At 72.2% G+C, this 56,534-nt stretch carries 53 protein-coding genes, 1 tRNA gene and 2 pseudogenes (2 of these 56 only partly in view); 21 read left to right on the top strand and 35 right to left on the bottom strand.

What is annotated here, in order from left to right; translation table 11 throughout:
- The 3 genes and pseudogenes from ASG23_RS20840 to ASG23_RS20830 all read left to right on the top strand — a co-directional run.
- A pseudogene (locus ASG23_RS20840) lies at positions 1-215 on the top strand (hypothetical protein); its annotated part reaches 154 nt to the left of the window's first position; the annotation flags it as partial.
- Positions 131-952 carry an integrase core domain-containing protein gene (locus ASG23_RS20835; RefSeq protein WP_442856798.1) on the top strand — a complete coding sequence of 274 codons (822 nt, stop codon included), beginning with the start codon at positions 131-133 and terminating at the stop codon, positions 950-952. The pseudogene ASG23_RS20840 and the gene ASG23_RS20835, both read left to right, overlap by 85 nt.
- A 50-nt stretch (positions 953-1,002) precedes the next feature.
- A pseudogene (locus ASG23_RS20830) lies at positions 1,003-1,887 on the top strand (integrase core domain-containing protein).
- Positions 1,888-1,924: 37 nt separating this feature from the next.
- On the opposite strand, the gene ASG23_RS01355 reads toward ASG23_RS20830, so the two are convergent.
- Positions 1,925-2,016: transfer RNA gene (locus ASG23_RS01355), tRNA-Ser, on the bottom strand.
- 64 nt (positions 2,017-2,080) lie between these two features.
- On the opposite strand from ASG23_RS01355, the gene ASG23_RS01350 reads away from it, so the two are divergent.
- Entirely contained in the window at positions 2,081-2,506 is a 426-nt protein-coding gene (locus tag ASG23_RS01350) for a UTRA domain-containing protein (RefSeq protein WP_235520790.1), read from the top strand.
- Here ASG23_RS01350 and ASG23_RS01345 read toward each other — a convergent pair.
- Positions 2,503-2,775 carry a hypothetical protein gene (locus ASG23_RS01345; protein ID WP_157465464.1) on the bottom strand — a complete coding sequence of 91 codons (273 nt, stop codon included), beginning with the start codon at positions 2,773-2,775 and terminating at the stop codon, positions 2,503-2,505. The two genes, ASG23_RS01350 and ASG23_RS01345, sit on opposite strands and share 4 nt — an antisense overlap.
- A 57-nt stretch (positions 2,776-2,832) precedes the next feature.
- Between ASG23_RS01345 and ASG23_RS01340 the strand changes: the two genes are divergently transcribed.
- Positions 2,833-3,561, top strand: a complete 729-nt coding sequence (locus ASG23_RS01340; protein WP_056019004.1) for a copper homeostasis protein CutC — start codon at positions 2,833-2,835, stop codon at positions 3,559-3,561.
- A 30-nt stretch (positions 3,562-3,591) separates the two neighbouring features.
- On the opposite strand, the gene ASG23_RS01335 is transcribed toward ASG23_RS01340, so the two are convergent.
- The 6 genes from ASG23_RS01335 to ASG23_RS01310 form a co-directional block, all read right to left on the bottom strand.
- On the bottom strand, positions 3,592-5,085 hold the full coding sequence (locus tag ASG23_RS01335; RefSeq protein WP_235520788.1) for a DUF2252 domain-containing protein: 1,494 nt from the start codon (positions 5,083-5,085) through the stop codon (positions 3,592-3,594).
- Between the two features lie 51 nt (positions 5,086-5,136).
- Positions 5,137-5,775 carry a type II toxin-antitoxin system VapC family toxin gene (locus ASG23_RS01330; protein ID WP_235520786.1) on the bottom strand — a complete coding sequence of 213 codons (639 nt, stop codon included), beginning with the start codon at positions 5,773-5,775 and terminating at the stop codon, positions 5,137-5,139.
- Positions 5,776-5,859: 84 nt separating this feature from the next.
- A complete protein-coding gene (locus tag ASG23_RS01325; protein ID WP_056019000.1) occupies positions 5,860-6,471 on the bottom strand; it encodes a GTP-binding protein in 612 nt (203 codons plus the stop codon).
- Positions 6,452-6,829 (bottom strand): DUF742 domain-containing protein, encoded by a 378-nt coding sequence (locus ASG23_RS01320; protein ID WP_055916477.1) that lies wholly within the window; start codon positions 6,827-6,829, stop codon positions 6,452-6,454. The genes ASG23_RS01325 and ASG23_RS01320 overlap by 20 nt, the downstream gene beginning before the upstream one ends.
- 21 nt (positions 6,830-6,850) lie before the next feature.
- Positions 6,851-7,300 carry a roadblock/LC7 domain-containing protein gene (locus tag ASG23_RS01315; protein ID WP_056018997.1) on the bottom strand — a complete coding sequence of 150 codons (450 nt, stop codon included), beginning with the start codon at positions 7,298-7,300 and terminating at the stop codon, positions 6,851-6,853.
- Between the two features lie 85 nt (positions 7,301-7,385).
- Positions 7,386-12,050, bottom strand: coding sequence for an ATP-binding protein (locus ASG23_RS01310; protein ID WP_056018994.1), 4,665 nt, complete (start codon positions 12,048-12,050; stop codon positions 7,386-7,388).
- Positions 12,051-12,291: 241 nt separating this feature from the next.
- On the opposite strand from ASG23_RS01310, the gene ASG23_RS01305 reads away from it, so the two are divergent.
- Complete coding sequence (locus ASG23_RS01305) at positions 12,292-13,272, top strand: NAD(P)H-quinone oxidoreductase (protein WP_056018991.1); 981 nt, start codon at positions 12,292-12,294, stop codon at positions 13,270-13,272.
- Positions 13,273-13,408: 136 nt separating this feature from the next.
- Here the strand turns inward: ASG23_RS01305 and ASG23_RS01300 are convergent, their stop codons facing one another.
- Entirely contained in the window at positions 13,409-14,638 is a 1,230-nt protein-coding gene (locus ASG23_RS01300; RefSeq protein ID WP_056018988.1) for an AGE family epimerase/isomerase, read from the bottom strand.
- Between the two features lie 66 nt (positions 14,639-14,704).
- Here ASG23_RS01300 and ASG23_RS01295 point away from each other — a divergent pair, with 66 nt between their 5' ends.
- Positions 14,705-15,241, top strand: coding sequence for a bacterial proteasome activator family protein (locus tag ASG23_RS01295; RefSeq protein WP_056018985.1), 537 nt, complete (start codon positions 14,705-14,707; stop codon positions 15,239-15,241).
- A 22-nt stretch (positions 15,242-15,263) separates the two neighbouring features.
- Here ASG23_RS01295 and ASG23_RS01290 read toward each other — a convergent pair whose 3' ends face one another.
- The 6 genes from ASG23_RS01290 to serS all read right to left on the bottom strand — a co-directional run bounded on the left by ASG23_RS01290 (position 15,264) and on the right by serS (position 21,821).
- Positions 15,264-16,130, bottom strand: a complete 867-nt coding sequence (locus ASG23_RS01290) for an EamA family transporter (RefSeq protein ID WP_056018982.1) — start codon at positions 16,128-16,130, stop codon at positions 15,264-15,266.
- A 51-nt stretch (positions 16,131-16,181) separates the two neighbouring features.
- On the bottom strand, positions 16,182-17,135 hold the full coding sequence (locus ASG23_RS01285; RefSeq protein WP_056018979.1) for a carbohydrate ABC transporter permease: 954 nt from the start codon (positions 17,133-17,135) through the stop codon (positions 16,182-16,184).
- Complete coding sequence (locus tag ASG23_RS01280) at positions 17,132-18,121, bottom strand: carbohydrate ABC transporter permease (protein ID WP_056018976.1); 990 nt, start codon at positions 18,119-18,121, stop codon at positions 17,132-17,134. The genes ASG23_RS01285 and ASG23_RS01280 overlap by 4 nt, the downstream gene beginning before the upstream one ends.
- Before the next feature lie 106 nt (positions 18,122-18,227).
- Positions 18,228-19,607: an ABC transporter substrate-binding protein gene (locus ASG23_RS01275; protein WP_056018973.1), complete on the bottom strand. Its 1,380-nt coding sequence runs from the start codon at positions 19,605-19,607 to the stop codon at positions 18,228-18,230.
- 154 nt (positions 19,608-19,761) lie between these two features.
- Positions 19,762-20,559: an HAD family hydrolase gene (locus ASG23_RS01270; RefSeq protein WP_056018970.1), complete on the bottom strand. Its 798-nt coding sequence runs from the start codon at positions 20,557-20,559 to the stop codon at positions 19,762-19,764.
- Entirely contained in the window at positions 20,556-21,821 is a 1,266-nt protein-coding gene (gene serS / locus ASG23_RS01265; RefSeq protein ID WP_056018967.1) for a serine--tRNA ligase, read from the bottom strand. Before serS ends, ASG23_RS01270 begins: the two co-directional genes overlap by 4 nt.
- A 177-nt stretch (positions 21,822-21,998) precedes the next feature.
- Between serS and ASG23_RS01260 the strand changes: the two genes are divergently transcribed.
- Complete coding sequence (locus ASG23_RS01260) at positions 21,999-23,159, top strand: diacylglycerol/lipid kinase family protein (RefSeq protein WP_056018964.1); 1,161 nt, start codon at positions 21,999-22,001, stop codon at positions 23,157-23,159.
- Between the two features lie 113 nt (positions 23,160-23,272).
- Positions 23,273-25,114, top strand: a complete 1,842-nt coding sequence (locus ASG23_RS01255; RefSeq protein WP_056018961.1) for a M48 family metallopeptidase — start codon at positions 23,273-23,275, stop codon at positions 25,112-25,114.
- Between the two features lie 3 nt (positions 25,115-25,117).
- Here the strand turns inward: ASG23_RS01255 and pheA are convergent, their stop codons facing one another.
- A complete protein-coding gene (gene pheA / locus ASG23_RS01250) occupies positions 25,118-26,065 on the bottom strand; it encodes a prephenate dehydratase (RefSeq protein ID WP_056018958.1) in 948 nt (315 codons plus the stop codon).
- Positions 26,066-26,155: 90 nt separating this feature from the next.
- On the opposite strand from pheA, the gene ASG23_RS01245 reads away from it, so the two are divergent.
- Positions 26,156-28,459 carry a hypothetical protein gene (locus tag ASG23_RS01245; RefSeq protein ID WP_235520784.1) on the top strand — a complete coding sequence of 768 codons (2,304 nt, stop codon included), beginning with the start codon at positions 26,156-26,158 and terminating at the stop codon, positions 28,457-28,459.
- Here the strand turns inward: ASG23_RS01245 and ASG23_RS01240 are convergent.
- Both ASG23_RS01240 and ASG23_RS01235 read right to left on the bottom strand, forming a co-directional pair.
- Positions 28,422-29,327 (bottom strand): glycosyltransferase family 2 protein, encoded by a 906-nt coding sequence (locus tag ASG23_RS01240; protein WP_442856804.1) that lies wholly within the window; start codon positions 29,325-29,327, stop codon positions 28,422-28,424. The genes ASG23_RS01245 and ASG23_RS01240 overlap by 38 nt on opposite strands.
- A gap of 36 nt (positions 29,328-29,363) precedes the next feature.
- The gene (locus tag ASG23_RS01235) at positions 29,364-30,188 is read right to left on the bottom strand and encodes a DUF5926 family protein (protein ID WP_056018955.1); all 825 of its coding nucleotides are present in this window, start codon (positions 30,186-30,188) and stop codon (positions 29,364-29,366) included.
- A gap of 83 nt (positions 30,189-30,271) precedes the next feature.
- Here ASG23_RS01235 and pgm point away from each other — a divergent pair, with 83 nt between their 5' ends.
- The gene (gene pgm / locus ASG23_RS01230) at positions 30,272-31,945 is read left to right on the top strand and encodes a phosphoglucomutase (alpha-D-glucose-1,6-bisphosphate-dependent) (protein WP_056018953.1); all 1,674 of its coding nucleotides are present in this window, start codon (positions 30,272-30,274) and stop codon (positions 31,943-31,945) included.
- Between the two features lie 52 nt (positions 31,946-31,997).
- Here pgm and ASG23_RS01225 read toward each other — a convergent pair whose 3' ends face one another.
- Complete coding sequence (locus tag ASG23_RS01225; protein WP_056018950.1) at positions 31,998-32,294, bottom strand: GNAT family N-acetyltransferase; 297 nt, start codon at positions 32,292-32,294, stop codon at positions 31,998-32,000.
- Positions 32,295-32,351: 57 nt separating this feature from the next.
- Here ASG23_RS01225 and ASG23_RS01220 point away from each other — a divergent pair, with 57 nt between their 5' ends.
- On the top strand, positions 32,352-33,665 hold the full coding sequence (locus tag ASG23_RS01220) for an MFS transporter (RefSeq protein WP_056018947.1): 1,314 nt from the start codon (positions 32,352-32,354) through the stop codon (positions 33,663-33,665).
- Entirely contained in the window at positions 33,662-34,618 is a 957-nt protein-coding gene (locus ASG23_RS01215; protein ID WP_056018944.1) for a phosphotransferase family protein, read from the top strand. The genes ASG23_RS01220 and ASG23_RS01215 overlap by 4 nt, the downstream gene beginning before the upstream one ends.
- A 47-nt stretch (positions 34,619-34,665) precedes the next feature.
- Here the strand turns inward: ASG23_RS01215 and ASG23_RS01210 are convergent, their stop codons facing one another.
- Positions 34,666-35,043, bottom strand: coding sequence for a VOC family protein (locus ASG23_RS01210; RefSeq protein WP_056018941.1), 378 nt, complete (start codon positions 35,041-35,043; stop codon positions 34,666-34,668).
- A gap of 73 nt (positions 35,044-35,116) precedes the next feature.
- On the opposite strand from ASG23_RS01210, the gene ASG23_RS01205 reads away from it, so the two are divergent.
- The gene (locus tag ASG23_RS01205; RefSeq protein WP_056018938.1) at positions 35,117-35,692 is read left to right on the top strand and encodes a TetR/AcrR family transcriptional regulator; all 576 of its coding nucleotides are present in this window, start codon (positions 35,117-35,119) and stop codon (positions 35,690-35,692) included.
- Between the two features lie 35 nt (positions 35,693-35,727).
- Positions 35,728-37,485: a pyruvate dehydrogenase gene (locus ASG23_RS01200; protein ID WP_056018935.1), complete on the top strand. Its 1,758-nt coding sequence runs from the start codon at positions 35,728-35,730 to the stop codon at positions 37,483-37,485.
- 9 nt (positions 37,486-37,494) lie between these two features.
- Here the strand turns inward: ASG23_RS01200 and ASG23_RS01195 are convergent, their stop codons facing one another.
- On the bottom strand, positions 37,495-38,778 hold the full coding sequence (locus tag ASG23_RS01195; RefSeq protein WP_056018932.1) for an MFS transporter: 1,284 nt from the start codon (positions 38,776-38,778) through the stop codon (positions 37,495-37,497).
- 265 nt (positions 38,779-39,043) lie between these two features.
- On the opposite strand from ASG23_RS01195, the gene ASG23_RS01190 reads away from it, so the two are divergent.
- On the top strand, positions 39,044-39,535 hold the full coding sequence (locus ASG23_RS01190; protein ID WP_056018929.1) for a gluconokinase: 492 nt from the start codon (positions 39,044-39,046) through the stop codon (positions 39,533-39,535).
- Positions 39,536-39,660: 125 nt separating this feature from the next.
- Here ASG23_RS01190 and ASG23_RS01185 read toward each other — a convergent pair whose 3' ends face one another.
- From ASG23_RS01185 to ASG23_RS01175, 3 genes are read right to left on the bottom strand one after another with little or no spacing between them, the layout of a single operon-like run.
- Positions 39,661-40,488, bottom strand: coding sequence for an ArsR/SmtB family transcription factor (locus ASG23_RS01185; RefSeq protein WP_056018926.1), 828 nt, complete (start codon positions 40,486-40,488; stop codon positions 39,661-39,663).
- Positions 40,489-40,529: 41 nt separating this feature from the next.
- The gene (locus ASG23_RS01180) at positions 40,530-41,021 is read right to left on the bottom strand and encodes a DUF427 domain-containing protein (RefSeq protein ID WP_056018924.1); all 492 of its coding nucleotides are present in this window, start codon (positions 41,019-41,021) and stop codon (positions 40,530-40,532) included.
- Positions 41,018-41,365, bottom strand: a complete 348-nt coding sequence (locus tag ASG23_RS01175) for a hypothetical protein (RefSeq protein ID WP_056018921.1) — start codon at positions 41,363-41,365, stop codon at positions 41,018-41,020. The genes ASG23_RS01180 and ASG23_RS01175 overlap by 4 nt, the downstream gene beginning before the upstream one ends.
- Positions 41,366-41,531: 166 nt before the next feature.
- Here ASG23_RS01175 and ASG23_RS01170 point away from each other — a divergent pair, with 166 nt between their 5' ends.
- Together ASG23_RS01170 and ASG23_RS01165 are read left to right on the top strand one after the other, a co-directional pair.
- Positions 41,532-42,359: a class II aldolase/adducin family protein gene (locus ASG23_RS01170; RefSeq protein WP_056018918.1), complete on the top strand. Its 828-nt coding sequence runs from the start codon at positions 41,532-41,534 to the stop codon at positions 42,357-42,359.
- A 58-nt stretch (positions 42,360-42,417) separates the two neighbouring features.
- On the top strand, positions 42,418-43,476 hold the full coding sequence (locus ASG23_RS01165) for a DMT family transporter (RefSeq protein WP_056018915.1): 1,059 nt from the start codon (positions 42,418-42,420) through the stop codon (positions 43,474-43,476).
- Positions 43,477-43,480: 4 nt separating this feature from the next.
- Here the strand turns inward: ASG23_RS01165 and ASG23_RS01160 are convergent, their stop codons facing one another.
- From ASG23_RS01160 to ASG23_RS01135, 6 genes are all read right to left on the bottom strand, one after another.
- Positions 43,481-44,407: a pseudouridine synthase gene (locus ASG23_RS01160; protein ID WP_056018912.1), complete on the bottom strand. Its 927-nt coding sequence runs from the start codon at positions 44,405-44,407 to the stop codon at positions 43,481-43,483.
- A gap of 133 nt (positions 44,408-44,540) precedes the next feature.
- Complete coding sequence (locus ASG23_RS01155; RefSeq protein ID WP_056020568.1) at positions 44,541-45,443, bottom strand: siderophore-interacting protein; 903 nt, start codon at positions 45,441-45,443, stop codon at positions 44,541-44,543.
- Positions 45,444-45,529: 86 nt separating this feature from the next.
- Positions 45,530-47,641 (bottom strand): iron ABC transporter permease, encoded by a 2,112-nt coding sequence (locus ASG23_RS01150; protein WP_056018910.1) that lies wholly within the window; start codon positions 47,639-47,641, stop codon positions 45,530-45,532.
- A gap of 10 nt (positions 47,642-47,651) precedes the next feature.
- Positions 47,652-48,635: an ABC transporter substrate-binding protein gene (locus ASG23_RS01145; RefSeq protein WP_056020566.1), complete on the bottom strand. Its 984-nt coding sequence runs from the start codon at positions 48,633-48,635 to the stop codon at positions 47,652-47,654.
- Positions 48,636-48,678: 43 nt separating this feature from the next.
- The gene (locus ASG23_RS01140) at positions 48,679-49,506 is read right to left on the bottom strand and encodes an ABC transporter ATP-binding protein (RefSeq protein WP_056018908.1); all 828 of its coding nucleotides are present in this window, start codon (positions 49,504-49,506) and stop codon (positions 48,679-48,681) included.
- 58 nt (positions 49,507-49,564) lie between these two features.
- Positions 49,565-50,653, bottom strand: coding sequence for a VIT1/CCC1 transporter family protein (locus ASG23_RS01135; protein WP_056018905.1), 1,089 nt, complete (start codon positions 50,651-50,653; stop codon positions 49,565-49,567).
- 146 nt (positions 50,654-50,799) lie between these two features.
- Here ASG23_RS01135 and ASG23_RS01130 point away from each other — a divergent pair, with 146 nt between their 5' ends.
- Complete coding sequence (locus ASG23_RS01130; RefSeq protein WP_056018902.1) at positions 50,800-51,213, top strand: ATP-binding protein; 414 nt, start codon at positions 50,800-50,802, stop codon at positions 51,211-51,213.
- On the opposite strand, the gene ASG23_RS01125 is transcribed toward ASG23_RS01130, so the two are convergent.
- Positions 51,197-51,778, bottom strand: a complete 582-nt coding sequence (locus ASG23_RS01125) for a hypothetical protein (protein WP_056018899.1) — start codon at positions 51,776-51,778, stop codon at positions 51,197-51,199. The genes ASG23_RS01130 and ASG23_RS01125 overlap by 17 nt on opposite strands.
- Before the next feature lie 109 nt (positions 51,779-51,887).
- Between ASG23_RS01125 and ASG23_RS01120 the strand changes: the two genes are divergently transcribed.
- Together ASG23_RS01120 and ASG23_RS01115 are read left to right on the top strand one after the other, a co-directional pair.
- Positions 51,888-53,096, top strand: a complete 1,209-nt coding sequence (locus ASG23_RS01120; protein ID WP_056018895.1) for an ATP-binding protein — start codon at positions 51,888-51,890, stop codon at positions 53,094-53,096.
- A 59-nt stretch (positions 53,097-53,155) separates the two neighbouring features.
- Positions 53,156-53,746, top strand: coding sequence for a response regulator transcription factor (locus tag ASG23_RS01115; protein WP_235520847.1), 591 nt, complete (start codon positions 53,156-53,158; stop codon positions 53,744-53,746).
- Positions 53,747-53,831: 85 nt separating this feature from the next.
- On the opposite strand, the gene ASG23_RS01110 is transcribed toward ASG23_RS01115, so the two are convergent.
- From ASG23_RS01110 to ASG23_RS01095, 4 genes are all read right to left on the bottom strand, one after another.
- Positions 53,832-54,197: a hypothetical protein gene (locus ASG23_RS01110; RefSeq protein ID WP_056018889.1), complete on the bottom strand. Its 366-nt coding sequence runs from the start codon at positions 54,195-54,197 to the stop codon at positions 53,832-53,834.
- A 103-nt stretch (positions 54,198-54,300) separates the two neighbouring features.
- On the bottom strand, positions 54,301-55,287 hold the full coding sequence (locus ASG23_RS01105) for a TIGR03557 family F420-dependent LLM class oxidoreductase (RefSeq protein ID WP_056020564.1): 987 nt from the start codon (positions 55,285-55,287) through the stop codon (positions 54,301-54,303).
- A 38-nt stretch (positions 55,288-55,325) separates the two neighbouring features.
- Complete coding sequence (locus ASG23_RS01100) at positions 55,326-56,438, bottom strand: Gfo/Idh/MocA family protein (RefSeq protein WP_056018886.1); 1,113 nt, start codon at positions 56,436-56,438, stop codon at positions 55,326-55,328.
- Between the two features lie 78 nt (positions 56,439-56,516).
- On the bottom strand, positions 56,517-56,534 hold the 3' portion of the coding sequence (locus ASG23_RS01095; protein ID WP_056018883.1) for an ABC-F family ATP-binding cassette domain-containing protein. It continues 1,629 nt past the right edge of the window; only the last 18 of its 1,647 coding nucleotides appear in the window; the start codon falls outside the window, past its right edge; the stop codon is at positions 56,517-56,519.

Here is a 56,534-nt window from a genome sequence, read left to right as displayed (position 1 = left end):
CACCACGACCGCATCGTGTCGCCCGCCACGACCTGGCGGCACCTGCGAGCCGCCGGACTGCTCGACCCGACCCCGTCCAAACGTCCCCGCTCGTCCTACACCGCTTCGAGGCCCACCTGCCCAACCAGCCGTGGCAGACCGACTTCACCCACGTCCGGCTCACCGACGGCACCGACACCGACGTCCTGACCTTCATCGACGACCACTCCCGGTTCGTACTGGCCTGCACCGCCCACCACCGGTTCCGCGGGCACGACGTCGTGACCACGTTCCGGACCCGCGATCAGCGACAACGCGATCCCCGCCGCGGTGCTGTCCGACAACGGGACGGTCTTCGCCACCCGCCTGGCCGGTGGTCGCGGCGCCGCAACGCCTTCGAGTCCGAGCTGGCCCGCCTCGACATCGAGCAACGCAACTCCCGCCCGACCCCCCTGCGGGAAGGTCGAAACGCGTCCAGCAGACCCTCAAGAAGTGGCTCGCCGGACGCTCCACGGCGACCACTCTGGCCGAGCTGCAGTCCCTGCTCGACCAGCGGCCCGAGCGTTACAACACCGCCCGCCCGCACCGCTCCTTGGCCGGCCGAACTCCCGCCGGCGCCTCCGCCGCCCGCGCCAAGGCCCGACCCACCAGCCACGACAAACCCCACCAACGAGTCCGCTCAGACAGCATCGACGCACACGGCGTCGCCACCATCCGCCACGCCGGCAAGCTCCACCACATCGGAATCGGCCGAACCCACGCGCGAACCCACGTCATCCTGCTCATCCAGGACCTACAGATCCGCGTCATCGACACCACCACCGGGGAGATCATGCGCGAGCTGATCCTCGACCCGACCAGGGACTACCAACCCCAACAACCACGACAGCCCCGAACCTCGATGGGTCGGGCTGTCGCTGATGTCTTGCGACATCACAGAGCGGAGGGCGTGGTGTGTTCCGTCAGGACATAGGAAACGCATCTCTCACGACATAGGAGACACGGCACGACCAGAGTCGGGTCGTGTCGAAGCTCAGACTGGTCATCACCGCGGTCGTGCTCGAGGGACGCTCGCAGGCCGAGGTCGCCCGCGAGTACGGGATGTCCAAGGGCTGGGTCAGCAAGCTCGTGGCCCGCTACCGGGCCGAGGGTGAGTCGGCGTACGAGCCACGCTCACGACGACCTGGCTCGACGACTGCAACCGGTTCGCCCTGCACGTCTCAGCACACCGACGCGTCACCGCACCGATCGTGCTGAGCACGTTCCGCAAAGCCGCAGCCCAGCACGGCATCCCCGCCTCGACCCTGACCGACAACGGCATGGTCTTCACTACCCGCCTGGCCGGCGGACGCGGCGGACGCAACGCCCTCGAACACGAGCTCGCCCGCCTCGGCGTCGAGCAGAAGAACTCCCGCCCGAACCACCCCACGACCTGCGGAAAGGTCGAACGCTTCCAACAAACCATGAAGAACTGGCTCCGCGCCCGACCCGACCAACCCGCCACGATCGAAGCCATCCAGGACCACCTGAAGACCTTCGTCACGACCTACAACCACGACCGACCCCACCGGTCCCTGCCACACCGGGCCACCCCCCGCGACGCTCTACACCGGCCGACCCAAAGCCCTGCCCGCGACCACCCGTGACCCCGCGACCCACGAACGCGTCCGACACGACCGCATCGACGACACCGGCGTCGTGACCATCCGCCACGCCGGCCAACTGCACCACATCGGCATCGGCCGAACCCACGCCCGAACCCACGTCATCCTGCTCATCCAGGACCTGGACATCCGCATCATCAACGCCAGCACCGGAGAGCTCCTACGCGAGCTCACCCTCGACACCACGCGCGACTACCAACGCCAACCACCACGCCCCGGAACGACGAAACGGGCCGAACCATAGGTTCGACCCGTTTCCGATCTCCTGAGAGATCACAGAGCGGAGGGCGTGGGATTCGAACCCACGAGAACGGGGTTGTCCCGCTCCAACGGTTTTCAAGACCGTCTCTTTCGGCCGCTCAGACAGCCCTCCCGCGCGGGACGAGCCCGCAGCGGCACGAGTCTCCCACAAGCCCTCGCACGACTATGGTCAGGAGATGCGCCGACGCGGCATGGGACCCGCGACGACCGTGCTGACCGCCCAAGTCGTCGCGGCGACCCCCGAAGTCGCCAACGCGCTCGAGTTCGAGCCGCACCAGAAGGTGCTCTTCCTCTACCGGGTACGCAGCGCCGACGGCACCCCCATCTGCATCGAGCAGGCGTGGGTGCTCGTCGCCCTGGTGCCCACGCTCTTCGACGACGGCCCTCCGGCGAGCAGCTACGAGGCGCTGCGCGAGCGCGGGCTCGCCGCGAGTGGGGCGAGGACACGCTGTCCCCCGACGAAGCCACCGACACCGAGGCGTCCCTCCTCGAGCTCGGCGACGCCCGCGGCGATGTTCTCCCGCGCCTGCTCCCGCGCCGACCGCTGCAGCGTGTGGGTCCGCGTGCGCGCACCACGGCCCGCGCTGGTCCCAGGACGCTAGGCCGCGACTTCGAGCCCGCAAGACACCGACCGCAGGAGGACGACCATGAGGCCGCAGAGCAGAGACCAGGCGGCAGCGATGCTGGCGACCCTCGGAGGCGGCGAGAACATCGCGCCCGCGTCGAGGGCCACCACGGGGCAGACCGGGGAGCGCCCGCCCAGAGCGGACGCGTCCCAGCTGACGACGACCTGGCCGGCGGTGACGACCGGGCCCTCGGCGGCGTGCAGGGTGAACCCGGCTCCGCCGAGCTCGACGGAGAACACCCTCACGCGCCTCACGCGGCCCGGCGACACCGTCACCGCCGGCGAACCGTTGTTGTCCTGGGCATGACCGTTCTCGAGATCGCCGTCCAGGATGTCTCCGGCGCGGTCGCGTCCGCGTCGCTCGGAGCCGACCGTCTCGAGCAGTGCGCCGCGCTGGCCGCGACCGGCGGGATCACGCCGTCGGTCGGGCTGATCGACGCCGTGCTGGCTGCGGTTCCCGGCACCGTCGGCGTGCACGTCCTCGTCCGCCCGCGCGCGGGCTCCTTCGTCTACTCCGCCGACGAGCTCGACGTTCAGGTCAGGGACGTGCGCGCCGCCGTGCGCGCCGGTGCGGCCGGTGTGGTGATCGGGGCGCTCTCTGCGACAGGTGCCGTGGACCGTTCCGCCGTCGCTCGCCTGGTCGACGCCGCCGACGGTCGGGAGGTCACGTTCCACCGGGCGCTCGACACCGTCCCGTACCTAGAACCCGCCCTCGACGACCTCATCGCGCTCGGCATCGCGCGCGTCCTCACCTCCGGCGGTGCCGCCCGCAGCATCGACGGCCTCGACCGGCTCSCCGCCGCCGTCGCACACTCCGCCGGACGGCTGCAGGTCATGGCCGGTGGCGGGGTGCGGCCCGCTGACATCCCTGCGCTCGTCGCCGTCGGCGTCGACGCGGTGCACCTGTCCGCGAGCCGGCACGTCGACGAGTCCGGCGGACCTGGTGGCGGGTCGGACGGGTACACGACGACGGATCCCGCGCTGGTCACGGCCGCGGTCGCGGCACTCGGCCGTGGAGCGGCCGCGCAGTAGATCTCATGTACCCGACGTGACGGCGAGACCTCAGATGCCGTGGACGGCCTCCAGTCGCCCGGTGCTGATCGCCGCCAGGAGCGAGGCATAGTCCCGCTCCGTGCGGTCGGCGTACTCGACCGCGAAGGTGGCGAAGGCCTCGTCCGCCGCCTTCGAACCGCCGAGGTACGACGCGATCGCGACCCGGTCTCCGGAGCGCGCGTGCGCACGGGCGAGAGTCCAGGCGCAGAGCCCGCCGTACTGGCGAAAGCCGTCGGGCGTCATCTCCTCGACCACCGCCGAGCCCTTCCAGTCCCGCAGCTGGCGGATGTAGAAGTCACGCTCGATCCCGTCGATCCCCGTGTTGCGCTGCCAGCCGAGCATCGTGTCGCTCGCCGCCTGCATCAGTCGCTGCCCCTCCACGACCCGCTGCCCCGACTGGGTGTACTCGCTGGCACCGAGGAACTGCTCGAGCACAGACACCTGCGCTTCCTTGGCCTGCAGGACCAGGAAGTCGCTGTCGTCGACGCCCTGGAGCAGCACGATCCAGGCGCGGGTTCCGACGCTTCCCACGCCGACGACCTTGCGCGCCATGTCGACGACGCGGTACTGGTTCAGCAGGTGCTGACGGTCCGGCTGCAGCGACGACCGGTAGGCGCTGATCAGCTTGCCCATCGCCTCCGTGAACTCGTGCGCGGCGGTCTCCCCCAGGAGCTCGACCAGGGTCGTCACCAACGGCGGGTCGGACAGGAACCGGCGCGAGCCACCGACCACTTCCGTCAGCTTCTCGACCGCCTTCAGGTGGTCGCGCGACCTAGCCTTGCGCACGGTGGACTGGGTCTTCTTCTGCTGCGCCTTCCCGAGCGTCGAGCTGAACTCGCGCAGGTGGTCGTCGACGTCGAGCCGGGCGTACCAGACGTCGAGGTTCGGCTGCCTGGCGAACGTCCGCATCGCCGTGCGGTATGCCTTGGCGATCTCCAGCAGGATGGACCGCCGCTCCTTCGTGTCGATGTCGAGGCCCCGGGCGGCGATCTCGGCGCTCGCGACGAGTCGCTTCACGTCCCACTCGAACGGTCCGGGCAAGGTCTCGTCGAAGTCGTTCAGGTCGAACAGGAGCCTGCGCTCCGGAGTGCCGTAGAGGCCGAAGTTCGAGATGTGGGCGTCTCCGCAGAGCTGCACGTCGAGGCCGGAGTCGGGGGTGGCGGCCAGGTCGGACGCCATGATCAGCGCGGCCCCGCGGTAGAACGCGAACGCGGACGTCGCCATGCGGCCGTACCGGAGCGGGACCAGCTCAGGGACCCGCGTCGTCCCCTGCGAGACGAGGAGGTCGATCGGGTCCGGGCGGGTGTCCAGGGCACCCAGGGCGGCAAGACCGCTGCGCGGGAGGAGCACCCTGGCTGCGTCTCCCCGGGACTCGCGCTGCGCACGGGTCAGGTGAGCGACCGGGTCGGCTGCCCGGCGGCGGTCGGGAGTGAGGGAGGGAACTGGGTGGATGGCGCCGATGTCGGGGACGGCGTCGGGTCGCGTGCTCTCGGTCTGCGTCACCTGCTGAAACTAGGCCGGAGAGCAGCCGTGCGAAAGAGGCGCGCGGCAGGTTCAACCGGCCCGCTCCCACCAGAGCGCCGGCCACCCGGGCGAGACGACGGTGAGCCCGTGCAGGGCCGATGCCTGGGCGAGCTGAACGTCGTACGTCGCGACGCCCCCGACACCGGGGTGGGCGAGTGCGACCCCGAGGTGGAGCGCGATGAATGCCGGCAGCACGCCGGACACCTTGGTCGCGGCCCGCAGCGTCTGGTCGGAGAACCGGACGACCTCCACCCGGTCCTCGACGTCGTGGGCGACACCGTTCGCCTCCACGCCGCGCGGCCGGGCGATCCGACGCAGCTCGGTCAGGCCGAGGGGGGTCGTGATCAGCTCGTCCTCGTGCTGCGCGGCCCAGGCCAACCACTGCGCGCGACAGGGGGCACCGTCGAGGTACCGGGACAGCGCGGACCCGTCGGCGTAGACGCGCGGGGTGCTGACCGTCGGACGGGCGCCGGGGCGACCGACGGGCGACGCGGAAGACACGGGAACCGAGACGTCCGGGGGCGGAGCGGAGTCGGGACGTCGTAGGTCGAGGTGCGCGCTGAGCTCCGCCGCGGACGCGTCGTCCGGTGCCCGGCGGGGCTGCGGCAGCACAGGACCACCGTCGTCGTCGCGCGCAGGCGGCGGCGGGACGGAGGACGAGTCGGGCACCTCACCATGATGGCTCACGGCGTCAGGCGACGACGGCGGCCGGCCCCTGCAGGGGCCGGCCGCCGTCGGGTGAGACCTGTCGGGTCACCGGCTGCGCAGACGCTCCATCGCGAGCTGCACGAGGGAGATCAGGGCCTGCTTGGTGGCCGCACGGGAACGCGCGTCCGTGTAGAGCACCGGAACGTGCGCCGGGATCGCAAGCGCCTCACGGACGTCGTCCAGCTGGTGCTTGGCGATGCCGTCGAAGCAGTTGACCCCCACGACGAACGGGATGCCACGGCTCTCGAAGTAGTCCACGGCCGGGAAGCACTGGTCGAGCCGGTCGGTGTCGACCAGCACGACGGCGCCGATCGCACCACGGACCAGGTCGTCCCACATGAACAGGAACCGGTCCTGGCCAGGGGTACCGAACAGGTAGAGCCAGAGCGACCCCGGCAGTGCGATGCGCCCGAAGTCCATCGCCACCGTCGTGGTGGTCTTGCGGTCGGACACACCGCCGGCGTCGTCGACGCCGAGCGAGTGCTCGGTCATCGCGGCCTCGGTGTTGAGGGGCTCGATGTCCGAGATGGAGCCGATGAAGGTCGTCTTGCCGACGGCGAACCCGCCGGCGACGACGATCTTCACGACGGTGGGAGCGACGCTTCCTGCCGTACCCGCCGGAGCGGCCACAGCGGCGTCAGAGGGCGGAAATGCCATTGAGAACACTCTCCAGCACGCTGAGGGACAGGGCAGGGGACTCACCGGTGTTGACCTCGACCGGCTGTGAGGTGTGCACGCGCACGTACTGCTGGTCGGCGAGGTCGGACACGAGGATCCGGATCACACCGAGCGGAAGGTGGAGCAGAGCAGAGAGCTCGGCGACCGAGATGTAGTTCGACGCGGCGTGCTGCAGGATCGCCCGCTTCTCAGGCGGCAGACCCTGGCTCGTCACGGCACCCGGCATCGCCTCGACCAGCGCCTCGAGAGGCAGGTCGGAGCGCGCCGAGCGCACGCGGCCACCGGTCACGGCGTAGGGCCGGACCGTCCTGGCCTCGTACTCGATGTGCTCGCTCATGAGTCAGTCTCCCTCGCGGCCTCAGGCCACCGGGGCGCGGGTCGCGCCGTCGACAGGGAGCTGACCGCGCATCTCGGAGATGAGCTGCGGGGTGAGGGTCGCCTCTGTCCGAGAGACGAGCATCGCCATCTCGTAGCCGATGAGGCCCACGTCGCAGCTGGCCTCCGCGACGACGGCGAGGACGGAGCCGTTCGAGACGCTCATGAGGAAGAGGAACAAGTTGTCCATCTCGATGATCGCCTGACGCACCTCCCCCGCACGGAGCTGGCGCGCGGCGCCACGGGTCAAGCTGGACATCCCGGAGACAATTGCTGCGAGCTGGTCGCCGCTGGTGCGGTCGAGCTGCTCGGACATCGCCATGAGAAGACCGTCCGCAGACACCACGAGTGTGTGGCGAGTGCCGGGCACGGTCCGGACGAAGTTGTCCAGGAGCCAGCCGAAGTTGGCTGCCTCGGTGCTGAGCGCGGTCACACTTCCTCCTTGCTGGTGCAGTCGATGACTGCGTGGTCAGACGCCACCATGGCGGTGACGACGGTTGTGGGATCAGGGGCTTCCATCAGCTCACGCCGTTCTGGCCGGACGGGTCCTCCATGGCACGACGGCCACGAGAAGTCCCGGACTGGAAGCTCGACAGACGCGACCGGAGCTGGTCCGCATCCCGCTGCACGGGCTTTCCTTCGTCCTCGGCGACGGTCGTCGCCGGGACAGCTGTGGGGACACGCTTGGTGAGGCGCTCCTGGTTGCCACCCGTGACAGACGGCCGGTAGGCCGACAGCTGGGAGAGCTCGGACAGCGCCTGCTCCTGGATGTCCGACCGGAGGGCGAGCATCGCCGCCACCTCGTCGTCGAGCGTGCCCACCCGAGGTGCCACCGACGGCGGCAGCGCGGGCTGCGGGACCGTCGCGGACGGCGCGGCGTTCGCGCCGGGCCGTGCGGCCCACTCGGGGGGCGCCCAGGATCCTGTCGAGACAGGCTCGAACGAGGCGGAGGGCTGCGGCACGGGCGCCGGGGCCGGCGGAGCCGACCACGTGGTCGACGCCATCCACGACTGCGACGAGTCGGCACCGGTGGGCGACTGCGGTGCGGCAGCGTCCGCCGTCCACGCCGAGGTCCGCACGGGGGCGACCTGGCTGGCGGGGGCGGGAACGTCCTGCACCGGCACGGGTCCGGAGACCTCCTGAGCGACGTCGTCACCCTTCTTCCGCCCGAACAGGCTCCACTTGCGGCGGCCCTTGGCGTCGCCCGACTGTGCCCGCGACGCCGACTCGACGACGTCCGCGAACGGAGCCTGGGCGGTCGGAGCTACCTGGGCGGGAGCGGTCGGGTCCCACGCCGGGGCGGCGGCCTCGGGCGCGGCGTACGCGACCGGGGCCTCCTGGTCGACGGGTGCCTGCAGTGCGGGCTCCGGCTCGGCGGCTGCTGCGGCCTCGATCGGCGTGAACACCTGCGTCGGCGCCTCGACCTGGTGCGACGTCTGGAACGTCGGCCACGCGGGCACCGCCTCTTGCGCGGGAGCGGCCCACTCGGGCGCCTCCTCCGCGACGAGCTCGGGTGCGACGGCGGCCTCGGTCTCGACATCGACCTCGGTCTCGGTCTCGGTCTGCTCAGGCTCGAGATACACCGGGCTGAACGCGACACCGTCGACGACCTCGAGCACGGGCTCGGCGACCGGCTCGACCTCGGTGGCAGCCTCGACCGGCTGCTCGGCCCACTCAGGCGCCTGCCAGGTCGGCGGCTCCCACGCGGGCACGGGCCAGGCGGAGTCGTCCGCGGTCGGGGCCTGCTCGTCGACCTGCTCGACGGGTGCCTCGACCGGCGCGGCAGCCTCCGGGACGATCGCCATGGCGCCCGTGTGCCACGCACGAGCCTCGTCGAGCGTGCGCTCGAACGGCTGGTGCGGCGCGGGCACGTCGGCGGGTGCGCCCCAGCCGGCGTAGCCGCTGTACGACGTGAACGACCGGCTGGGCTCCTGCGCGGCGGGGGCGGCGGCAGCAGTGGCTTCGACCTCCTCCTGCGGCGCCGGCGTGGCGGAGCGCGACGTCAGAGCGGCGAGGGTGTGCTCGCCGACGACCGGCGCCTCCCAGGTGGGCTCGTCGTCGACGACCGTCTGGTCCCAGGCGGATGCGGCGGCGGCAGGGAGCTCCCAGCTGGGGGCCTCGGCGACGACGGGTGCGTCCCACGCGGGAGCCTCGTCGGCCTTGAGGTCGTCGTCCCCTGCGGAAACCTCGGCGGCGGGGACCTCGGCAGCGGGGACCTCGGCCTCGGGGACCTCGGCAGCGGGGACCTCCCAGACGGGGGTCTCCGGGGCGGCGGTGGAGTCGTCCCAGACGGGGGTCTCAGGGGCGACGGTGGAGTCGTCCCAGGCGGGAGCCTCCGCGACGGGCGCCTCCCACGTGGCGGTCTCGGCGACGGGTGCTTCCCAGTCCGGAGCGTCGGCGTCGGCGACAGGGACGTCCCAGCCGGACGCTTCGGCCACGGCGGGTGCCTCCCAGGCCGGAGCCTCGGCAGCAGATTCCTCGACCGGCGTGGCGTCCCAGGCCTCAGTCGGCTCCCATGCGGGTGCCTCCTCCTGCGCCGGGGCCGCCTCGGCACGCGCGGCCTCGTCGTCGGCGACGAGGGCCGCAGCGGACGCGACGTTCTGTGCCTCGCGGTTCTCGGCCTCCTGCGCCTCCCACGAGTCGTCATCGTTCACGAGCTGCGGGACGACCATCGGCTCGACCGGCTCGTCGGGCGCAGCGTCTCCTGCGCTCGACATCCACGGAGCACGGACGGCGTTCGCCTGGGCGGGCAGCTGCGCGCGCTCGTGGTCGTCGGGCTCCAGGCCCGGGACGACGAGGCTCTCGCCGGTGTCGGAGGTCGCGGTCTCGGTGCGTCCGCGGAAGCCCGAGAACAGTCCGGCACGGGCGGCCGGGGCGGGAGCAGGGGTGGCTGCGGTGGCCGCTGCGGCAGCCGGCTCCTCCGGCGTGGCCCAGGCCGACGTGGAGGCACGGCTGCGGCTCGGGAGCCCGCCCTTGAGCGGCGCGACCGTCTCGGGCTTCCAGTCGGAGCCGGCACCGGAGATCTCGGCGGCGATGTGACCGTCGGGCGCCTCGGGCAGGACGAGGTTGTCCTCGTCGAACGTCTTCTTCGACCGGCTCGGCAAGCCCGTGGACTGGGCCATCTGGGTGACCGGGATGGGACCGACGCCCTCGTCGGCCCCGTCGTCACGACGGCGGCGGGGCAGGCCGAGCGACGTCTGACCGTCGGTCAGCGCAGCGAGGTCGACCTCGTCGACGACGGGTGCCTCGATCTGCGGCAGGCCCGTGTCGTTGGGCGGCGTGGCCAGGGCGGCGGGCGCCCCGTTGCCGTAGAGGTTGGTCTCCGTCATCACGAACAGCGTCGCGGGGAACCGGACGATGGTCTCGGTGCCCGTGCCGTGGGCGGACTTGAGCAGCCGGACCTCGGCACCCAGGCGCTGGGCGATGCGGCCGACGACGAAGAGGCCGAGGCGCTGGTTGCCCAGGGAGTCGCTGGCGGACGTCGAGGCGATCTTGGCGTTCGCCGACTCGAGCTCCACGTCGTTCATGCCCAGGCCCTGGTCCAGGATGCGGACGATCACGAACTGGCCCGAGACACCGGTGGTGACCGTGACGGGCGTCTCCGGCTCGGAGAAGATCGTCGCGTTCTCGAGCAGCTCGGCCAGCAGGTGTGCGGCGCCGAGGGCGTTGAAGCCGTGCATGTGCGGGTCGACCTGCAGGTCGAGCTCGACCCGGTCGTACTGCTCGATCTCCGAGGAGGCCGTGCGGACGACGTCGGACAGCGGCATGGCGTCGCGCAGTCGACGACCGGAGTCGATGCCGGCGAGGACGAGGAGGGACTCCGCGTTACGACGCATGCGGGTGGCGAGGTGGTCGAGGCGGAACAGGTTCGCCAAGGTGCTCGGGTCTTCCTCGGCACGCTCCAGGGAGTCGATGAACGACAGCTGGCGGTTGAGGAGGACCTGGTCGCGGCGGGCGACGTTGACGAACATCTCCGCGATGGAGCCACGCAGGGCGGCCTGCTCCTGGGCGACCTGGACCGTGGTCGAGTTCACGGAGTTGAACGCTGCGGCCAGCTGGCCGACCTCGTCGCGGGACGTCACCGGGATGGGCGCGAGCGTGATCTCGGGGCCCTCACCGGGGACGGCCACCTGCTCGACCAGTCGCGGCAGCTGCTCGCGGACGTCGGCGGCAGCCTTCGTCAGACGGCGCAGCGGGACGACGATGCCACGGGCGACGAGGAGGGCGAAGAAGAGGGAGGCCACGAGGGCAGCGACGACGATGCCGATGGTCACCAGCGCCCGGGTCTGGGCCTCGTCCGCCGCCTGGCTCGCGATCTCGTGAGCGTTGTCGAGCACCTCGCTGTTCAGCGTCGAGAGCGAGCCCAGCTGGCCCTGGATCTCCTTGAGGTACGACGGGATGCTGACCAGCGCGAAGCCCTGGGGGTTGCCCTGCGCGAGCATCTCTCGCATGTGGATGAAGTTTCCCGACGGGTCCTTGACGGGTAGCGCGAGACCCTCCACGTCCAGCGTCTCGAGGGCGTCCTTGGCGCGGCCACGGGCCAGCTCGGTGGCTGCGGACTGTGTGCTGTACCCGCGGACCGAGGCAGGTGCCGGCGCGCGGGTGGTCAGCAGCGCCATACCGTCGATCATCTCGACGACCAGGTTGTCTGCCGTGGAGCCGAGCTCTCGGTACGCGGTGACGTACTGGGCCAGGTCGCGGTTCTCGAGGCTGCTGGCGACCTGCTCCATCAAGTTGAGCTGGCCCTCGATGATCGTGGCGTAGTTGTGGTCGATCCTGGCGCGCTGCGCCTTGGTGTCGACCGCCGCACGGACGTTCTCGAGCGCCTCGTTGTGCGCGAGCTGGACGTCGACGAACCGGTCGACGACCGGCTGCGGGAACTGGCTCAGGTCGAGGGCGGCCGTGATGGGCCGGACCGCGTCCAGCGCGGCGTCGGTCGCTGCACGCGCCTTGGCGATGTCCTCGGGTGAGCCGCCGTTGAGCGTCAGGAGCCGCTCTTCCTGCAGCGAGGCGGACACGGGCGTGTAGGCCTGCAGCGTCGTGATCACGCTGTCGGCCGCCTTGGCGTACCGCAGCTCCTGGATGGCGTTCCACGAGATGAACCCGCCGGCTGCGAGCAGCACGATCATGGGGACGGCAAGGACAGCCATCACTTTGGCGCGGATGCCGAGCCGTCGCAGCATGTCGTTCCCTTCCGTCTTCCGGCAACGGGCGTTGCCACCATGTCGTACCGGTCGTGCACGTTCGGTCAGCTGACCGACGAGGTGTCCCGTTGGCGTTCATCGGCTGTTGGACATCGGACCATTAGCCCGCGGCAGAGTTTGCCACGGACCTCACCCCCCGGGATACGGCGTCATGGCACCCCGTGCGGTTGTCATGTGCTAGCAGCGGGCCGGACGGTCCTTCCGGGGCTACTGTGCGGACGTGCGAGCGGTCGTCATCACGAAGCCGGGCGATCCGGACGTCCTCGCCGTGCAGGACGTTCCCGATCCTGTGGCGGGTCCGCGCGACCTGGTCGTGAGGGTCGCGGCGGCCGGCGTCAACAGAGCCGACCTGCTCCAGCGGGCCGGCCACTATCCGCCGCCGACTGGCGCGCCCGCCTGGCCGGGCCTCGAGGTCTCGGGCACGGTCGTCGCGCGCGGGCACGGCCTGGGCCCCGACGACCCCCAGGTGGGCGACCGCGTCGCGGCGCTGCTCGCGGGCGGCGGCTACGCGGAGCTGGTCGCCGTCCCGGTCGGGCTGGCCCTGCGACTGCCCGACGACCTGTCGACCGTCGACGCCGCCGCGTTGCCCGAGGGTCTGGCGACGGTGTGGTCGAACCTGCGTGCCGCCCGGCTGGCACCCGGGGACAACCTTCTCGTCCGGGGCGGCTCGGGCGGGGTCGGCGTGGTGGCGGTCCAGCTGGCCCACGCCCTGGGCACGCGCGTCCTCGCGACCGCGGGAGGTCCGGAGCGCACCGCCCGCGTCCTCGCCCTCGGCGCCGACGCGGCGCTCGACCATCGCGAGCCCGGCCTCGTGGACCGGCTGCGGGACGCGACCGACGGGCACGGTGCCGACGTCATCCTCGACGTCCTGGGCGGCGGCGGGCTGGCGGAGAACCTGGCGATGCTCGCCGACGACGGCCGTCTCGTGGTGATCGGGATGCAGCAGGGTCGACGCGGCGAGCTGGACCTGTCGGTGCTGCTTTCCAAGCGGGCGAGCGTCGTGGGCACCCTGCTGCGCTCGCGCCCGCTCGAGCAGAAGGTCGCGATCATGGACGGCGTCCGTCGGCACGCGTGGCCGTTCGTCCAGGACAGGTGGGTGCGGCCGGTGGTGCACGCGCGCCTCGGGTTCGACCAGGCCGCCGACGCCCACCGGATGCTCGAGTCGGGCGAGGCCTTCGGCAAGGTCCTCCTGATCCCCTGACGCTCCAGGACGTCCGCTCCGACGACCGGATGTGCGGACGCTACGGCGGGTGCGGGCGTGACGTCCGCACCATCGAGCGTGCGGACGACCGGATGTGCGGACGTTGCGCGGCGCGGGCGGGGAGGAGCCGGCGGGGTCAGTCCAGCAGGCCGGCGGCCAGGGCCGGGGCGATCACCGGGGTCAGAGGGAGGCGCGGGATCAGCGTCGCCTGCACCGCGTGGTACAGGTCGGCCTTGCCGGACCACACCGTGCGGGACACCTGGTTGTCGGTGCCGAGCTCGTGCCACCACGACCCGCCGACGCGGTCCAGGTGGTGCGCGCCGATGTACTCCCACCACTGCGTGTAGGCGTCGTCGAACCGGGCCTCGCCGGTCGCGGCGTGCAGGGCGGCAGCAGCGGCGACGCCCTCGGCGGCCACCCAGTGCATCCGTTCGCGCACGACGGGGACGCCGGACCAGTCGACCGTGTAGACGAAGCCGGGGGCGCCGTCGACGTCCCAGCCCTCGCGCACCGCGGCGTCGAACAGCGACACCGCGTCCTCGAGCATCCACGCCGGCGCGACGTCACCGCGGGCGGTGATCGCGGCGCGCGCGTGCAGCGTCAGCCGGGCCCACTCGAGCCAGTGCCCGATCGTGGCGCCGTACGGCCGGAAGGGGTGCGCCGGGGTGTCCACGTTGTACTCGAGGTCCGGCACCCAGTCGGTGTCGAAGTGCTCGGGGATGCGCCACGCGTTGCCGGCGGCCCAGCCGTGCACGACGCGCTCGACGATCCGGACCGCGCGGTCGAGCCAGACGCGCTCCCCGGTGACGTCGGCCGCCGCGAGGTAGGCCTCGACGGTGTGCATGTTCGCGTTGACGCCGCGGTACCCGTCGAGCGTGGTGAAGGTCCGGTCCCACTGCTCGACGGCCATGCCGACCACGTCGTCCCAGAACCGCTCCGTGGAGACGGCGAGCGCCTCGTCGAGGAGCGCGCGAGCGCCTGGTCGGCCCGCCGCGGTCGCGCTGGAGGCGGCGAGGATGACGAACGCGTGCGGGTACGCCGCCTTGTCGGTGTCCCGCGGGGTGCCGTCGCGCTCGACCTCGGCGAACCATCCGCCGTGCGCGTCGTCGTGGAAGGCGCCGGTCAGCGCAGCCAGACCGTGGTCGACGAGCGCGGCCGAGCCGGGCCGGCCGAGCAGGTGACCGATCGCGTAGACGTGCGTCATCCGGCACGCGATCCACAGCTCCAGCGGGCCGTCGACCGCGGCGCCTGCCTCGTCCTGGCGCGCGAAGCCTCCGGGGACGACCGAGGCGCGCCCGAAGTCGAGGAGACGGTCTGTCTCGTCCTCGAGCCACCGGGCATGAGCGGGTGTGGTGAGCCAGGCCATGGCGCACACCCTAACCAGCGGACCGGAAGGGCTGCGCCGGGCACCACAGTCGGTGAGAATGCCCGGGTGACCGACAACGCCGCCCAGGACGCCCCGACCGACGACGAGCCGCGCGTGGAGGTGCTCGCCCCTGCGGTCGACGACGACGCGCCGGAGGACATCACCTCACTGGTCGGCCAGCCCGCGAAGGTCATGCGCATCGGCACGATGATCAAGCAGCTCCTCGACGAGGTGCGCAGCGCACCCCTGGACGACGCGGCGCGCGCACGCATGGCCGAGATCCACGAGCGGTCCCTGCACGAGCTGGAGGAGGGCCTGTCTCCGGAGCTCGTCGCGGAGCTGCACCGGATCACGCTGCCGTTCGTCGAGGACCAGGCGCCCTCCGACGCGGAGCTCCGGATCGCGCAGGCGCAGCTGGTCGGCTGGCTGGAGGGGCTGTTCCACGGCATCCAGACCGCGCTGGTGGCTCAGCAGGTGGCCGCGCAGAACCAGCTGTCGGGGATGCGCCGGCAGCTGCCGCCCGGTCGGGTGCCGCCGAGCGGGGTGGGCGTCCAGGTGCCGGGTGCGGACGGGACCGACCCGTCGACGGGGCAGTACTTGTAGGCGCCCGCCGTCAGGGTCCCGGTCACGCCGGCGGTGGCGCCTCTTCCGTCGGCGGTGCGTCCTCGCGGTCGAGGCCCGTGAGCACGATGGCGCCGGAGACGAGCAGGAGCCCGACGACCTCGAGCCCGCGCGGCACCTGCTGGAGCACCACGGCGCCGACCACGGCGGCGGTCGCCGGGAGCATCGCCAGCAGCACGGCGAACGTCGCCGCCCGCACGCGCCGCAGCACGACCTGCTCGAGCCCGTACGGGACCACCGACGAGCACACGGCGATCGCGACGACGATCGCCGCCAGCCGTGCGTCGTGCAGCACCGGCGCCGCGCCACCGGCCAGGAACGGTGCGAACAGCACCGCGCCCGCGGCCATCGCGACGGACAGCCCGGTGATCCCCCCGGTCGTGGCCCGCGCCACGCGCCGGCCGAGGAGGATGTACGCCGCCCAGCAGGCCGCGGACACAGCGATCGCCACGAGGCCGATGACGGCGTCGGGGCCGGTGTCCAGGCTGACCCCCGCCAGGAGCACCACGCCGAGGGCGGCGACCGCGATGCCCACCCGGTCGCGCCAGCCGCGGCCGGTCGCGGCGGCGACGGCCACCGGTCCCAGGAACTCGAGCGAGACGGCGGTGCCGAGCGGCAGGTAGTCGATCGCGATGTAGAACGCCACGTTCATCAGGGCCAGCACCGCACCGAACACGACGGCGGTGCGCAGGTCCGGCAGGTGCCACCGGGACCGCCACGGACGCTGCCACACGACGAGCACGACCGCCGCGACCGCGATGCGCAACCACGCGACGGAGGCGGCGGCGATCGTGCCGAAGATGCCGACCGCGAGCGCCGCTCCTACGTACTGCGTCAGCCCCGAGACGACGAAGAGCAGGGGTGCGGGCACGGCCTCAGGCTAGGCGCTGCCGGAGACCGTGCTCGTGACCGAGCCGGAGGACTACCCCTTGACCGACCCCGCCATCAGGCCGCGCACGAAGTAGCGCTGGAGCCCCAGGAACACGATCAGGGGCACGACGAGGGCGATGAAGGCACCCGCGGACAGCAGCTGCCACTGCGACCCGCGCGTCCCGCTCAGCTCCGCCACGCGCACCGTCAGCGGCGCCACGTCCGTGGTCCCGCCGGCGAACGTGAGCGCCACCAGCAGGTCGTTCCACACCCACAGGAACTGGAAGATCGCGAACGACGCGATCGCGGGGGTGAGCAGCGGCATGAGCACCTGGAAGAAGATCTTCACGTGCCCGGCGCCGTCCATCCGCGCGGCCTCGACCAGCGACGGCGGGATGTCCTTCATGAAGTTGTGCAGGATGTAGATGGCCAGCGGCAGCGCGAAGATCGAGTGCGACAGCCAGATCACCCAGAACGACCCCGCGATGCCCCAGCTGACGTACTGCGACAGCAACGGGATGAGGGTGACCTGGATGGGCACCACCTGCAGCGCGAAGATCGCGACGAACAGGATGGCGCGGCCCTTGAAGTCCACCCACGCCAGCGCGTACGCCGCGAGGAGCGCCAGCGAGATCGGGATGATCACCGCGGGCAGCGTGATGACGACGGAGTTCACGAAGTAGGTGATCAGGCTGGTCGACGAGCCGAACAGCGCTTCCTGGTAGTTGTCCAGGGTCAGGCCCGGGTTCCACGGGAGCGTCCACCAGCCCGACGTGCGGATCTCCGACCGCGGCCGGAACGACGTGACCAGCAGGCCGAACGTGGGGATCGTCCAGGCGATCGCGATGAGGATCGCGACCAACGACGTCCACGGCGAGCTGAGCTTGCTCCTGGCGACGGCGGCCCGCGCGTCCACCCGGGCCAGGCGGGACGGCTTGCGGGTGGTGTCCCCCTCGTCCTCGTCGAGCAGGGAGGTCGGAGGGAGGGGAGCCGAGGCGTTCGTCATCGGATCTCCTCCGAGAGGCGCAGCTGGCGGACGTTGTACACGATGATCGGGATCACCAGGACGAACAGGATGACCGCGAGCGCGGCGCCGAGCCCGGCGTTCTGGGCGCGGAAGCTCTGCGTGTAGAACTCGTAGGCCACGACGGACGTGTTGAAGTTGCCGCCGGTCATGGTGCGGACGATGTCGAAGACCTTGAGGGTGCCCATCGCGATCGTCGTGAGGACGACGACGAGCGCGGGCCGGATGCTCGGCACCGTGATGAACCGGAACATGCCCACGCCGTGCAGGCCGTCGAGCCGGGCGGCCTCCACGATGTCGTCGGGGATCGCCTTGATGGCCGCGGACAGGACGGTCATCGCGAAGCCTGCCTGGATCCAGATCATGACCGCGATGAGGAAGAACGTGTTCCAGGGTTGGTTGAGCAGGAACTGGTACGGATCCAGGCCCAGCCACACGAGGATCTGGTTGGCCAGGCCGATCTGCTGGATGTTTCCCTGGTCGGGACGGTACTCGTAGACGAACTTCCAGATGATGCTGGCGCCGACCAGCGAGATCGCCATCGGCAGGAAGATCAGCGTCTTGGCCAGGGACTCGTACCGGGTCCGGTCCACGAGCACCGCGTAGACCAGGCCGATCAGGGTGGCGATCAGCGGGACGAGGATCACCCAGAGCATGGTGTTGCGCAGCACGGTCTGGAACTGGTCCTGCGTGAAGGCGGTGACGTAGTTGTCGAGCCCGACGTACTCGTTGCCCTTGGCGTCGAAGAGCGACGCCTTGATGGTGTTGAGCCCGGGGTAGACCAGGCCGAACACGACGAAGAGGAGGGTCGGGCCGAGGAACGCGGCCACCACCACCCAGGTCGGAGCCCTCTTGAGCTTGTCGATCCCGAAGAGGATCGCCCCCATGACCCCGACGAACAGCAGGATCGCGAAGAACATCAGCGCGAACTTGTGTCCCACGGTCTCGGCATGGATGAACCAGTCCATTCCTCACCCTTCCCTCATCCTCGAGGTGGTCTGACCTGCAGCGACGACAGCACGGCCGGGGKGGGAGCCGTCACGACGACCCCCACCCCGGACGCACCTCAGACGGTCAGGACGCCGGCCAGGCAGCCTCGATGTTGTCGAGGGTCTCCTGGTCGGACTGGTCCTCGCCGATCCACGCGGTCATCTGCTTCCAGAACGCGTCGGCGCCGACGGCACCGGGCATCTGGTCGGAGCCGTCGAACCGGAAGGTGTAGCTGTCGTCCGTCAGCAGGTCGAACGACAGCTTGTCGATCGGCGACTGCAGCAGCTCCGGGTCGAGGCCGCTGTTGGCGCTGAGCCAGCCCTGACCGGTGACCTCCGCCTTGGCGTTGGCCCACTCCGGGCTGGACAGGTACGCCTGGAACGCCTGCACCTCGGGACGGTCCGCGAAGGCCGTCACGAACTCGCCACCGCCGAGCAGCGGCTTGTCGTCAGCGCTCTCGCCGGGCAGGTAGAACGCGTAGACGTCCCCGTCCTCCGCGACCGTCAGGCTCTCGTCCCAGTTGGCCTGGTAGAAGTTCGCCGCACGGTGCAGGAAGCAGAGCTGGTCCGGGATCGCGTTGGCCGACTCGTTCCATGCGACGGTCGCGATGGACTGGACGTCGCCCAGGCCGCCGTTCACGTAGTCCGGGTTCTTGAGGATGCCGCCGACGGTCTCGAGGGCCGAGAGGACCTGCGGGTCGTTGAACGGGATCTCGTGGTTGACCCACTGGTCGTAGACGTCGGCGCCGGCGGTCCGGAGCATCACGTCCTCCAGCCAGTCGGTGGCCGGCCAGCCGGTGGCGTCACCGGACTCGATGCCCGCGCACCACGGCTTGGCGTCCGGGAAGTCGTCCTTGATCTGGTCCGTGAGGGCGATGAGGTCGTCCCACGTGGTGGGGATCTCGTAGCCGTTGTCCTCGAACGCCTGCGGGGAGTACCAGACGAACGACTTCACGTTGGCTCCGAGCGGCGTCGCGTACAGCGTGCCGTCGACCGTGCCGTAGTCGACCCAGCCCTCGGTGTAGTACTCGTTCGCGTTGTCGATGACCGCCTGCGGGGCCGGGACGACCGCGTCGGGGTAGTCCGCGACCATCGAGGCGAGGAAGCCCGGCTGCGGGACGTACGCGATGTCGGGCGGGTTGCCGGCCTGCAGCCGGACGGGCAGCTGTGCCTCGAACTCCCGCGACCCCTCGTACTCGATCTCCGCGCCTGTGCACTCCTCGAACGGGATGTAGGAGTCGGTCTGCTGGACCGACTCGGGCTCCACGATCGAGGTGTAGACGCTGATCGTCTTGCCCTCGAGATCGCCGTACTGCTCGAACGCGGTGCAGTCGACGTCCGAGGCGGCGTCGTCGCCGCCGCCGCCCTCGTCGTCCCCGCCCGAACAGGCGGTGAGCACCAAGGCAAGACTTGCTCCCGCCGCTGCCGCTGCCAGATAGCTGCGGCGCCTGCGTGTGCCGTTCATGAGACCTCCACGTCGTCATGCTTCGGATGGTGCCGGCGGCTTCCCGGCACCCCTTGCAAGCGATGCAAGTCGTTACGCAACACCGGCGCAACCGTCTAGACCGGGCAATCCGGTCACGATTGAGTCACAGCCCAGCGACACGGCGGCGACACGCTCAGAGCATCAGGCTGTGCAGGACCGCGACCGCTCCGTCGTCCCCGATCGTGCCGGTGACCTCGTCGGCCGCTGCCCGGACCGACTCCGAGGCGTGGCCCATCGCGACGCCGCGGGCCGCCCAGCGCAGCATCTGCACGTCGTTCCCGCCGTCCCCGATGGCCACGGTCGCGTGCGGCTGCACCCCGAGGTGCTGGCGGACCTCCTCCAGCGCGCTGGCCTTCGACACGCCACCGGGCGTCAGGTCGAGCCACGCGGACCAGCCGACGGCGTACTCGACCTCGTGCAGCCCGACGCGCTCGACCAGCTCGTGGAACTCCTCGGGGGTGCTGTCGGGGCTGCGGATGACGACACGGGTGGCCGGCGTCGCCGTCAGCTCCTCCCAGGACACGACCTCGAGGTCCCCGGACAGCTCGCCGTCGGGGAAGTCGGCGGACACCCGGAAGCCCAGCCCGAGGTCCTCGACCGCATACAGGGCGTCGGGCAGCTCCAGCGCGATCGTCCTCAGCGCGGGGCCGGGGTCGAACGTGACCACCCGCACGATCTCGTAGCCGTTCTCCGCCGCCGGGTCGAGGCGCGCGGTGACGGCGCCGTTCGAGCAGACGACCCAGCCCTCCGTCAGCCCGAGCTCCATCGCCACGGGCGCGGCCGAGTGCACCCCGCGGCCCGTCGCCAGCACCACGTGCAGGCCCGCGTCACGGACCGCCCGCACCGCGGACCGCACCTCGTCGGAGATCACGCCGTCGTAGGACATGAGGGTCCCGTCGACGTCGAGGGCGACGAGGCGGCAGCGGGTCATCGCACCGGCTCCAGCACCTCGAGGCCGCCCAGGTACGGCCGCAGCCCTTCCGGCACGCGGACCGACCCGTCCGCCCGCTGGTGGTTCTCCAGGAGCGCGACGATCCAGCGCGTCGTGGCCAGCGTGCCGTTCAGGGTGGCGACCGCGCGCATCGAGCCGTCCGCCGTGCGCTCGCGCACACCGAGCCGGCGGGCCTGGAACGTGGTGCAGTTCGACGTCGACGTCAGCTCGAGGTACCGCTCCTGGCTGGGCAGCCACGCCTCGCAGTCGAACTTGCGGGCGGCACTCGAGCCCAGGTCCCCCGCGGCGGTGTCGATGACGCGGTAGGGCAGCTCCGCGAGCGCCAGCATCTCCTCCTCCCAGCCCAGGATGCGGCGGTGCTCGTCGGCGGCGTCCTCGACGGTGGTCCAGCTGAACGCCTCGACCTTGTGGAACTGGTGGACGCGGATGATCCCGCGGGTGTCCTTGCCGTACGAGCCGGCCTCGCGCCGGTAGCAGGCCGACCAGCCGGCGTACCGCTTGGGACCGTTCGACAGGTCGAGGATCTCGCCCGAGTGGTAGCCCGCGAGCGCGACCTCGCTGGTGCCGACGAGGTACAGGTCGTCGGCGGGCAGGTGGTAGACCTCGTCCGCGTGCGCGCCGAGGAAGCCGGTGCCGGCCATGATCTCGGGCTTGACCAGGGTCGGCGTGATGACGGGGGTGAAGCCCGCGCTCAGGGCCTTGTCGACGGCCGCGTTCAGCAGCGCCAGCTCCAGCCGCGCACCGATGCCCGTCAGGTAGTAGAACCGCGCACCGGACACCTTCGCCCCGCGCTCGGTGTCGATGGCCGCGAGGCCTTCGCCCAGCTCGAGGTGGTCGCGCACGGGGAAGTCGAAGGCAGGACGTTCGCCCACGTGCTTGAGCACCACGTAGTCGTCCTCGCCGCCCACGGGGACGCCGTCCTCGACGATGTTCGAGATCTTCCGGCTCAGCTCCGTGGCGACCGTCTCGGCGGCCTCCGCGTCGGACTGCAGCGCCTTGACCTGCTCGGCGAGGTGCTTGCCGCGGGTGAGCAGCGCATGCTTCTCGTCGCCCTGCGCCTTGGCGACGAGCTTGCCCAGGGACTTCTGCTCGGCCCGCAGCGTCTCGAACTCGGTCAGTGCAGAGCGTCGGCGCGCGTCGGCGTCGAGCACCTGGTCGACCAGGTGAGGGTCGTCCCCGCGAGCCGTCTGGCTGGCGCGGACAAGGTCGGGATCCTCCCGCAGGAGCCGCAGATCGATCACCCGTGAACCCTACCGACCCGGGTGCGCCGCCCTGGACACACCCCCGCTCGCAGGCACGCACCCGCCGAGAGCGGCAGGTCGCGACGACCGCGTGAGCTGCCGCTGCCGACCTCGTCGGGCAGGGCGGGGTTGGGCGGGTCGGGGTGGGCCGCGGCGGGTGGGCCGTAGATTCGGCCCATGACCTGGGAGGCGTGGCTGGCCGTCGTTGCGGCCGTCGTGGCCGTCGCCGCTCTCCTGCTGGTGGGGATCCTGTGGCTGCGGCAGCGTGAGCTGCGCCGACGGATCGAGTCCCCCAGGAACGGTCCGGACGCCCGGGAGCTGCGGCTGGCGCGGGACGTCGACGAGACCGGCCAGCTCGTCGCGTTCGTCGCCAACCCCTCCAAGCAGGACGTCCCGGCGCTGCAGGTGGCCGTGCGGTCCGCCTGCCAGGAGCAAGGGCTGCCCCAGCCGCTGTGGTTCGAGACGACCATCGCGGACCCGGGGGTCGGTCAGACGCGCGCGGCCGTCGCACAGGGGGCGGACGTCGTCGTCGCGATCGGTGGGGACGGGACCGTGCGCGCGGTGGCCGAGGGGCTCGTCGGCACCGGGGTCCCGATGGGGCTCATCCCACTGGGCACCGGGAACCTGCTGGCCCGCAACCTCGACCTCCCCCTGAGCGACCCGATGGCAGCCCTGCGCACCGCCCTGGAGGGCCGGGACCGGACCATCGACGTGGGCTGGCTGCGGGTGCACCGGTGGCAGTCCGAGATCGACGACCCGGTCAGCGACGCGGTGGACGCCCTCGTCGACGAACAGGACCTCCCGAGGGACCACATCTTCCTCGTGATCGCCGGGCTCGGGTTCGACGCCGCGATGGTCGCCGGCACCGACGAGCAGCTCAAGGCGCGGGTCGGCTGGATCGCCTACTTCGTGTCCGGCATGCGGCACCTGCACGGCCGGCGCACCCGCATCCACGTCCGGCTCGACGACCAGCCGATGACGTCCACCCGGCTGCGCAGCCTGCTCATCGGCAACTGCGGCAAGCTCCCCGGCGGGATCACCCTGCTGCCGGACGCCCTGCTCGACGACGGGTGGCTCGACATCGCCGCGATCGACACCCGCGGCGGGATCGCCGGCTGGGCCCAGCTGTTCGGCGAGGTGATGCTGCAGGGTGCGGGCGTGCGCAACGACCTGCCGGCCAAGATCGGCCGCATCGACCACACCCGGGCGCAGGAGGTCCGCGTGGTGGTGCAGGGCGGCGAGCACGTGCAGGTGGACGGCGACATCGTCGGACGCGTCACCGAGCTGTCCGCGCGGGTGGACCACGCGGCGCTCGTCGTGCGGGTCGCGGTGGCCTGACTCGGACGTCGGCGAGCAACCAGGTGAACGGCCCGCGCGGTGCGGGCCCCGACCGCTACGATCCGCGGCGAACGAGGTCCGCGACGACGCGGCTCGCACCCGGAAGGACCCCCGTGACCACCACCCTGCGCGCCGCCCTGTCCGCGGTCCTGCTGGCCGGCTTCTACGTCGTCGCACTGGCGATCATCGTCGGCATGGGGGCGCTCAGCTGGTGGGCGTTCCAGTCCGACGCGGAGGCCGCCGCCGCCAAGCTCGGCTTCTTCACCGCCGCCATCGCCGTCGGCGTCGTCGTCGCGCTGTGGAAGGTCGCCCGGGCACGCCCGGCACCCGACGAGGGTCCGACGCTGACGCCCGCCGACGCACCCGCGCTCTGGGAGGCCGTCCGGGAGCTCGCCGCCGCGGCCGGCACCCGCGCCCCCGACGACATCCGCCTCCTCCCGGACGTCAACGCGGCGGTCTCGGAGGACACCCGGCTGCTCGGCCTCGTCGGCGGCACGCGTCACCTCTACCTCGGCGTCCCGCTGCTGCAGACGCTCGACGTGGGTCAGCTCCGGTCGGTCCTCGCGCACGAGCTCGGCCACTACTCGAACAGCCACACCCGCCTCGGTCCCCTGACCTACCGCGGCAAGCAGGCGATCGTCGCGACGCTCGAGCAGCTCTCCGGCAACGTCGTCGGCTGGTTCCTGCGTCTGTACGCCCGCCTGTTCTTCGTCGTCTCCGCCGCCGTCAACCGACGCCAGGAGCTCGAGGCCGACCAGCTCTCCGTGCGGATCGCCGGGCGCGCGACGGCGCAGAGCGCGCTGCGCGAGCTTCCCGTCGCGGACGCCGCCTGGTCGTTCTACCTGCACAACTACCTGGACGACGCGTGGGAGTCGGGGTACGCGCCGACCGCGCACGGCTTCTTCGGCGGCTTCGGGCAGCTGGTCACGGCCCGGACCACCGAGCTGGCGCAGATGCGTGACGACGCTCCCCCGGCCGAACAGTCACGGTGGGACAGCCATCCCTCGATCGCCGCGCGCGTCGCCGCGATGGATCGCATGCCCGACGTGTCGGTGGCCCGGGACACCCGTCCGGCGTGGGCGCTGATCCCCGACTTCGACGCCCGCGCCGCCGAGCTCGCGGCCCACGTGGTCACGGTCGACGGACGCACGCAGCTCGACTGGGAGGAGCTGACCGCGACCTCCCTGGTGCTGTCCCGCCAGCGGACCGCCGACATCGTGTACCGCTCGGCGGCCCGGGTGGCCGGGCAGCAGCGCGCGAACCTGGGCACGGTGCTGGACGTGGTCGCCGGTGGCCGCCGCGCGGAGCTGGAGAAGGACCTCGGCACGGAGGGCGACCAGCTGGCCGACCTCCTGGAGCTGCTCGTCTCGCAGGCCGCCGTCCAGGCGGGGATCGCGCGGTGGCGGCACTCGTGGAGCGGCCCCGCCGAGCTGGTGGGTCGCGACGAGCAGGTCCTCGACCTCGCCCCGGTCGCGACGGCGGCACTGCAGCCGGAGACCGTCGCGGCCGCCCGGGCGCGGCTGGCCGAGATCGGTGTCGACGTCACGTCCACCGGTCAGGTCGCGGACGCCGCCACGGCCCACGGCGGCGAGGTGCTCGGCGGGCTGGCCAGCGTGAAGGTCGATGGCACGAAGCACGACGTGCTCGTCCTCGACATCGGCGTCATCCTCGTGCCGACGCCCAAGAAGGACGAGAACGGCAAGGCCCGGATGATCTCGCTGCTGCAGTCCGGGTCCGTGGTGCAGCTCGCGTCCTACCACCGGTTCCTCGCCTACGAGCAGATCGCCACCGCGCGGATCGTGAAGCGGACGCCTCTGCAGGCCGACCTGACCCTGCACGACGGCCGGACGGTGTCCCTCAAGGAGACCTGGACGGGCGAGACGCTGGACAAGGAGAGCTCGCTACGGCTCCTCGAGCGTCTGCTCGCGTACGAGCCCGAGGATGCGCAGGCCTGAACGTCAGGTCTCTGAGCCGCTCCGGAGCGCCTGCAGCCAGGTCCGTGCACCGACGAAGTCGGAGTCCGCGGTGCCCACGTGCACGGTCGGCTGGACGGCGTCGGCCCGCGGGTAGGAGCCGAGGAACCGGACGTACGGGCAGCGGCGGTGCAGTCCCATGACGGCCTCCCCGACGCGCTCGTCGGTGATGTGGCCCTCCGCGTCGAGCGAGAACGAGTAGCGGCCGAGGGCGTCGCCGATGGGCCTTGACTCGATCCGGGACAGGTTCACGCCTCGCACGGCGAACTGCTCCAGCATCGCCAGCAGTGCGCCGGCCTCGTTGTCGGGCAGGTGGACGACGAGGGTCGTCTTGTCCGCGCCGGTGCGTGGCGGCACGGCGCCGGGGTGGCCGACGACGACGAACCGGGTCTGCGCCGAGACGTTGTCCGCGACGTCGGCGGCGAGCGGGACCAGGCCGTAGGAGTCGACGGCGGCCGGCGGCACGAGCGCCGCGTCGAAGCCGAGCTCGGTCCCTCCGGCGGCGATGAGGGCGGCCGGCGCCGTGTTGGACGTCGCCGGCACGTGGACGACCGACGGCAGATGGTGCGCCAGCCAGCGGCGGCACTGCACCCACGCGTGCGGGTGCGCGGAGATGCGTCGGACGTCCTGCAGACGAACCCCGGGCGCCGCGGCGAGCGTGAACTGCACCGGCACCAGCATCTCGCGGACGATCACCAGCGGGTCGCCGCCGGCGAGGCTGTCGAGCGTCGCGGTGACACCACCCTCGACGGTGCTCTCGATGGCGACCACCGCGAAGTCGGCGTCGCCCGAGCGGACGGCTTCGATGGCCGACGACACGTCCGCGACGGGCAGGTCGACGCAGTCGCCGACGGCCATGACCTGCCGCAGGGCCGCCTCGGTGAACGTGCCGGCCGGACCCAGGTACGCGTACCGCGGTAGTCCCTCGGACATGGCGTCCCTCCCGTGCAGATGATGTGCACGCTGCACGGATACCCCACAGCGCCGCCGGGGTCGAGGGTAGTGCGCCCGTAGGCTGGAACGGTGCTGACCCCTGCCCGCCCGCGCGCGTCCTTGCTCCGCGGCGCGGTGCTCACCCTGGTGCTGAGCCTGGCGGGGATCCTTCTGGCGACTCCTGCCCAGGCAGCCGACGAGCCCCCGGTCCTCCTGGTCGGCATGACCGGTGTCCGCTGGGACGACGTCACCACCCTGACCACCCCCGCCCTCTGGAGCCTGTCCCGCGACGGCTCCGTCGGGCTCGTCGCCGCCCGGAGCGTCGCGTCCCGGTCCTGCCCCGCGGACGGGTGGCTGGCGGTCTCCACGGGCACCCGCGCGGCGGACGTGCGGTCCCCGGACGGCACGTGCCGCGCCCTTCGCGAACCCGGCGAGAGCGGCGAGGTGCCGGGTTGGGACGACTACGTGGCCGCGGCCGACGCCGAGTCCTACGGGGCACAGCCCGGCTTCCTCGGGGACATGCTCGCCGAGGCCGCCACACCGGCGACCGGTATCGGCCCGGGTGCCGCGATCGCCCTGGCTGACGCCGCAGGCATCCCGGTCGGCACCCACGAGGCCCTCCCGTCGACCAGCTCCGACCTGACCCGGGCCGTGCGCGACGCCCTGGACGCGTCCCGGCTCGTGGTCGTCGACGCGGGGTCCCTGCGCGACCCGGGGTACGCGACGGCCCCCCGACCCAGCACCCCCCAGCCGACCGCCAGCGCGCCGGGTGACGAGCTGGAGGAGCCGGCGCTGCCCGAGCTGTCCACCCCGGACGCGATCATCGAGCCCTCCCGCGCGATCCAGGCCCAGGTCATCGACGCGCGGGTCGGCGCCGCGATCGCCGGAGCCGCGCGCTCCGGGGCCACCGTCCTCGTCGTCTCGCTCGCCGACTCCGGACGCACCGCGCTCCAGCTGGCAGCCGCGTCCGGGCTCGCCCCGAACGGCGAGGAGTACGTCGACAGCCTGCTCACCTCGGGTTCGACCCGTCAGGCCGGGCTCATCCAGACCGTCGACGTGACCCCGACCCTCCTGGACGGCATCGGGCTCGACAGCAGTGCAGCCTCGCTGAGCGGCGCGGTGATCCTCCCCGGCCCGTCCACCGCCACCGCCACGACGCGCGTCGCCCAGCTCCTCGACATCCAGCGCCACGCCACGATGGTCACCCGGGTCAGCGGCGCCTACTCGGCCCGGCTCGTGCTCATCCAGGCGGTGCTGTTCATCGCCGCCGCGATCATCCTCACCCGCAGGGGCCGCTCGGACCGTGCACCGCTGCGGCCGGCGCTGCAGGCGCTCCAGGTCTCCGCGCTCGCGCTCGCCGCCGCACCGGTCGCGTCGTTCCTCACCAACACGATCCCGTGGTGGCGCTCCGACATGCCGATCACGACGTTCTGGTGGGTCCTGCTCGGATGGATCGCACTCATCACGGCCGTGGCCATGGTGGGGCCCTGGCGACGCAACCTGCTCGGGCCGGCGGGGGTGGTCGCCGGAGTGACCGTGGCCGTCCTCGTGGTCGACGCCTGCACGGGCTCCACCCTCGTCATCGACTCCCCCATGGGCGCCCACCGGATCCTCGCCGCCCGGTTCTACGGCATGAGCAACCAGGCGTTCGCGCTCCTGACCGCCGCCGGTCTGCTGCTCGCGGTCGCGATCGCCGACCCGCTGCTGCGCCGCGGCCGACGGGGGATCGCGACCGCCGCCGTCGCCGGCCTCGGGCTGCTGCTGGTGGTCGTCGACGGTGCCCCAGGCCTCGGCAGCGACTTCGGCGGCCCGCCCGCGCTGATCCTCGCGTTCGCGATGCTGACCATCGTCGTCAGTGGCCGCACGGTCAGCTGGAAGTCGGTCGCGCTCATCGGGCTGGTCGGCGTCGTCGTGGTCGGCGGGTTCGCGGTGCTCGACTGGATGCGCCCACCGGCCGACCGCACCCACCTCGGCCGGTTCTTCGCCACCGTCCTCGACGGCGGTCTGTGGGACGTCGTCGGCCGCAAGATCGCCGTCAACCTGCGCGTGCTGACGTCGTGGCGGTACCTGGTCACCGCCATCGGTGGCATCGCCCTGACGTGGCTGGTCGTCGTCGGCGGCCGGCCGCGGCGCGGCGAGCTGATGGGTCAGGGGCCGCTCGCCGGGCTGACCCGCGCGGTCCCCCTGCTCCGGCCCGCTGTCGCCGCGATCGGGGTGGCGCTGACCGTCGGGTTCCTCATGAACGACTCCGGCATCGTGGTCCCGGCCACGGGCATCGCGCTGGCGGTCCCGTGCCTCGTGGCCGCAGCCGCGCAGTGGCGACTGGGCGTCCCGGACGGCGGGCTGGGCGAGCCGGTCAGCGGTGCGTCGGTGGGGGCTTCTGCGCGGGGGTGACCGTGCGCTTCACCGCGCCGGCGGCGCGGCGGACGCGGCGGGCGTTGACCGCCAGCTGCACGTCCCGGTACTGCGCGGCGCGGTGCATCTGGCCCTTGAGGTCGGACCCGGACGGCCGGTGCTTCAGGTCGCACGGCACCTCGACGACGCGGAAGCCGCGGCGCAGCAGGTCGATCGTCATCCCCGTCTCGACTCCCCAGCCGTGCGCCAGCGGGGTCGCCGCCTCGAACGCCTCGCGCGTCAGGCAGCGCATCCCCGACAGGGGCTGCGTCGGGGTCCAACCGGTCATCGACGTGATGGCCCGGCGGGCGGCGCCGACGACGATCCCCCGACCACCGGCGCCCGGCTGCGGCGGGATCAGCGCGATGGCGAGGTCGGCGTGCCCCTCGAACACGGGCGGCACCAGCGGGGCGGTGTTGACCGCGGTCTCGCCCAGGTCGCCGTCGATGAACAGCAGGATCCGCGGCTGACGGTCAGGGGCGTCCCGCATGGCGACGACGGCCGCACCCGTCTCCATCGCGGCGGCCTTGCCCCGGTTGTGCGAGTGCCGCACGACGACCGCCCCGGCCTCGCGCGCGACGTGCTGGGTGTTGTCCTCGGAGCCGTCGTCGACCACGAGCACCAGGTCCACGTGCGGGATGGCTCGGGCCGAGCGGACGGTCGCTGCGATGCGCCGGGACTCGTCCTTGGCGGGGATGATCACGGCGACGCGCTGGCGGGCCTTGTGGGCGGCGGCCTTGCGCTCGTCGACGGCCGCCTTGCGGGCCGCCACCGACGGGGTCGGGACCGCGTCGACCACCTCGACCGGGGGGGTCGCCGCAGCTGTCCCCACCTGGTCGTCGGCGGCCTTGCCGCCCGTGCGCGTCACGTCGGTCACCCTATCTATTCGAGCAGGTCCGGCCGGTCAGCGCAGGGTGACCTGCCGGGCGACCAGACCGGCCCGCGCGCGCCGCTCGTTGGCGTCCAGAGGCGTCGTGTCCGCGAGCGCGGCCTCGAACCGGGGAAGGAAGTCGGCGACGGGCTTCTCGATGTCCTCGGCCTCGGACCCCTTCGCCAGCTCCCACACCGGCACGACCAGGCCGGCCGAGCGGAAGTACCCGACGAACTTGGCGCCCTCGAAGCCGGACTCGCGCTTGGCGTGCAGGCGGGACAGCGCGTCGAGCACCACCTGCTCCTCGTGCGGCTGCGCCCAGCGCAGGAACTCGCGGGCACCCATCCGGCACCAGTAGGCGGCGTCGGCGGACTTCAGCTTGACCGTGTCGATGATGCCGGCGTCGGCCTCTTCGATCGCGGCCTGCAGGTCCGGGGTCCGCTCGGTGTCGGGGGCCAGCCAGTACGCGAACGAGTCCTGGACGGTCACCTCGAACGGCACGCTCAGGTCCAGCACGTCCTGCAGGCGAGGGCCCGGCTCGGGCAGGCCGATCGTCTCGACGGCCGTACCGGGCTCGACCTCGATCGCTTCGAGCAGGGCGTGCGCGAGGTCGCGGCTGACGTCGTTGGAGCTGCTCGTGGTCTGCAGGGCCAGGAGCACGAGGCCGTCGGCGCGGTGCAGCGCGGGCCAGCTGGTGGGCAGGACCGTCGTGACGAGGACGTCGCGGGAGCCGTACGTCGCAGTGGTGCGTGCGGTCGCGGTCGCGGCGGGGACGAGCTCCTTGAGCGCCACCCAGTCGGGCTCGTCGGGGAGCCCCTCGAACGGGCGCAGCACGAAGTCGGACGTGTTCTTGGCCATGCCGGAAAGGCTACCGGTCTCCGCAGTGCCGACCAGCCGGGCAGGGGGTCGCGGCAGACGGGACGTTAGGGGAGGATCGCGACATGGACCCGCGCGCCGGAACACCTGCCCAGCCGTCCGACCTCGTCGATCTCGACGCCCTGACGGGCGCGTACTACGACCGCGAACCCGACCTGGACGACCCCGCGCAGCGGGTGGCGTTCGGCACCAGCGGCCACCGCGGCTCGGCGCTGGACACGGCGTTCAACGAGGCGCACATCGTCGCCATCACGTCCGCGATCGTCGAGTACCGGCGTGACCAGGGCACCGACGGCCCCCTCTTCATCGGTCGCGACACGCACGCGCTGTCCGACCCGGCGTGGCGGTCGGCCCTCGAGGTGCTGGCGGCGGCCGGCGTCGAGGTCCACATCGACGCACGCGACTCCTGGACCCCGACCCCCGGCGTCTCGCACGCGATCCTGCGGCACAACGGCGCGGGCAGCTCGGAGGGCGTCCGCACGCAGGGGCCGGGTCTGGCCGACGGGATCGTGGTGACCCCGTCGCACAACCCCCCGCGCGACGGCGGCTTCAAATACAACCCGCCGGACGGCGGTCCTGCCGGGTCGGAGGCCACCGGGTGGATCGCCGACCGGGCCAACGAGATCCTCGCGTCCGGCTGGAAGGCCGTCCCGCGCGTGAGCATCGAGGCGGCGCTGGCCGCGGACACCACCCTCAAGCACGACTACCTGTCCTCGTACGTCGCGGACCTGGCCAACGTCATCGACGTCGAGGCGATCCGCTCGGCGGGCGTCCGGATCGGCGCAGACCCGCTGGGCGGCGCGTCCGTCGAGTACTGGGGCGAGATCGGCGAGTACTACGGGCTCGACCTGACCGTGGTGAACCCGACGGTGGACCCGCGGTGGGCGTTCATGACGCTCGACTGGGACGGAAAGATCCGCATGGACTGCTCGTCGCCCTACGCGATGGCGTCGCTGGTGAGCCGCATGGCGGGCGACCCCGCGCCGTTCGACATCGCGACGGGGAACGACGCCGACTCCGACCGGCACGGGATCGTGACCCCGGACGGGCTGATGAACCCGAACCACTACCTCGCGGTCGCCATCGCCTACCTGTACGGCGGGGCGCGCCCGGGCTGGCCGGCGGGGACGGCGATCGGCAAGACGCTGGTCTCCTCCAGCCTCATCGACCGCGTGGCCGACAGGCTCGGCCGCAAGCTGCTCGAGGTTCCTGTGGGCTTCAAGTGGTTCGTGCCCGGGCTGGTGGACGGCTCGGTCGGGTTCGGCGGCGAGGAGTCCGCGGGGGCCTCGTTCCTGCGCAAGGACGGGACGGTCTGGACCACCGACAAGGACGGCATCCTGCCGGCCCTGCTGGCCTCGGAGATCCTGGCGACCACCGGGAAGTCACCGTCGGCCCACCACCAGGACCTCGTCGCGGAGTTCGGGCAGTCCTGGTACGCCCGGGTCGACGCCGTCGCGTCTCGGGAGGAGAAGGCGACGCTGTCGAAGCTGACCCCGGACCAGGTCACCGCGACGTCGCTGGCCGGCGAGACCATCACCGCGAAGTTGACCAACGCGCCCGGCAACAACGCCGCGATCGGCGGGCTCAAGGTCACCACGCACAACGCGTGGTTCGCCGCCCGGCCGTCCGGCACCGAGGACGTCTACAAGATCTACGCCGAGTCGTTCGTGTCTGCGGAGCACCTGGCACAGGTGCAGGCGGAGGCGAAGGACGTGGTCTCGGCAGCACTGGGCGCCTAGCCCGGCCACCAGCAGGGGCCCCCCGGGGTGACCACTCCCCTGGGGGCTTCTCTCATCGTTGCGGAGCGCGCAGCAGGTCCTGGTAGTCGGGGTGGCGGCCGAGCCACGCCTTGACGTACGGGCAGAACGCGACGACGTCCCGGCCGCTCTCCCGGACCGCGTCCAGGGCACCCTGCACCAGCGTCGACGCGATGCCCTGACCTTCGAACCTCGGGTCCACCTCCGTGTGCGTGAACACGACGGTGGTGCCGATCGTGTCGTACACCGAGAAACCCAGCAGCTCACCGTCGGGGGCTCGCGCCTCGAAGCGGTGCTCGGCGGGGGCGTCGCTGACCTGCACGTCTGTCATGCCTGAATGGTGGGGCACCGCGGGGCCCTGCGGAAGAGCGGATGACACACTGGCGGCATGCTCCAGCCCTACCGTGACGTGCTCACACGTCCCGGAGCGCTCGCGTTCTCGGGCGCTGGAGTGCTCGCGCGGCTGCCCATGTCGATGGTCGGCATCGGCATCGTCCTCATGATCTCCTCGCTGTACGGGTCCTACGGGCTCGCCGGCCGGGTGTCCGCGGTCTACGTCATCGCGCAGGCGATCTGCTCGCCGCAGCTCGCGCGGCTCGTGGACCGGCACGGGCAGCGGCGCATCATGCGGCCCGCCGTGGCGATCGCCGCCGTCGGCCTCGTCGGCCTCGTCGGCGCCGCCACCCTGGAGGCGCACGAGGTCTGGCTGTACGTCGCCGCGGTCGTCACCGGCGCCGGCATCGGGTCGTTCGGGTCGCTGGTCCGGGCGCGGTGGGCGCGCGTGCTCGGCGCCGAGCCGCACCGGATGCACACCGCGTACTCCCTGGAGTCGGCGCTCGACGAGCTGGTGTTCATCGTCGGCCCCGTGCTCGCCACGCTTCTGGCCACCGGCGTCGCGCCCGCCGCCGGACTGGTGGTGCCCCTGGTCGCCATGCTCGTCGGGGGCTACTGGTTCCTGTCCCAGCGCCGCACCGAACCCCCGCCCGCACCCGTCGGCAGCCCTCGGCCGAAGGGGTCCGTGCTGCGCAAGCCCGGCATGGTGGTGCTGGCCCTCGTCTTCGTCGCGATGGGCTCGATCTTCGGCGCCACCGACGTCTCGACCGTGGCGTTCGCCGAGGAGTCCGGCTCCAAGGGCGCGGCCGGGATCATCCTGGCGATCTTCGCGCTCGGCTCGCTGATCTCGGGGCTGCTCTACGGCACCAGGACCTGGAAGCGGCCCCTGTACCTGCGGTTCGCCACCGGGATGGTCGCGCTGGCGGTCGGCGTCTGCTTCTTCTTCCTCGTGGAGTCGCTCGCCGCGCTCGCGGCCGTGATGTTCGTCGCCGGGTTCGCCATCGCACCCACCCTCATCAACGGCAACGGGCTGGTGCAGGAGCTGGTCCCGCGCGAGCGGCTGACCGAGGGCCTGACCTGGGTGGGGACGTCGCTCGGCGTCGGGGTGTCCGTCGGGTCGTCGGTGGCCGGGGCGCAGATCGACGCCAACGGGTCGCACGCCGGGTTCCTCGTGGTCGTCATCTCCGCCGGGGCGGCCGTCATCGCCACGCTGGCCGCGCTGCGGACGCTGCGCGGGGACGCGGGCGAGCACGTGCACGACTCGGTGGAGGCCGAGTCGCCCTCCGCGACCGGGGGCGCTGCCGTCGCCGCCTGCGAGATCGCCGAGTCCGTCGAGCCCGCTCGGTCCGTGGGTACCCTCGACGCGTGATCGACGCCCTCGCCTCGCTCGTCGCCCCGATCGGCCAGCTCGAGGACGCCGAGCTCCTCACCGGCGGGCAGTTCGCGACGACGTTCCGGGTGACCCTGGCGGATGGCGAACGGGTCGTGGTCAAGACCGCCCCGACCCGCACCGACCAGCTGCTCGCCTACGAGCAGGACCTCCTGCGCGCCGAGGCACTCGTCTACGAGCTCGCCGCGTCGCGCCCCGCCTGGAAGATGCCGCAGGTGCTTCTCACCGACTTCTCCCGGACCGTGCTGCCCAGCGACGCGCTCGTGGTCAGCCACCTGCCGGGCGTGCCGCTGGTCGACGCGGGGTTCGGACCCTCCTCGTCCGACCCCCGGACCGAGCGCGCCGAGCGCGAGACCGGTGCGGTGCTGGCCGCGCTGCACGGGCTGACCGGTCCGGTCTACGGGTACCCGTGCGGGCGGCAGGCGCGCACCTGGCGCGAGTCGTTCACCGGCATGATCGAGGAGCTTCTCGACGACGCCGCGCGCTGGTCGGTGCCGGTGCCCGCCGACGACGTGCGCGCGGTCATGGCCCGCCACGCGTCTGCGCTCGACGACGTCACCAGGCCGGCGCTCGTCCACACCGACCTCTGGGCCGGGAACCTGTTCGTCGAGCCGTCCACAGGCGCGGTGGTCGGCGTGATCGACCCCGAGCGAGCCTTCTGGGGCGACCCGCTCGCCGACCTCGTCGGCGTCGATCCGATGGCCCGCGAGCCGGGGACTCCGCCCCTCCGTGCCGGGTACGGCGCGCTGGACGTCGACAGCCCGTCCGCGCGCACGCGGCTGGACCTGTACAGGATGCGGCTGTGCCTGGTGATGCTGATCGAGATCACGCCGCGGAAGTTCGAGGGCGACTGGGTGGAGCCGCACAGGTCGGCGGTGACGGCGAACCTGCACGCGGCGCTCGCGTCGCTGCAGGGACAAGCTCCCGTGTGATGGCGGGTTCTCCCGACGGCCACCGCTAACGCCCAGATCCGGGGGGTCTACGCCTGAGCGGGGATCGGCTGGATGACGTCCACCAGCACGCCGCCGGGCGCGACCAGGATGACGTGCCGCTGGCCGAACGTCTCCGAGCGGAGGTCCTGCGCGACCGTCGCGTCGCCGCGCCTCGTCAGGCGGTCGTACTCGGCGTCGACGTCATCGACCTCGATGTTCACCAGGAGACCCGTCGCCGCGGTCCGGTAGGCGGCGGGGATGGTCTCGTGGGTGGCGTCGAGCACCGCGAGCTCGAACGCGCCGGAGCGCAGCGAGACGTACCAGTCCGACTCGAAGACGGTCTCCAGCGCGAACGCGTCCCGGAAGAACGCCGTCGTCGCCACCACGTCCGTACTCATCAGGACCGGATAGATGCTCGTGATCATGGGGGTCTCCCCGGGGTATAGATTCTCCGTGTATGTATTTTTGCATACACAGCGTACGTAAGGAAGGTCGGGGATGGCGCGCGCGACCAAGGAGCAGAGCGAGCTGACCGCCCAGGCGATCCGCAGCACCGCGCTCCGGCTCTTCGCCGAGCTCGGCTACGCGGACGTCGGCCTCGAACGCGTCGCGGAGCTCTCCGGCGTCACGCGGGGAGCGGTGTACCACCACTTCGGGAGCAAGCGGGGTCTGTTCACTGCCGTGGTCGGCGACGCCCAGGCCATCGTGGCGTCGGCCGTCGCGGCGGCCGCCCCCGACGACGGCTGGCCGGCGATCGAGGCGGGGAGCGTCGCGTTCATGCGTGCCGTGGTCGACCCGGCGGTCCGCCGGATCCTGCTCGTCGATGGCCCCGCGGTGCTCGGGTGGGCGGACTGGCGGTCGCTGGACGCGATGCACTCGGGCCGGCTGCTCGCCGACGGCCTAGGCGCGCTCGACGACCTCGTCGTCGACCCGTCGGCCGCCGCCGCGCTGCTCAACGGGGCGATGAACGAGGCCGCCCTGTGGATCTCCTCGGGCGGCGACCCGGCCCTCGCGGAGCAGGGGTTGCTGCGCATCATCGGCTCGCTGAGGTGCAGCCCGCGCGACCCGGGCTGACGATGGGCTGACCGCCCGACACCCGGAGGTCACCCGTGGCACGACGTCGATCCATCGCCGACCTGCTCGTCGCCCAGCTCGTCGCCGCCGGGGCGCGGCACATCTACGGCATCGTCGGGGACAGCCTCAACCCCGTCGTCGACGCCGTTCGGCGGGCACGCGATGACGGCGTCGACATCGCCTGGGTGCACGTCCGGCACGAGGAGTCCGGTGCGTTCGCGGCAGCGGCCGAGGCCGAGCTGACCGGGCGGCTGGCCGTCTGCGCGGGGTCGTGCGGGCCGGGGAACCTGCACATGATCAACGGCCTCTACGACGCCAACCGGTCGCGCGTCCCGGTCCTCGCGATCGCGTCGCACATCCCCAGCGCGCAGATCGGGACCCAGTTCTTCCAGGAGACCCACCCCGACCGGCTGTTCCTCGAGTGCTCCGTCTTCTCCGAGATGATCTCGACCGCCGCGCAGGCGCCACGTGTCATCCGATCCGCCATCCACCACGCGTACGGCGCCCCCGGTGTCGCGGTGCTGACCCTGCCCGGCGACATCGCGGACCTCGAGGCTCCCGACGCCGGCGTCGACGTGCTGACTCCGCCACCGGCCCCCCGCGTGGTTCCCGACGAGGGCGCCGTGCGGGCGCTCGCCGACGCGATCGACGCGGCCGGCAAGGTGACGATCTTCGCCGGGGCGGGTGTGCGCGGGTCCCGCACCGAGGTCCTCGCGCTCGCGCGGGTGCTCCACGCGCCCGTCGGCCACAGCCTTCGCGGCAAGGAGGTGATCCAGGTCGACAACCCGTTCGACGTCGGCATGTCCGGGCTGCTCGGGTACGGCGCGTGCCAGTCCGCGATGGAGGGCGCCGACCTGCTGCTCCTGCTGGGCACCGACTTCCCGTACGACCAGTTCCTGCCGTCCGGGGTCCGGACCGCGCAGGTGGACATCGAGCCGACCCGTCTGGGGCGACGGACGCGCAACGACCTCGTGGTGCTCGGCGACGTGGGCGAGACCATGTCGGCGCTGCTGTCCGTCGTGAAGCCGAAGAAGAGCCGCCGGTTCCTGGACCAGATGCTCAAGAAGCACGAGCGCGCGATGAGCGGCGCGATCGGGGCGTACACCAAGGACGTGGAGCACACCGAGCCGATCCACCCCGAGTACGCCGCCGTGCTGCTGGACGAGGAAGCGCCCGACGACGCCGTGTTCACGGTCGACACCGGCACGTGCAACGTCTGGGCCGCGCGGTACATCACGCCCAACGGCCGTCGGAGGGTGATCGGGTCGTTCCTGCACGGGTCGATGGCGAACGCCGTGCCGCACGCGATCGGCGCTGCGCTCTCCGGTGGTGGTCGGCACGTCGTCGCGATGGCGGGCGACGGCGGGCTGTCGATGCTGCTGGGCGAGCTCATCACCGTGAAGGTCCTGGACCTGCCGGTGAAGATCGTCGTCTTCGACAACGCCACGCTCGGCATGGTCCGGCTCGAGATGCTCGTCGACGGCCTCCCGTCCTACGCCACCGACACTCCCCCGGTCGACTACGCGGCCATCGCGTCGGCGGTCGGGATCCCCTCGGTGCGCGTCGAGAAGCCGACGGAGATCCGTACCGCCCTGCGCGAGGCCTTCTCCCACGACGGTCCCGCCCTGATCGACCTGGTCACCGACCCGCGCGCCCTGTCGCTGCCACCGAAGATCACGCGCGCGCAGGTCTCGGGGTTCACCGCGGCGATGAGCAAGGAGGTGCTCGGCGGCGGCCTCGGCGAGGTCATGGCGATGGCGCGCTCGAACCTGCGGAACGTCCCTCGCCCGTGAGGGCGGCAGTCAGGGCACCGGGTGGCGGGCGTCGTAGTCCCAGAACGAGCGTTGCGTCCGGACCAGCAGCCACAGCAGCACGACGCACAGGCAGCCGCCGATCACCGCTGCCCAGCCCTCGCCAACCTTCGCCGCCGCCCCGCCGAGCAGCGCCTCGCCCAGCCGGGGTCCGCCCGCGACGACGACGATGAACACGCCCTGCAACCGGCCGCGCATGTCGTCGGGCGTCGCCGTCTGCAGGATCGTCTGTCGGAACACCGAGCTGATCGCGTCGCTGGCCCCCGCGATGACCAGCATGAGCACGGCGGCGGCGAGCGCCAGCCAGAGCACCTGGTCGGGGTGCCCCCGGCCCGCCGCCAGGAGCGTCAGCCCGAAGCCCGCGATCGCCAGCCCCCAGATCGTGATGGCGACCGCGATGATCCTGCCCTGCCAGCGGATCCGGGCCAGCCCGCCGGAGAACAGCCCTGCCAGCCCCACCCCGACCGCGGCGGACGCGGCCATGATCCCGGTCGTCGTCGCTCCCCCGCCCAGGTAGACCAGGCCGACCGCCGGGAACAACACTCGCGGCGACGAGGTGATCATGGCGACCAGGTCCACCGCGAACGTCATCCGCACGTTGCGCTGCGTGCCCAGGTACCGGAACCCGTCGACCACGGAGGCCAGCCCCACCCGGTCCCGACGGGTCTCCGAGGGCAGGGGCGGTTGCGCCGGGAGCCGGAAGACCGCGAACAGCGCGGCGGTGAACAGGAGGGCGTCGACCGTGTAGGCGACGCCGTAGTCGAACGCGGCCACCAGTGCGGCGCCCAGCAGCGGGCCGACCGTGAACGCGACGCTGAAGCCGAGAGTCTGCAGGGCGTTCGCGGCGGGCATGAGCCTCGGGTCGAGCAGCCGCGGGATGATTGCCGACCTCGCCGGCGTGCTCACCGCGAACGCCCCCGACTGCACGGCGACCAGCGCGAACAGCACCCACTCCTGGGTGTTGCCCAGCCAGCCCTGCACGGCGAGCCCGATGGTGGCGGTCCAGGACACGACCGACGCGACCAGCGCGACCCGGCGGCGGTCGTAGTGGTCGACGATCGCCCCTCCGTACAGCCCGAAGATCACCAGCGGGACCAGTGCGCAGAGCCCGAGGAGGCCGACGGACGCCGTCGACCCGGAGATCGCGTACACCTGCAGCCCGACCGCGACGACCGTCAGCTGCGCCCCGAGGCTGGAGACCGCCACCCCCCACCACAGCCGCCGGAACGCCGGGCTGACACGCAGAGGCGTGGTGTCGACGACGAACGAGGGCATCGGACGAGTTTAGGTTGCCCGAGCAACACGTCCTGCCCAGGTGCAAGCCGCGTCGAACTCGTCGGCCCACCGTCAGTCCCACCCGGCCTCCCCGCCGATCCCTGCCCAACTCATCGGCCCCGGCCGAACTCGTCGGTTGCAACGGACGAGTTCGACCCGCAGCGACGAGTTCGGCCCGCAGAGGACGGTGCGGACCGCGGGGCGGGCCGAGGCGTCATCGTGCAAGGCTGTCGGCGTGAGCAGCCAGCCCGAGCATCTTGTCGTCATGGGGGTGTCCGGGACCGGGAAGTCGACGACCGCCCGGCTGCTGGCCGACCGGTTGGGCCGGCCGATGATCGAGGGCGACGACCTGCACCCCCTGGCCAACGTCGAGGCTATGCGCGCTGGTCGGGCGCTCACGGACGACGACCGCGGGCCGTGGCTGCGCGCGATCCGGGACGCGATGTCGGCGGCAGGCGGATCGACCGTCGTGACGTGCTCGTCGCTGCGCCGCTCGTACCGCGACGTCCTGCGCACCGCCCACGGCCGCGTGCGGTTCGTGCACCTCGTCGTCCCGCCGGAGGAGCTGCAGCGACGGCTCGTGGCGCGGACGGGCCACTTCATGCCGGCGACACTGCTGGCCAGCCAGCTGGCCACCCTCGAACCGCTGGCCGACGACGAGGACGGCGTCGACGTCGCGGTGGCCGGTCCCCCGGACGCGATCGCCGACGACGCCCTCCGCCTGCTGCGTGACGAACCCGGATCCCCCGCGGAGTGAGCTCGGGGTCAGCGCGAGATCGGTAGTCCGCACCCGCGATCTCGCACGCGGACCCGGTTGGGCGGCCGATCCGAGCGCGTACGGACGGGCCGGTCGCTCGTGGCGACCGGCCCGTGCGCGGCTGCTCAGGACTCCAGCGACGCGCCCGTCTCGAGGAGGGTCTTGAGGTCCGACAGGATCTGCGGCCAGCCGCCGCCGAACTCCGGCAGGTCGCCGGAGATGAGCGAGGCGGTGCGGGGGGCGCCGGTGACGTCGTGGACCAGGGTCAGCTGGGTGATCCCCGCGCCGCGCTCCTCGATCTCGTAGGTCAGCCGCGTGAACCCCTCGGCACGGGCTTCGTCGTCCCACAGCGTGCGCCAGGTGAGGACCAGGCGGGAGCCCTCGACGACCTCGAGCACCTCGCCGTCGAGGATCGGCTGGTCGGCCGGGGTGCCGTAGGCGACCATGTCCGCCGACGGGAGCGTGGTGAACGCGCCGCCGGGCGTGAGCTCGAACGTCGACGGGCTCTTGTAGCCGTACCGGGCGTTCCACTCGGGCGAGGTGATGGCCTTCCACACGGTGGCGGTGTCGGCCTTGATCCAGATGCGGTTGACGAGGACGGTCGTGGTGGCCGTGTCGGTCTGCGTGGTCATCGTGCTCTCCAGGGCTGATTTGAGGTCGGTCAGCGCGTGCAGGCGCTCGGCGCCGAGCACGTCGTACTTGTCGATCCACCGCTCGTGGATCAGCTGGATCGGGACGGCGTTGAGGAAGTGGAGCTTCTCCCGCCCGGATCGGCGCGTGACGACGAGACCCGCCTCCTCGAGCACCTTCAGGTGCTTCATGACCCCGAACCGGGTCATGTCGAGGCCCTCCTCGAGCTCCGTCAGCGTGCGGCCGTCACGCGTGTAGAGCTGGTCGAGCAGGTGGCGACGGGTGGTGTCCGCAAGTGCCTTGAACACCAGGTCCTCGTCCATACCGACCACATTAGGTGACCAATTGGTCACATGTCAACGGTTCACCAGCCGAGAGTTGCCGGAGATCCCTTGAACGGCCCGACGACGCGAGACGTGATCCAACCGCCGTAGAAGCCACCCGCCTGCGGCTGGACCAGCTCACCGTCGACCGTGCAGCGCAGGTCGCCGGCGTAGAGGGCGACCCGGTCGGCGAGGATCTCGTAGCCCGGCAGCGGCGCGGGGTAGGTCCAGCCGACGCGGGACAGCAGCCGACCATCCGCGCGGACCGACACGTACGCAGCCACGCCCTTGAACTCGCACACGGAGGCGCCCCCCGCGGCCTCCAGCACGCCCGGCTCGAAGGCGCCGAACGGCAGGTAGTACACCGGCGGGTGGCTGGTCTCGAGGACCCGGACGGCGTCGGTGGTCGTCGCGACGGGCACGTTGCCGAGCGTCACGACGACCAGCTCGGACGTCCGCTCGACCCGAGGTGGCCGCGGGTAGTCCCAGACCGACTCCTGGCCCGCTGCAGCTGGCAGCGGGGTCGGTCTCACCGTTGGCCGGGGTTGGCGTCGTCCGCGTCGATGATCGGCTCGACGACGGTCGGCGACTCGTGGTTCGTCGGATAGGTCGAGGAGGACGACGTCGGATATTTCGTAGTCGAGGACGACGCCGCGCTCTTGGCCGTGTCGACGGCCTTCTCCCAGACCGCGGCGCCCTGCTTCTTCGCGAACGCGGTCGCCTGCGCCTCGTACTCCTGCACGTACTCCTGGACGCGCGGGTCGTGCCAGAAGTCGATCGCCATGACCTTCATCTTCTCCAGCTGCCGACGGCCCGACGGAGTGCCGAACAGGTACCCCGCAGAGACGCCCGCCACGAACACGACTCGCTTGATCATGCGCAGTCCTCCCGAACTCGTCTGAGTGTCCGAGCGTAGGCAGGGTTCGCCGTCGACGCGCGTCGGAGCTCAGGGTGCGGGGTTGTTAGGGACCTTCTGCCCAGGTCACTGCGGCGTCCACACGGTTGACTGGTGGTAGCCGTTGAACCGATTCAAGGAGCACACCATGACCAAGCTCGCGGTCCGGCCCGAGCTCGACGACCTGCTCGTCTCGATGGGCACCGCTGGGTCGCGCATCTGCGAGATCGACGCGTCCGAGGCGGGCGCCGGGAACATCTCGGCGTACGTCGGCTGGGACGTCGAGGTCCGCCGGCGCTTCCCGCTGGCGGAGCCGATCACGCTCCCGCTGCCCGCCCCCGCCCTCGCCGGGCACACGGTGCTGGTCACCGGCTCGGGCCGGCGTCTGCGGCAGATCCAGGACGACCCCGAGGCGAACGTCGGCGCCGTGGTCGTCGACGAGGGCGGCACGACCGGCACCCTCTACACGTCGCCCCGCCGCCTCTTCGACAACCTCACCAGCGAGTTCAACTCCCACCTCGCCGTGCACCAGGACCAGGTGGCCACCCGGGGCGTGTCGTTCCAGGCGGTCGTGCACGCCCAGCCGATGCACCTGACCTACCTGTCCCATATCCCCGCCTACCGCTCCACCACCGCGATGAACTCCCGGATCCTGCGTTGGGAGCCCGAGTCGATCGTCGCGCTCTCCGCCGGCATCGGGGTCCTCGACTTCATGCTGCCCGGCTCGGCCGAGCTGATGGCCGCGAACGTCGACGGGCTCCGCGAGTTCGAGATCGTGCTGTGGTCCAAGCACGGCGTGATGGCCCGCTCCGACCTGTCCGTCACCCGCGCGGTCGACCGCATCGAGTATGCCGAGACGGGGGCGAGGTACGAGTACATGAACCTCGTCGCCGGAGGCCGTGCGGAAGGCCTGTCCGACGACGAGATCTCCGCGGTGGCCCGTGAGTTCGGCGTGACCTCGCAGTGGGCGCGCTGAACGACCCTCGGTCGGCCGGAGGTCTCGCCTCGCGCGTGACGTGAGCGACCATGGGGTCGTGAACGAGTCGTCGCGCGGCCTCCGGAATGCGGGAGTGCGTGCCGCCCTGCTGGCGGCGGTGCTCTTCGGTGCCAGCGCGCCGCTCGCCAAGCTCCTGCTCGGCGAGGTCAGCCCGTGGCTGCTGGCCGGCCTGCTGTACGTCGGCGCCGGGCTGGGTCTGTGGACCTGGCGGCTGGTGCGACGTGCGCCGCGTGTCCGCCTCCCCCGCCGCGAGGTGCCGTGGCTGGTCGGGGCCGTGGCCGCCGGCGGGATCGCCGGCCCCGTGCTGCTGATGTTCGGCCTGTCCTCGATGCCGGCGTCCGGGGCGTCGCTGCTGCTCAACGCCGAGGGCGTCCTGACGGCCCTGATCGCCTGGGTCGTGTTCCGTGAGCCCGCGGGTCGGCGCGTGGTGCTGGGGATGCTGGCGATCGTCGCCGGGGCCGTCGTGATCGCCGTCCCGACCGGACAGGCCGAGGTCACGAGCGTGTGGCCGGCGCTCGCGATCCTCGGGGCGTGCGCCTGCTGGGCGCTCGACAACAACCTGACCCGCAAGGTCTCGCTGACGGACGCGACCTGGCTCGCGGCGGTCAAGGGCGCAGTCGCCGGTCCCGCGAACCTCGCCATCGCCCTCGCGCTCGGCGCGCAGCTCCCGTCGCTACGCACGACCGGTGCGGCCCTGGTGCTCGGGTTCGTCGCCTACGGGTTGAGTCTCGTGCTGTTCATCGTCGGGCTGCGCCACGTCGGTGCCGCACGTGCCGGCGCGTACTTCTCGGTGGCCCCGTTCTTCGGTGCCGTCCTGGCCGTCGCGCTCGGGGACGCGGTGACGTGGCAGCTGCTGGTCGCCGGAGCGCTGATGGCCGTCGGGACGTGGCTGCACCTGAGCGAGGAGCACGGCCACGAGCACACGCACGAGGCCGTCACGCACGACCACTGGCACACCCATGACGACGGCCACCACGACCATCAGCACGACGAGCTCGTCGCGCCCGGGGTCCGCCACCGGCACGTGCACACCCACCAGCTGGTCACCCACACCCACGAGCACTACCCCGACGCCCACCACCGCCACGACCACTGAGGGGTCAGACGGCCGCAGCAGTCAGCGGGAGGCGCCGGACGCTGCGGAACCGCCGCGCGCTGCCGTCGACGGGGTCGGTGAACGCGAGCTCTCCGGCGAGCAGCTGCAGCGGCCTGCTGAAGTCGTCGACCTCGACGTCACGCACCACGGGGTAGAGCGGGTCGTCGACGATCGGGATGCCGAGGCCCCACAGGTGCACGCGGAGCTGGTGGGTGCGGCCCGTGCGGGGCGTCAGGCGGTAGATGCCGCGCCCGTCGACCTCCTCCTCGAGCTCGACCTGCGTCTCCGCGTTGACCGGGGCGTCCGGCACCACCTCGGCCTGCCAGGAGCCGCGCTCCTTGCGGAGGTGGTTGCGGACCACGACGGGGAAGGAGAGGTCGTCGCGCAGCGGCGCCAGCGCCCAGTACGTCTTGTCCACCGCCCGGTGCTCGAACAGGCTCTGGTACGGTCCGCGCCACCGCGGCTCGGTCGCCAGCATCAGCAGGCCCGACGTGACCCGGTCCAGACGGTGCAGCGGTGACAGGTCCGGCAGGTCCAGCTCGGCGCGCAACCGGACGACCACGCTCTGCATCACGTGCCGACCACGCGGGATCGAGGACAGGAAGGCCGGCTTGTCGACGACCACGAGGCGCTCGTCGCGATGGACCACGTGGATGGGCGCGGTGACCTCCGGTTCGTCGCGCAGGTCGCGGTGGAACCACACGAACCGGTGCGCGGCGTAGGGGTCGTCGTCGCGCACCGCGCGGCCGTCCTCGTCGACGAAGCGCTGCCCCGCCAGCATCGCCGCCACGTCCACGTGCTCCGGCAGCCGGCCTCGCAGCCAGGCGCCCATCGTCGACCACTCGTCCGCACGGGAACGGTCGCGATCGGGGGTGCGCAGCCAGGCGGCGCTGAGTCCGTGCCGCGCCGGCAACGGCGATCTGGGGGGCACCCGCCGATGCTACGGGGCTGCGCCGCGGGGACGGCGTGCCAGAGGGTCGATCGTCACCTCGCCCGCGATCGTCGCCGCGCTCAGGAGCTCGGCCACGTCCTGTCCGACGAACGTGGCACGCGGCACATACGGCTCAGTTCGCCTCGGAACGCCCCGCGCGCCAGTACCCCATGAACGCGACCGCCTTGCGGTCCACGCCGCACTCGGCGACCAGGTGCCGGCGGAGGGTCTTGATGACCGCTGCCTCCCCGGCAAGCCAGGCGTAGAGCGCGGCGTCGGCCCGCAGGGGTGCACCGGTCGCATCGACGGGCACCTCCCACAGCATGCCCTCGTCGACGTCCACGTCCTCGAGCTCGAGGTCGGGCGCGGGTGCCTGGCCGGGCAGGAGTCGCGCGCACGCGGCCTGCACGGCGGGGATCAGCAGCTCGCCGTGGGCGCGGCCGTCGCGGCCGTACCAGCGGACCGTCACTCCGTCGGGCGCCGCGAGCGGGAGGCGGTCGCCGGACAGCGGCATCTCGATCAGGGCCTCACCGCGCGCGTCGGCGGGCAGGCGTTCGAGGATGCCCGCGATGGCCGGCAGGGCTGTCTCGTCGCCCGCGATGAGCAGGCGGTCGGTGTGGGACGGGGGCACGAAGTCGACGCCGCCGTGCGGGCCGGTCGCGTCGGCGTTGGGGCCGAGGATCACCAGGTCGTCGCCGGGGGCTGCGCCGAGGGCCCAGCGGGAGGCGGGGCCGAGGTCGCCGTGCAGGACGATGTCGACGTCGACCTCGCGACGGTCCTGCCGGACCCCGCGGGCGGTGTAGGTGCGGATCGGGTGGCGCTTGTCCTCGGGCATCGAGCGCCAGCGGCCGTACCAGTCGGCGCTGTCCTGCAGGCTCAGCAGCTCGTCGTACGACGCTGTGTCGAGCGGCAGGAAGAACTTGATGCGCTGGTCGAACCCGTTGTCCGCGAAGCGGTCCAGGTCGTCGCCCGTGAACGTCACGCGGACCACGCTCGGGCACATCGGCTGCACCGCGGCCACCTGCACGGCGAACATGCGGAAGGGCAGCGCGGGGGCCTCCACCGAAACGGTCACGTCGCTCAGGGTAGAGGAAGGTGAGGCTGTCCTCACAACGGCGTTCGTCACAGTGCGCTCCTCCGCGTCCGCCACAGCAGGTAGATGAAGTAGGGGGTGCCGATCATCGCCGTGAGCAGTCCCGCGGGGATCTGCGCGGGCGCGATGACGGTCCGGCCGAGGGTGTCCGCGACGCTGACCAGGAGTGCGCCGAGCAGCGCGGCGACGGGGATGACGCGGGCGTGCGAGGAGCCGACGAGCGAGCGGGCCAGGTGCGGCGCGACGAGGCCGACGAACCCGACCACCCCGATCGCGGTGACCGCCGACGCGGTGAGCAGCGCGGTGATGACGAGCAGGGCCAGCCGGGTCCGCTCCAGCTGGACGCCGAGCACGCGGGCCACGTCGTCGTCGACCGCGAGCACATCCAGGTCCCGACGCCACCGGACCACGAGCGGGACCATCACCAGCAGCGCGACCGCCACGGGCCACACCTGCGCTGCGGTCCGGCCGTAGGTGGAGCCCGAGAGGAACGTGAGCGCCATGGTCGTGTTCCACGGGTTGGTCAGGACGACGATCAGCGTGATCAGCGACGTCGCGGCGGCCGAGACGCCGATGCCGACGAGCACCAGCCGGTCGGAGCTGAGCCCTCGTCGGTTGGCCAGCGCGTAGACCAGTGCGAACGTGCTCAGGGCGCCGATCGCGGCGGCGACGGACACCGCCCAGAAGGGTGCACCGGGGAAGAGCACGATCGCGAGGACTGCGCCGATGCCGGCACCGCCCGTGATGCCGAGCAGGCTCGGCTCGGCGAGCGGGTTGCGCGCGACCGCCTGCACGGTGGTCCCGGCGAGGCCGAGAGCGGCGCCGGCCAGGAGCGCGGCGAGCACGCGCGGGGTGCGCTGGTCGAGCACGAACGAGACCTGGCGCCCGCTGACGCCCGCGAACCAGTTGGTGACGTCACCCATCAGCAGCAGGCGGTCGCCGAGCAGGAAGCCGGCGACGAGCGCGGAGACGACGGCCACCGCGAGCACACCGACGACGACGGCCACCCGGAGGCGTGAGGCCGGGTGCGCGCCGACGGACGCGGTGCTGCGCGTCGGGCCGGAGTCACGCAGGCGGCGGGCGAGCCAGACCATCACCGTGGCACCGAACAGCGTGGTGACGATGCCGGTCGGGATGGCGACGGACGCGACGCCGGGGACAGCCAGCCGCAGCAGGACGTCGGCACCGAGCACCACGACGCACCCGGCCAGGGCGGACAGCGGCAGGAGCAGCCGGTGCCGGGCCAGCCCGGGGACGCGTCCGGCGACCAGCCGCGCGATGACCGGCGCGGTCAGTCCGACGAAGCCGATCGGACCTGCGACGGTGACCGCGAGCGCCGCCAGGAGCACGGCGAGCAGCACGGTGACGATGCGGGTGCGGCGGACGTCGAGACCGAGGACGGCTGCGGTGTCGTCGCCGAGCGCCAGCACGTCGAGGCGGCGGGACCAGAGCACGAGGACGATCCCGGCGAGCAGCACGACGGGCGCGGCCTGGGCCACCTTGGCGGTGCCGGACTGCACGATCGAGCCCTCGCCCCACGCGAACATCCCCTGGGTCTCCTGCTCGAACAGGAGCATGAGGAGGATCGTCAGGGACGAGAGCGCGAGCATCGTCGCCGACCCGGCGAGGACCAGCCGGGTGGGTCCCTCGGCGCCGCCGCGGGCGATGGCCAGCACCAGCGCAGCGGCCGCGAGGCCACCGACGAACGCGAGCGCGCCGTTCACCGCGAACGGCAGGGTGAGCCCGGTGACCGCCGCGAGCACGATGGTGAAGTAGGCGCCGGCGTTGACGGCGAGGGTGTCGGGCGAGGCCAGCGGGTTGCGCGCGACCGACTGCAGCGCGCTGCCGGACAGGCCCAGCGCGGTGCCGACGAGCAGCGCCGCGAGCACTCGGGGAGCGCGCGACGCAACGAGCACCGCGAGGGTCTCGTCGTCCCCCGACCCGGTCAGCAGCCCGAGCAGGTCCCCGACGCCGACGGTCGACGTGCCGAGCGTGAGGTCGACGACCGCGAGCACGGCCACCGCGACGATCGCGACGGCGAAGACCGCAGCGATCGCGGCCGGCCGGGCTCGGCGGGCGGCGGCAGGACCCGCGGCGCCGAGCGCTGCGGGTCCTGCCTCCGTCGGTACGTCGACGCTCATGGCGACGGTGTCAGCTCGCCGTCAGTGCGGCGACAGTCGCGTCGATGAACGCCGCACCCGACTCCGGGCCGCCGAACATCCAGATGCCGTCGGGCAGGCGGGCCGTGTTGCCGGCGACGACGAAGGGCAGCTGCTCCCAGATGGCGTTGCCGGTCAGACCGTCCTTGAACGCGTCGCCACCGTCGGTGTCGTTGGCGACGTAGAGGAAGTGGACGTCCTCGCCGAGCTCGGTCAGGCCCTCGACGTCGGTCTGCGCGAGGCCGTAGTCGGGGTCGCCCTCGCCGGTCCAGGCGTTCTCCAGACCGAGCTCACCGGCGACGCCGCCGAGGAACGACCCAGGTGTGTACATGCGGATGGAGACGGCCCCGTCGGAGAGCCAGCCGTCGGCCATCGTGTAGGAGGCACCGGCCATGCCGGCCTCGTCGAGCTCGGTCTTCGCGTCCTCGACCTTGGCGTCGAAGTCCGCGAGCGTGGCCTCGGCGGCGTCGGAGGTGCCGGTCGCCTCGCCCAGGATCTCGATCGTGCGGCGCATCTTGGCGATCGGGTCGGACGCGTCCGAGCCGCGCAGCGCGAGGACGGGGTACTCGGCCTCGATCTGGTCGATGACCTCGGGCGGCAGGTCCGTCGTGGTGACCACCAGGTCGGGCTCGAGCGCGGAGATGGCGTCGAGCGACGGCTCGCCGCGCATGCCGACGTCGGGGGTCGACTCGTCGAGCGGGACGACCGTGTCCCACGTGTTGTAGCCCTTGACGTCGGCGGCGCCGACCGGCGTGACGCCGAGGGTCAGGAGGTTCTCCGTCAGGCCCCACTCGAGCGAGACGACGTTGACGGCCGGACCGTCGAGCTCGACGGTGCCGCGGTCGTCCTCGATGGTGATGGTGCCGCCGTCGGAGGAGGCGGCCGACTCGGCCGGAGCGTCGGCCGCTGCGTCCTCGGTGGTGCCGCACGCGGCCAGCAGGAGCGCTGCGCCTGCGAGCAGGGCAGGGAAGGTCATCTTGCGCACAGGGGTGTCCTCGGAGGTTGGTTGAGCGGGGGTTCTAGACGGTGGTCAGTCGAGAGCGGTGCGTGTGCCTGCCGACGGGGCGCGTGTGCACGCGGCCGGTGATCTCGTCCTGCTGGACGTCGATGCGGATGCCGTACGTCTCCGTGAGCGCGTCGGCGGTGAGCACCTCGTGCGGGCGGCCGGAGCCGACGACCGTGCCCCGGCACAGGAGCACCACGTGGTCGGCGACGGCGGCGGCCTGGTCGAGGTCGTGCAGGACGACGCCGACGGCCACCCCGTGGTCGTCGGCCAGGTCGCGCACCAGGTCGAGGATCTCCACCTGGTAGCGCAGGTCGAGGTACGTGGTGGGCTCGTCGAGCAGCAGGACGCGGGTGTCCTGCGCGAGGCAGGTGGCCAGCCAGACGCGCTGGAGCTCGCCGCCGGACAGCTCGTCGACGCCGCGCTCGGCCATCGCCCCGACGCCGGTGACCTCCATGGCCCAGGCGATCGCGCGGGGGCCGTCGGCGTCGTTCTGGCGCCAGCGGCCGCGGTACGGGTGCCGGCCGTAGCCGACGACGTCCCGCACGCTGACCCCGGACGGCGTCGGCCGTGACTGGGGCAGCAGGGTCACACGCCGGGCGAAGTCCTTGGCGGACAGGGCGTGGGCGTCGGGGACGTCGGGGAGGCTGACCGTGCCGGACTCGGGCCTGTGGAGCCGGGCGAGCGCCCGCAGGAGCGTCGACTTGCCGGACCCGTTGGGGCCGATGAGCGCGGTGACCTGACCGGGCTGGAGCCGCAGGTCGGCCGACGTCACGACGACCGTGCCGTGGTAAGCGCAGGTGAGGTCGTCGCCGCGGAGGGCGGCCCGCTCGGAAGTGGTCACACCGTGAGGTTAGCCTCTACTAACTTAGGTATGCCAACCCTCTTCCGGATGACGCACGTCACACCGTGGCGCCGAACGCCAGCCCGAGCAGGTAGGTCGCGGCCGCCGCGCCGTAGCCGATGGCCAGCTGCCGCAGCGCGCGCTTGGCCGGCGACGCCCCCGACAGCACCCCGACGGTCGCCCCCGTGGCCAGCAGCGCGAGCCCCACGAGCACCGACGCCCACACCACCGCCGTCAGGCCCTCGGCACCCAGCAGGTACGGGAGCACGGGGATCGCGGCCCCCGACGCGAAGAAGCAGAAGCTCGCCGCCGCCGCGCCCACGGCCGTGCCGACGGACTCGTGCTCGTCGACGTCGTCGGGCTCCTGGGGCAGCGCGTCGGCGTGGTCCAGCGACCCGAGGACGTGGTCGGCCCGCGCCTGCGCCTCGTCGGGCTCCATCCCCCGCGCCCGGTACACGAGGGCGAGCTCGTTGGCGTCGACGTCCAGGTGCGGCAGAGCCGCGTGGGCCGCCTGACCCGGACGCGACGCCTCGAGCAGCTCGCGCTGCGACCGCACCGACACGTACTCCCCCGCACCCATCGACAGCGCCCCGGCAAGCAGACCGGCCAGGCCCGTGAGCAGGACCGTCGACGTCGACGCACCGCTGGCCCCGATGCCGAGCACCAGCGCCAGGTTGCTGACCAGACCGTCGTTGGCGCCGAACACCGCCGCGCGGAACGTGCCCGAGATCCGGTTGCGTCCCCGGGTGGCCAGGCCGCGGACGACCTCCTCGTGGATCGCCTCGTCCGCGGCCATCGTCGGCGTGGCGTCGGCGTCGGCGTCGTACCCCGACCGCGCCTCGGCCCGCTGCGCGAGCGCGAGGACGAACACCGACCCGAACCGACGGGCCAGCAGGCCCAGCGTGCGGGTGCGCAGGTCACCGCGGCGCGGCTTGCCGACGTCGTCGCCGAGCAGGTCCAGCCAGTGCTGCTCGTGCCGACCCTCCGCCTCCGCCAGGGCGAGCAGGATCTCTCGCTCTTCACCGGTACGCCGGGACGCGATGTCGCGGTAGACAGCCGCCTCCGCGCGCTCGTCGGCCAGGTACTGCCGCCACCGGCGGACCTGGCTCCTCGACGGGGTCGGACGCGGGGTCTGTGTGGTCGGCACAGCTCATCGTCCCAGCCGACAGGGCGAGCAACGTCCTTCAGCCTGGTGTTCAGGTTGCCGAATCATCAGTTGTGCATGACCGTGGCTGGGGTCGACGAAAGCCCGCAGAGGGCTTCGTACCCGTTCCACTCTCCGGGAGGCTCCCGATGTACGCCGAGACGCCCGTGCAGCCCGCGCTCTCCGCGGTCGCGCCCGCCCGGCACTGGGCCCGGGAACGACTCTCCGAGTCCGGCATCGACGACGGGCGCCTCGACCTGCTGGTCCTGCTGGTCAGCGAGCTGGTCACCAACGCCGTCGCCCACGCCGACCCACCCGTGGTCCTGCGCGTGCACGTCGACGAGGAGCGCACCCGCGTCGAGGTCACCGACGGCGTCCGGGACGTGCCCGTGGTGCGCGACCCCCCGCCGACCGCGCTCGGCGGGCGTGGCGTGATGTTCGTGGACCGCCTGTCCAGCAGCTGGGGCACGTCCGAGGAGGACGGCGAGGCGGCCAAGGCCGTCTGGTTCGAGCTCCGTCACGACGACGTCAGCGAGCTCGGCCGCTTCACCACCGAGCGCTGACACTCTGCGGCTTCGCCCGCGTCGACACCTCCGACCAGACCGGCCCGAACACCAGCCACCCGATCAGCACCAGCGTCGCGCGGCCCGCCCAGCCCGCCAGCACCTCCCGCTGGTCAGGCTGCGTCGCGATCAGCATCAGGACGCCGAGCACGCCGCACGACACCAGCCACGCGACGACCACCCGCCCCCACAGCCGCCACTCGTAGCCGCGCGCCGCGGCCCCCTCGCGAGGCCGAGGCTCCGGCGCGGGTCCCCCCGCGAACCGGTAGGCCACCCACGCGTCGACCTTGTGCACGGTCAGCCTGCCGAACCCGACGGTGAACCCCAGGTACAGCGCGGCGAGTCCGTGCGTCCACGTCGGCTCCGCGCCGCGCAGCAGGTCCCCGACCGTCGCGACGAGGAGGACCACCTCCAGCACCGGCTCGCACAGCAGCAGGACGGTCGACGTGCGGCGCCAGTGCAGGGCGTATCGGGCGACGACCGCGGCGGCGAGGAACAGCCAGAACGCGATCTCGCACGCCACGACGAGGGCGGCCACTGGGTTCTCTCGGATGACGTCGATCATGTGAACCACCGTCGGCCCGGCTGCGCGGCACCGCGTCGTGCATCGGGACCGTGCCCGCGTACATCCTTCGGACGACGGTCCGCCCGCGCCGGTGTGCTGGGATGGCCGGATGGGGCGGCTCCTGCGCAGGGCGATGCAGGACGACCGCGCGGTCGCGGGCAGCCTCGTCGTGCTCGGCGTCGTGCTGGCGATGCTCGGTCTGGCCGGTCGGCCCCCCGTCGCGATGGCCGACACCGTCGTCGGGCAGTACGCAGTCTGGTGGCACCTGCTGATCCTCGTGCTCGCCGCCACGATGCTCCTGGCCAAGCGGCGGCACCCCGTCGCGACGCTCGTCGTGGTCGCGGTGCTGGCAGCCGTCGACGGGTACCTCGGCGGCGGGATCGTCATCTTCGTCGTGCTCTTCGACGCCCTCTACACCGCCGCGCTGCTGACCTCCCCGGTCGTGCGCCGCCGGATCGTCGGGGTGGTCGTCGTGGTGAGCATCGGCGGCCCGCTGCTGATGCTCACCACCGGGAGTGAGTTGCGGGCGGCCGTCATCACGTTCCTGCAGGCCGTGGCGATCTACGGGACGCCGCTGTGGTGGGCGTCCGACGTGCGGCAGCGCACCGAGCTGGCGGCGCTGGAGAGCCGGCGCGCGGACCTCGAGCGCGAGCGCGCCGACCTGGCCCGGGAGGTCGCGGCGGACGCGATCCGGATCGCCGAGCTCGACCGTGAGTCCGCCGTGCGCGAGGAGCGCGCGCGCATGGCTCGGGACCTGCACGACGTCGTCGCCGGGCATCTGTCAGCCGTGGCCATCCACACCGAGGCCACGCTGGCGTCACCCGACACCTCCCGGGATCGCGACACCCTGCGGACCGTGCGGGCGGGCGCTCTGGAAGCCCTGGCGGAGATGCGGTCGATGATCCTGGTGCTGCGCGGACGGCCCGACCCGGTCACCGCCCCCGCCGGCCTGGCCCGGCTCGACGCTCTCGTCGCGGCTGCGCGGTCGGCCGGACAGGAGGTGGTCGTCGTCGGCGCGGTACCGGCCCCGCTGCCGGCCGCGACCGACCAGGCCGCGTTCCGGATCGTGCAGGAGTCGCTCACCAACGCCGCCCGGCACGCACCCGGATCGCCGGTCGAGGTCGCCGTCAGCGGGCGCGAGCAGGTGGAGGTCGTCGTGACGAACCCGCTGGGGCTGACCGGGGCGCCGCCGCTGAGCACCGCGACAGGCCTGCTCACCATGCGGGAGCGCGCCGAGGCACTGGGCGGAACCCTCGTCGCCGGGCCCTGCGACGGCCGGTGGGTCGTGCGCGCCTCGCTGCCGACGGTCGCGTCGTGACCGACGTGCGCGTGCTCGTCGCCGACGACCACGGCGCGATCCGTGCGGGCCTGAGGCTGATGCTCGAGGGCGCCGACGGGATCACCGTCGTCGGCGAGGCGGCCGACGGAGCCGCCGCCGTCGCCAACGCGCGCGCCCTGCGGCCCGACGTGGTGCTCATGGACATCCGCATGCCCGGCATCGACGGCATCGAGGCCACCCGCGCGATCGTCGCCGAAGGGCTCGCCGACGTCCTCGCCCTGACCACGTTCGACCTCGACGAGTACGTCCGCGGGGTGCTCGCCGCCGGCGCGGTGGGGTTCCTGCTGAAGACCGTCGGCGCGGCCGAGCTCGTCGACGCCGTCCGCCGCGTTGCCGCCGGGGACGGGGTGCTCGCCCCCGAGGTGACCCGTCGGCTGCTCGCCGACCTGGTGGCCGCGCAGCCATCCTCCCCCGCACCCGCGCGAGGGCTCGACGACCTGACCGCCCGCGAGCGCGACGTCCTTGCCTGCCTGGGCGCCGGCATGTCGAACGCGGAGATCGGGCGGGCGCTCGACATCACGGAGGCGACGACGAAGACGCACGTCACACGCGTCCTGGGCAAGCTCGGCTGCACGTCACGCCTGCAGGCGGCGCTGGTGGCGGTGGAGGCGGGGGTGGTCTGGCGATGAGCTAGCTCAGTACCTGTGGTCGGCCTGAGCCTGCACTCCGCTACGGGCGGGCGCCGCTCCGCGACCCCCTTCGCTGCGCTCCGGCTCAGTCCTCCCAGGGCGGGGTCTCGTCGAGCTTCTTGTAGTACTTGGCCAGGTGGCTCTTGATCCGGTCGCGGTCCTTGTCGGGGACGTCGACGCCGCCGCGGGAGCCCTGCATGACGGCGGCCGCCGCGAAGACACCGCGGGGCACGGCCTTCAGGCGACCGTCGATGACGTCGGCGATCAGCAGCTTGTACGCGGTGAAGTTCTCCTTCGAGTCGGCGTCGTACCAGACGTGGGCGTCCCGGTACTTCTCGTTCGGCTCGACCTGCGCCTTCGCCCAGGCGCGGACGCGCTTCTCGGCGGCGTCGCCGTCCCAGGCCCGGTCGCGGTCGGCCAGGGGGAGGTCGCCGAATGCGGTGACAGCCATGTGCGGACTCCTCTCACTACAGATGGTCGGCCTGCGCCTGCGCTCCGCAGCGGGCAGGTGCCGCTCCGCGACCCCTACCCTCCACTGCGCTCCGGCCCAGTCCTCAGTCGGTGGGTGCTGCGGCGCGGAGCTTCTCGAGAAGGGGGTCGGCCGCCTTCGCGAGGAACTCGTCCTGGAGCTCGTCGCCGATCTGCACGATCGCCAGGTCGGTGAAACCGGCCTCCCAGTACGCGGAGGCCGCCTCCACCACGGCGTCCAGGTCCGGGCCGCACGGGATCTGCTCGGCGACGTCGGACGGTCGGACGAACTGGCTGGCGGCGTCGAACGCCTCCGTCGTCGGCAGGTCGGCGTTGACCTTCCAGCCGCCCGCGAACCAGCGGAACTGCTCGTGCGCTCGGGCGACGGCCTTCTCACGATCCGGGTCCCAGCTGATCGGGATCTGGCCGATCTTGCGCGACTCCGGCACGGCGTGGCCGCGCGCGTCATCCCACGCGTGGATCGCCTCGGCGTCGGGCTCGACCGCGACCAGGTGGTCGACGAGGTGGGCGAATCTCGCGATCGAGTCCGGCCCCGAGACCGCCGCACCGATCTCGATCGGCTCGTCGGGAAGGTCCCAGAGCTTCGCGGAGTCCACCTGGAAGAAGTCGCCGGTGTAGTTCACACGGTCGCCCGTGAGCAGCTCGCGGATGATCTCGACGGCCTCCTCGAGCATGTCGTGGCGCTCGCCCACCGCGGGCCATCGCTCACCGACCACGTGCTCGTTGAGGTTCTCCCCCGCACCGACGTTGAGCTGGAACCGACCGTCGGAGAGCACCCCGAGCGTCGCGGCCTTCTGCGCGACGACGGCTGGGTGGTACCGGAGGGTCGGGCAGGTCACGTAGGTCATGAGCTCCACGCGCTCGGTCGCCTGGGCGACAGCGCCCAGCAGCGTCCAGGCGTGCGGTGCATGACCCTGCGCGTCGAGCCAGGGGAAGTAGTGGTCGCTGGACACCTCGAAGTCGAACCCGAGGCGCTCGGCGGCGATGGCGTACCGGACCAGGTCCTTCGGTCCGGACTGCTCGGTCATGAGGGTGTAGCCGAAACGTGTCACCGACCGACCGTCGCACCGCACTCGCGGCGCCGCATCCGCTACGCGTCCGCCCACGCCTCCCTGGCGGTGCGGACCGGCTCACCCATGCGGGCGGCCTCCTCGATCGCCAGGCCCAGCAGGTGGTCCTGGCACCCGTCGGCCAGCGGGTACGGGGCCGGGCCGTCGCCGCGGACCCACGCGCCCGTCGTGTCGAGCAGCGCGGCGACCGCGATGTCGTCGTCAGCCAGCCGAGCACCCTGGAACGCGTTCCGGTAGAGCACGCGTCCGTCGAGGCTCAGGTGCTCCAGGTCGAACCCGTCGAGGTTCTGCTCCACGCCGGTGGTCCGACGCACGATCGGTGAGGCGACCACCGTGCGCTCGTCGACCCAGCGCGTCACGGTGTCGTCGACGATCTCCCCGTGCGAGCCACGGATCACGATCCGGTTGGTGCGCAGCGGGTTGTGCCACTGGTTGTCCGTGAAGTCGTACAGCGCGCTGCGGCTGTCGCCGAAGTCGAGCGTCGCGAGGATGCTCCACGCGTCGACGGGCTCGGTCGCGCCGGTCCACCCGTCGCGCCCGAGGGGGCTCATCAGTGGCGCGGTGACGACTGTCGCCCGCACGGTGACCTCTCCGCGGCCCGTGCCGAGCAGCCGCCGGATCAGGCCCACCGCGTGGTACAGATGCGTGGACGAGATCTGTACGCTCGTCGCCGCGCCGATCAGCCCGGCGTCGACGACTGCGATCCGCGCCGCGTGCGACGGCATCGACGGGCTGTGCTCGGCCACCTGGACGAGTCCCGACGAGCCGACGTCCGCCCACAGCTCGCGCAGCCCGTCGGCGTCGGGCGCCGGCGGCGTCTCGGCGAGCACCGGGATGCCGAGCTCGACCAGCTCACGGGTCGCGTCCGGCGTCACGGGCCACGGCACGGACACGACGACGAACTCGGGCCGGTCCGTGGTCGGGCCGACGGCCGTGACCAGCTCCTCGATGGAGCGCACCGTCGGAACGCCCCACAACTGCTCGACCTCGGCACCACGATCCGCCGACCGCGTGACCACGCCGACGCACTGGAACCGCTCCGGCATCAGGCGCGCCACCCGCACGAAGAACTCAGCCCGCCACCCGCTGCCGACCACACCGAACCGGATGGGTGCGTGCTGGGCCTGCGCCATCGGAAACCGTCCTCGTCGTCGAGAGCCACGAACCGAGCGAGCGTAACCCTGCAGGTGCGGCGCGCCCCTGGTGCGAGGTCAGTCCGCCGTGACCTC

The organism is Cellulomonas sp. Leaf395, from assembly GCF_001424125.1.
Classification (GTDB): Bacteria; Actinomycetota; Actinomycetes; order Actinomycetales; family Cellulomonadaceae; genus Cellulomonas.
Note: the sequence above shows the minus strand (reverse complement) of the source record. Positions and strands in the feature narration are given on the sequence as shown.

What these genes read in the sequence shown, in the direction of transcription:
- ASG23_RS01350 (WP_235520790.1), top strand. Translation starts at nt 2,081, where the DNA reads ATGCGCCGACGCGGCATGGGACCCGCGACGACCGTGCTGACCGCCCAA.
- ASG23_RS01325 (WP_056019000.1), bottom strand. Translation starts at nt 6,471, where the DNA reads ATGGCATTTCCGCCCTCTGACGCCGCTGTGGCCGCTCCGGCGGGTACG.
- ASG23_RS01320 (WP_055916477.1), bottom strand. Translation starts at nt 6,829, where the DNA reads ATGAGCGAGCACATCGAGTACGAGGCCAGGACGGTCCGGCCCTACGCC.
- ASG23_RS01310 (WP_056018994.1), bottom strand. Translation starts at nt 12,050, where the DNA reads ATGCTGCGACGGCTCGGCATCCGCGCCAAAGTGATGGCTGTCCTTGCC.
- ASG23_RS01300 (WP_056018988.1), bottom strand. Translation starts at nt 14,638, where the DNA reads ATGGCCTGGCTCACCACACCCGCTCATGCCCGGTGGCTCGAGGACGAG.
- ASG23_RS01285 (WP_056018979.1), bottom strand. Translation starts at nt 17,135, where the DNA reads ATGACGAACGCCTCGGCTCCCCTCCCTCCGACCTCCCTGCTCGACGAG.
- ASG23_RS01280 (WP_056018976.1), bottom strand. Translation starts at nt 18,121, where the DNA reads ATGGACTGGTTCATCCATGCCGAGACCGTGGGACACAAGTTCGCGCTG.
- ASG23_RS01275 (WP_056018973.1), bottom strand. Translation starts at nt 19,607, where the DNA reads ATGAACGGCACACGCAGGCGCCGCAGCTATCTGGCAGCGGCAGCGGCG.
- ASG23_RS01270 (WP_056018970.1), bottom strand. Translation starts at nt 20,559, where the DNA reads ATGACCCGCTGCCGCCTCGTCGCCCTCGACGTCGACGGGACCCTCATG.
- ASG23_RS01260 (WP_056018964.1), top strand. Translation starts at nt 21,999, where the DNA reads ATGACCTGGGAGGCGTGGCTGGCCGTCGTTGCGGCCGTCGTGGCCGTC.
- pheA (WP_056018958.1), bottom strand. Translation starts at nt 26,065, where the DNA reads ATGTCCGAGGGACTACCGCGGTACGCGTACCTGGGTCCGGCCGGCACG.
- ASG23_RS01235 (WP_056018955.1), bottom strand. Translation starts at nt 30,188, where the DNA reads ATGGCCAAGAACACGTCCGACTTCGTGCTGCGCCCGTTCGAGGGGCTC.
- pgm (WP_056018953.1), top strand. Translation starts at nt 30,272, where the DNA reads ATGGACCCGCGCGCCGGAACACCTGCCCAGCCGTCCGACCTCGTCGAT.
- ASG23_RS01225 (WP_056018950.1), bottom strand. Translation starts at nt 32,294, where the DNA reads ATGACAGACGTGCAGGTCAGCGACGCCCCCGCCGAGCACCGCTTCGAG.
- ASG23_RS01220 (WP_056018947.1), top strand. Translation starts at nt 32,352, where the DNA reads ATGCTCCAGCCCTACCGTGACGTGCTCACACGTCCCGGAGCGCTCGCG.
- ASG23_RS01210 (WP_056018941.1), bottom strand. Translation starts at nt 35,043, where the DNA reads ATGATCACGAGCATCTATCCGGTCCTGATGAGTACGGACGTGGTGGCG.
- ASG23_RS01205 (WP_056018938.1), top strand. Translation starts at nt 35,117, where the DNA reads ATGGCGCGCGCGACCAAGGAGCAGAGCGAGCTGACCGCCCAGGCGATC.
- ASG23_RS01195 (WP_056018932.1), bottom strand. Translation starts at nt 38,778, where the DNA reads ATGCCCTCGTTCGTCGTCGACACCACGCCTCTGCGTGTCAGCCCGGCG.
- ASG23_RS01190 (WP_056018929.1), top strand. Translation starts at nt 39,044, where the DNA reads ATGGGGGTGTCCGGGACCGGGAAGTCGACGACCGCCCGGCTGCTGGCC.
- ASG23_RS01185 (WP_056018926.1), bottom strand. Translation starts at nt 40,488, where the DNA reads ATGGACGAGGACCTGGTGTTCAAGGCACTTGCGGACACCACCCGTCGC.
- ASG23_RS01175 (WP_056018921.1), bottom strand. Translation starts at nt 41,365, where the DNA reads ATGATCAAGCGAGTCGTGTTCGTGGCGGGCGTCTCTGCGGGGTACCTG.
- ASG23_RS01170 (WP_056018918.1), top strand. Translation starts at nt 41,532, where the DNA reads ATGACCAAGCTCGCGGTCCGGCCCGAGCTCGACGACCTGCTCGTCTCG.
- ASG23_RS01155 (WP_056020568.1), bottom strand. Translation starts at nt 45,443, where the DNA reads ATGTTCGCCGTGCAGGTGGCCGCGGTGCAGCCGATGTGCCCGAGCGTG.
- ASG23_RS01150 (WP_056018910.1), bottom strand. Translation starts at nt 47,641, where the DNA reads ATGAGCGTCGACGTACCGACGGAGGCAGGACCCGCAGCGCTCGGCGCC.
- ASG23_RS01145 (WP_056020566.1), bottom strand. Translation starts at nt 48,635, where the DNA reads ATGACCTTCCCTGCCCTGCTCGCAGGCGCAGCGCTCCTGCTGGCCGCG.
- ASG23_RS01130 (WP_056018902.1), top strand. Translation starts at nt 50,800, where the DNA reads ATGTACGCCGAGACGCCCGTGCAGCCCGCGCTCTCCGCGGTCGCGCCC.
- ASG23_RS01125 (WP_056018899.1), bottom strand. Translation starts at nt 51,778, where the DNA reads ATGATCGACGTCATCCGAGAGAACCCAGTGGCCGCCCTCGTCGTGGCG.
- ASG23_RS01120 (WP_056018895.1), top strand. Translation starts at nt 51,888, where the DNA reads ATGGGGCGGCTCCTGCGCAGGGCGATGCAGGACGACCGCGCGGTCGCG.
- ASG23_RS01115 (WP_235520847.1), top strand. Translation starts at nt 53,156, where the DNA reads ATGCTCGAGGGCGCCGACGGGATCACCGTCGTCGGCGAGGCGGCCGAC.
- ASG23_RS01110 (WP_056018889.1), bottom strand. Translation starts at nt 54,197, where the DNA reads ATGGCTGTCACCGCATTCGGCGACCTCCCCCTGGCCGACCGCGACCGG.
- ASG23_RS01100 (WP_056018886.1), bottom strand. Translation starts at nt 56,438, where the DNA reads ATGGCGCAGGCCCAGCACGCACCCATCCGGTTCGGTGTGGTCGGCAGC.